The following is a 57,296-nucleotide window of genomic DNA, read 5'->3' as shown; positions in this document are numbered from 1 at the left end:
TAAAAACTGAGGTGTAGCGACCCGCTACAGGTATACAGCGTTGCAGTTGCTCAGGCGGCTGCAACGTTTTTCTTTTTATATTTGACAGAAGATACCAGGCCCGTCAAGGGCCTGTTGCCCTATTATTTACATGAATCAATTAGCACAGAAAATAAAAGAGCTGGCCACAGCCTATACTCAGGACACGATAGGTATACGCCGGCACCTGCACGCCAACCCGGAGCTTTCCTTTGAAGAGCACAACACGGCTGTTTATGTAGAGCAGGTGCTGCAAAGCTATGGGCTGGAAACTACCCGCATGGCTAACACCGGAGTGGTAGCCATGATCGAAGGACGAAACCCAGAGAGCAAAACCATCGCCCTGCGGGCAGACCTGGATGCGCTTCCTATAACAGAACAAAACGCTGTAGATTACAAATCGAAGAACGAGGGTGTGATGCATGCCTGCGGACATGATGTGCACACCGCTTCTTTGTTGGGAGCTGCCCGCATTCTGCAGGAGGTACGTAAGGAATTTGAAGGCACCGTAAAACTGGTTTTCCAACCGGGAGAGGAGAAGTTTCCTGGAGGTGCTTCCATTATGATCAAAGAAGGCGTGCTGCAGCAACCAGCTCCAGCAGGTATAATCGGACAGCACGTGTTCCCGATGCTGCCGGCCGGCAAAGTAGGCTTCCGGTCAGGTATGTACATGGCCAGTGCTGATGAAATATACATCACGGTAAAAGGCAAAGGCGGCCATGCGGCGCTTCCGGAACTCAACGTAGACCCCGTGCTGATCACCTCGCACCTGATCGTGGCCCTGCAGCAGATCGTGAGTCGCCACGCCAGTCCTAAAGTGCCAACGGTACTTTCTTTCGGCAAAGTGGAAGCCTTGGGTGCTACCAATGTGATCCCGAACGAAGTAAAAGTGGAAGGCACTTTCCGGACCATGGATGAGGTATGGCGCAAAGAGGCGCACCGCCGTATACGGAAACTGGCAGAGGGGCTTTGTGAAAGCATGGGCGGCAGCTGCGACATCGACATCAAGTTTGGCTATCCTTTCCTGAAGAACGACCCGGACCTGACCGGCCGTGCCCGTGAGGCAGCAGCGCTATACCTGGGAGCGGACAATGTAGTGGACCTTGACCTGTGGATGGGTGCCGAGGACTTCGCCTATTACTCACAGGAAGTGGCTGCCTGCTTCTACCGATTGGGTACCCGCAACGAGGAGCGCGGCATCATCTCGGGTGTGCATACCCCAACTTTTGACATTGACGAAGCGGCACTGGAAACCGGCATCGGGCTGATGGCCTGGATTGCCGTGCAGGAACTGGCAGCTGATAATCGATAATATTTATGAGAAAGCTATACCTGATACTCGCCCTAGCTGTGTTGCCGCTTCTGAGCAAGGCACAAAGCAAAATAAAGGCACCAACCGCTATCTGGCCTGAGTTGCAAGTGAGCTATGGCCTCGGTGAGAGCGGTCTGCTATTTCTGCAGAACCAGTACCGCATCAACACCGACGAGCGCTATAATGGCGTGGGCAGCTTTGAGCGCATTGAATTCACGCTGGGCTACGAACATGCCTTTACGGATCACTGGTTGGCGGGTGCTATGTTCCGCTATGCCAAGGAAGACATGCCCTCGAGTAACTTTACCTCGGCTTTTATCCGCCATGCCGGCAACATCAAAGGCTTATACTTCAACAAACAGCTGATGCTCGACTATGTGAACCAGGAGCGACGCGACCCTTTTGCACGGTTCAGGCTGCTGGCAGAGCTGGGCAATCGCCTTCCACTGGGGCAGCGCTTCATTACTCCATCACTGTCTTATGAGTTGTTTGTGGTAAAGGAATTTGGTGAAGAAACGAACGAGTTGCTGGTACGCACCATCGACCGCACCCGCCTCAGACTGGACGCCACCTACGAGGTTAGCGACCGATTTCGTATCACGCCTTACTTCCTGCGGCAGACCGATTACTACTTCGTGGAGGTGGGGCCGAAATATGACAAAGACGGGGTGCTGGTGGAGCCAGGTTATACCACGAAGCGCAACCGCATTTCACCCATCCTTGGCTTGGAACTTAAGTATACCTTTAATAGAGCGGTTTCTATAGGCAGCTATACCTACTAAACTTCTGAAAAGTTGACAGGAACGTCAGTCTTGAACTGCTTCGTAAATGACATTATTTCATGATTTTATAAAATAAAACGATTGGCAAACTTTTAGCTATATCCTGAGTGTAAGTGAAATCAAGAACTTAAAAAAAGGAGGTAGCTATGGTACTGAGAAAATATAATGGCATGCAGGATGACATGCCGCAAACTTTCAGCTCAATGCTAGATAGATTCTTCAACGAGTCTGTAAACTCAAGAGGCTTCGCTGGTTTTACACCACATGTCGATGCCTGCGAAACCGAAAACGGTTATGAAATTGAAGTAGCCTTGCCTGGTATTCGCAAAGAGGACATCTCCATCGATTTCCAGGAAGGTAAACTGACGATTTCGGGTGAGCGCCGCTTCGAGAAGAAAGAGGAAGGACGTCGCTACCAGATGCTGGAAACCCAGTACGGTACTTTCTCCCGCTCTTTCTATCTGCCTGACAACGTAGATGCAGACAAGATATCTGCACAACTGCAGGACGGCGTGCTGCTGGTGAACGTGCCAAAAGACGAGCAGAAAACCATGAAGCGCCAGATCACAATCTCAGGCGGGGAGGAAGCGAAGCAGCCAGCGAAACAAAAGCGTGTGGCAGCCACAGCCTCTGAGAACGGCAAAGAAAAGTAAGAGAACATCACACAAAAAAGAGGTCACCTAAACTGGCCTCTTTTTTGTTATAGAAATGTTAAAGAATGCGAATTGCCTTGACCTTGTATACTGCCGTATAGTATATTAGCGTTATGGGTTTATTATATATATAATCCTTAATATTAGATATTCACCAATCAGGAGGAGTTCAATACATGAAGACGAAACAGTTTATTGTTGGCCTTACACTTTCGGCGCTGATGGGCGGCGGTGTGGCAGTAGGCAGCTATAAGTTGCTGGAGAATGATAGTCCGCAGGGAGTAGAGACTCAACAGCAGTACCCGACCGTACGCTACACAAGTGACATGCGCAGCAGCGATGTGATTGTGCCGGAAGGTCTTAATTTTATAAAAGCAGCACAGGTGTCCACGCCTGCCGTGGTGCACGTAATGACCGAGTATAGTGTGCGCTCCGCACAGCGCAGCAACACGCCCATGGATCCGTTCCTGCGTGAGTTCTTTGGCGACGGCTTTGGTGAGCGCGTGCCACGCGGCCCGCAGATGGGTTCTGGTTCCGGCGTGATCATCGCCTCTAATGGCTACATTGTGACCAACAACCACGTAATTGACCGTGCCGACAAAATAGAAGTGACGCTGGACGATAAGCGGAAGTTTGAAGCCACGCTTGTAGGGACCGATCCTACCACCGATTTGGCGCTGTTGAAGATTAACGCCGACAAACTACCTGTGGTCCGTTACGGCAACTCCGACGACCTGCAGGTAGGGGAGTGGGTGCTGGCCGTAGGTAACCCGATGAACCTGACCTCTACAGTAACAGCAGGTATTGTGAGTGCCAAGGGGCGTAACATCAACATCCTGCGCACTACCCAAAACCGCGACCTGAGCATCGAGTCATTTATCCAGACAGATGCGGCTGTGAACCCGGGTAACAGTGGGGGAGCTCTGGTAAACCTGAACGGTGACCTTGTAGGTATAAACACCGCTATTGCATCGCAGACGGGCTCTTTTGCCGGTTATTCTTTTGCTGTGCCTTCGGCTATTGTGAGCAAGGTAGTAGATGACCTGCTTAAGTATGGCGAAGTGCAGCGTGCCCTGTTAGGGGCCCGCATTCAGGAAATTGATGCTGCCCTGGCAAAAGAGAAAAACCTGAGCACGCTGAATGGTGTGTACCTGGCTGAAGTAGAAGAAGGTGGTGCCAAAGAAGCCGGTCTTCGTACCGGTGACGTAATTACAGCCATCAACGATGTGAAAGTAGCTCGCTCTTCGCAGTTGCTGGAGCAGGTGGCGCGCTACCGTCCTGGTGATAAAGTGAAGGTAGAGTACCTGCGTGATGGTAAGAGTCGCACAGCCAATGTAACGCTGAAGAACCTGAATAACAGCACCGAGATTTCGAAGCGCAGCACAGCCAACTCTGTAACCTTTGACGGTGCTACATTTGAGGCAGTGAGCAAGCAGGAAATGAACAAACTAGGTATAGACGGTGGCGCCAAGATCGCTAATGTTGCTAAGAGCAAGTTCCGCGATACTGGTATGAAAGACGGCTTCATCATTACGCGTATCGATAAGTATGCGGTGAACGTGCCTTCCGATGTGGAGCGCCACCTGAAGAATTTTGAGACCGGCATTGTTTATATTGAGGGTGTATACCCTGACGGTCTGAAAGCCTACTACCCGATCGGGAAGCGCTAAGACCTGACCATAGCACAAAAAAGCTTCTGCCATGCATGGCAGAAGCTTTTTTGTTTTAATAGAAGAGAAAAAAGGCCTATCTTCATGCAGCAGAGCGGTCTGCCCGACAGCTCGCTATTGTGGATCACAGTTACAACACCTTTAACCCAAAACACAGGTAAAATTATGAAACAGACCATAGATGAACTGCCATTGACGAAAGCGATTGCCGATGTGATGCAGCAGCTAGGTATAAAAGAACTGAACCCAGCCTACAGCACCGGCCTGAACTGGGGCGGCGAAAATAGCACTACCCGCGACATTTACTCACCAGCCGACGGCAACCTGATTGCGACCGTGAACATGGCCACCGCCGAGGACTACGAGCAAGTGGTAAGCACCGCTCAGGAAGCGTTCAAGGTATGGCGCAAGATGCCTGCTCCGAAACGGGGTGAGGTGGTGCGCCAGATCGGTAACAAGCTGCGTGAGCACAAAGAGGCACTGGGCAAGCTGGTGAGCTACGAGATGGGCAAGATCCTGCAGGAGGGCCTGGGCGAAGTGCAGGAGATGATCGACATCTGCGACTTCGCTGTTGGTTTGTCCCGCCAGTTGCACGGCTACACGATGCACTCGGAGCGTCCGCAGCACCGCATGTACGAGCAGTACCATCCGCTGGGCATTGTGGGCGTTATCTCGGCCTTCAATTTCCCGGTAGCGGTTTGGAGCTGGAACGCCATGCTGGCAGCCGTTTGCGGCGACGTAACCATCTGGAAGCCATCTGAGAAAACTCCGCTTACGGCTATCGCCTGTCAGCACATCATCCGCGACGTGCTGGCCGACAACGAATTGCCGGAAGGTATCTTCAACGTGATCATCGGTGATGCTGAGATTGGCAGCCTGATGGCACATGACACCCGTATTCCGCTAGTTTCGGCTACAGGTTCTACCCGCATGGGCAAGAAAGTGGGCGAAGCAGTAGGTGCCCGTCTGGGCAAGTCGCTGTTAGAGCTTGGTGGCAACAATGCCATTATTATGACGGAGAATGCTGACATCGAAATGGCACTTCGTGCCGTGGTGTTCGGTGCCGTAGGTACCTGCGGGCAGCGCTGTACCTCTACCCGCCGTTTGATCATTCACGAGAATATATACGATCAGGTACGCGATCGCCTGCTCAAAATATACCCGAACCTGCCGATCGGTCACCCGCTTAGCGCCACAACCCTGGTTGGTCCGCTGATCGATAAGGATGCGGTGAATGCTTTCCAGAATGCATTGGAAGAAGTACAGAAAGAAGGTGGTAAGCTACTGACTGGTGGTGAAGTGCTGGAAGGCGAGCAGTACGCGACAGGAACTTATGTAACGCCCGCCATCGTGGAGGCCGAGAACCATTACCACATGGTACAGGAGGAGACCTTTGCGCCGATCTTATACCTGATCAGGTATAGCGGAGAAGTGGAGAACGCTATCGACATCCAGAACGGTGTGAAGCAGGGCCTTTCTTCGTCCATCTTCTCTACCAACATACTCGAAACGGAAGCCTTCCTGAGCCACTGGGGCTCAGATTGCGGTATTGCCAACGTGAACATCGGTACATCTGGTGCTGAGATCGGTGGTGCCTTTGGTGGCGAGAAAGACACCGGCGGTGGTCGAGAGTCCGGTTCCGACGCCTGGAGAATCTACATGCGCCGTCAGACCAACACCATCAACTACAGCCGCGAGTTGCCACTGGCGCAGGGTATCAAGTTCGATATTATGGATTAATTGTCCGAATCTTTATATTGGGCCCCTACCCCAAGGATTTACAGGATTTTAAGATTAATAGGATTCGCTCACTAAGTGAATCTTAAAATCCGCAAATTTTAATTTTGTACATACTGAATCTTGCAAATCCTCTAATCATGTAGATCCTTGGGGTAGGGGCCCTGTAGGAAGATCCATACTAAGCCAGCTCCATCCGGGGCTGGCTTTTTTTGGTGGCTATACCTGGCAATTGAGCGAAGTGGTGTAATGCAGCAGTGAGCAACGGAAAATTCTCTAAAATATTTTGCAACTTGATGCAACCCCACGCATTTGCTTGTGTCTTTAGTGCAGAAAGTAGGAAGGGAAGGAAAAGATATAAGATGAAATAGCAGTATTGATCGACTAACAAGGCAAAGAACACGATAAACGAGGCGATTTTGGAAAAAGGCACTTTTCAGGATGTAAACGCACAGGTAGTGCAGCGCTGCAGGGAAGGGGATAACCGTGCCCAGTACGAACTGTACAAACTGTACTCCAAAGCCATGTTTAACGTGAGTATGCGCATCACCAATGACTATGCCGAGTCTGAGGACGTGCTGCAGGAAGCCTTCATCAGCGCCTTCAAAAACCTGCATTCTTACAAAGCAGAAGCTTCATTCGGGAGCTGGCTCAAAAGGATCGTGATCAACGCCTCAGTCAATGCCGTCCGCAAGCGACGCTCGGAACTGGTGCCGCTCGAAGACCGCCTGGCAGGCGATATACCTGACGAGGAGTATCACGACGATACCGAGTGGCAGGTAGAACAGGTGCGCCGCGCCATACAGCGCTTGCCCGACGGCTACAGAGTGGTGCTCAGCTTATACCTGCTGGAAGGCTTCGACCACGCTGAGATTGGCGAGGTGCTAGGTATAAGCGAGTCTACTTCGAAGTCGCAGTACAGCCGGGCCCGCAAGAAGCTGCTGGAGATTATGAAAGACACACATTCCATGGCCTAGCCGTGGTAGATCATAAAGAGAAGAGAGATGAAAGATAGATTAAAGGAATTTGTGAACGAAAACCGGGAGGACTTCGACATGTTCGAGCCCAGACCGGAGCTGTGGCAGGAGATCTGTACCGAACTGAATACACAGAAGGCACAGGAGGAGAAGCCCAGCAAAGAAGCCAAGGTGATCAGCATCAACTTCGGGGAGCGCCTCAACTTCACAGCCGATTTCATGTTCATGCGAGTGGCAGCCACTATCGTGCTCCTGCTGGCTTGTGGCATCACCCTCTGGATGGTGAAACAGAACAGCCCGACTGCTACTAACACCATTGCCGCAAATACCACATTGGGTGAGCAGCCTTCGGTATACCAGGTGGCTCCTGAACTGGCTGAGGTGGAGGTATACTATACCAGTCAGATCAACAGCAAGCGCGAAGAGCTGAGCGAGTACGACCTGAAAGTGCTCGGTCTGGACGAAACACGTGAGATAGACCGTGAACTGGCCCGCCTCGACAGCAGCTATACCCGACTCAAGAATCAATTACACACTACTCCGAACACCGACCAAGTGATGGCGGCCATGATCCAGAACCTGCAGATCCGGATCGAAGTGCTGAACCGTCAGTTGGAAGTGCTCAAGAAAATAGAAGCTATAAAAGAACAGGATACTACTGAACCACAGAACAATGGAACGACAACTATTTAAATCATTGCGCTACCACATAGCTACGCTTTTGGTTATACTGCCAGCCCTGGCCATGGCACAGCCCTATGCGCCGGAGCCTTGCCCAAGCCAAATGCCACCTGCGCCACCAGCCCTTGCCGCGCAGCAGACACTGCCGCCTGCTCCTCCTTTGCCACCAGTACCACCTGTGGTGGTGCCGCATCAGTCAGGCTGGCAGGAAGCTGAGGTTTATACCTACAGTTCAGAAAAGCGCAAAACATTCGAAAAGACCTACAAGGTTAGTAAGTCGGATGTACTGAATATCAATAACCAGTTCGGCAACGTGCATGTGAACACCTGGAATCGCAATGAGATACAAGTGAAGGTAGACATCATCAGTCGTGCCAACTCAGAGCAGCTGGCGCAGGAAATGCTGAACAAGATCAACATAGCCGACAGCCGAAGCGGCAACACCATCTCTGTTAAAACTGAGATGGGGTCTATAAACTCCAATGGCCGTCACCAGAGTTTCCAGATCAACTATACCATCAATATGCCCACCGATAATGCACTTACTGTGAAGAATAGGTTTGGTAGCGTATACCTGCCTGATATGAAAGGAACAGTAGACCTGAACGTGCAGCACGGCTCATTTAAAGTAGGTAATTTGTCAAACGTGTCGAACAATATTAAGGCTTCTTTCTGCTCGAATACACAGAACACAATTGGTTTTATAAATAAAGGAAGCCTGGATTTGGATTACTCCAATGTAAATCTAGCTGCCACTAATGGTGTGAATGGTTCATCCAAGTTTACAGACCTGAAGATCGGAAACCTGGTTGAAGCACTGAACATGGAGGTGAAATACGGCACTTTTAGGGTAGACAAGGTGCAGAAGAACTTCAAAAACATATCCTTGGATGGAGGGTTCACTCCTATACAACTACACTTTGATGATGGCGCTGCTTTCGATTTCGATATAAACCTGCAATTTGCCGATTTTAAAGTTGACCGGGATCTGGTAAAGTTCACCAATCTGGAGCAGGGCCATACCTCAGCAGCTTACAAAGGCAAGTATGGAAGCGCTGCGCCAAAAGGTACTATCAACATTACCTCAAAGTACAAAGACGTGCGGTTCACAAAATAAACACTTGGTTTGAAACATATTACCCCCAATTGGGTTGAATAACAGAGTATGTTTAAGGTAAGAGAAGCCGGCCTGTTTTGGGCTGGCTTTTTCATTGATGAGGTATGGAAGAAGCTGCCTACCTCAGAATGCTGGCAAGAAAGTTTTATCTTTGAGTATGACAAACGACAAAGAGCTTCTCAATTCATCGAAAGCCCCTGAGCCTGTGGGGCTATACCCGCATGCCCGCCGCGTGGGCAATCTTTTGTTTCTGTCTGGCGTTGGACCAAGGGAACGAGGTACCAAAAAGATACCGGGAGTCGAGCTGGACGAGGCTGGTAACATTACGTCGTACGACATTGAGGCGCAGTGCCATTCGGTGTTTCAGAATGTGCGCTACATCCTGGAAGATGCCGGCTCGAGCTGGACGAACCTGGTGGACGTGACCGTTTTCCTGACGAACATGAAAGATGACTTTGCCACTTACAACCGCATCTATGCTGAATATTTCAAGGACAATCAGCCTTGCCGCACTACGGTAGAGATAAACAAACTGCCGACCCCCATCGCCATCGAGCTGAAGTGCATCGCCACGATCGGCTAGGCTATACCTGCAAACAGAAGAGCTATACGTGAACAACAGAGAAAACGAATTTAAGCAGCGGGCCACGGCCTATGCTGAACAGGAACAGAAAGCAGCTGGCAAATCGAAGTCAGTGTCGTGGCTGCGGGTGGTGGTGTTTGTGGCGGGAGCTATTACGGCCTGGCTCTTTTTCAGAGATGGCAACACCAGCGCAGGCATCATCAGCATCGTTGGGTTTTACATTCTGTTTATGCTGGTCATGCGCTGGCACAGCCGCCTCGACTACAGGTATAAGCAGCTGCAATTACTGGGCAAACTCAACCTGCAGGAGATCGATCGGCTCCATGGTAAGCTCCATACCTTTGACGGCGGCGATGCCTTCAGAGACGATCATCATCCCTATACCTCCGACCTGGATATTTTCGGTCCGGACTCGCTCTTTCAGTTGATGAACCGCTCCGTGACCAGCATTGGTAAGCTACGGCTGGCTCAGTGGTTCCGGCAGGCGGCACCTGCCCCGGAGGTATTGCGCAGGCAGGAAGCGGTGGCTGAACTGGCACAGCCCGAGCAACAGGAGTGGCTGCAGCTGGCCATCGTGAAGCCGATGCACTACAAGCACACGGAGGCAAATACACAGGAGTTCTTTGGCTGGCTACGGGCGCAGCACTTCTATAAGGAGCATCCCTGGCTGAAGCTGTTGGTGTTTGTCCTGCCTGTATTGACCTTAGCGGCCATTGCAGCCTGGTTTTATGGCTACTCTGGCTACATAGCCCTTGCGCTCTTAGCCATCCAGTACCTGTTGGGACTCAAGTTCCAGAAGGTGCGTGACGACTACTACGACAAGAGCATCGGCATGTATGAAGCCATGCAAAGCTATACCGACCAGCTGCGGCACCTGGAGGCCCATACCTTCAAGGCTCCGCTTCTGGAGGAGATCAGGACACGCCTCTATAAAGACAGCATACCCACTTCCACAGCTATCGGAAAAGTAGCCACCATCATCGACTATTTCTCATGGCGACTGAGCACGCTGATGAGCTTCTTTCTGAACACGATCCTGATGTGGGACTTTGTGTGGATTTACCGGATTGAATCCTGGAAAGCACAGCATCTGGACCAGGTGGAAGAGGCACTTGAACTGCTGGCAGACTTCGAAGCACTGACCAGTATGGCAGCTTTTCAATACGCCCAGCCGCATTTTGCTATACCTGAGTTAAGCGCTATACCGTTCGAATTCGATGCCGAGCAGTTGGCACACCCACTTATCTTTTCAGTAGAGCGAATCGCCAACGATTTCCAGATGCAGGGGGCAGGTAAAACGATTGTGGTGACGGGCTCCAATATGTCAGGGAAAACGACCTTCCTTCGCACGGTAGGCATCAACATGGTGCTGGCCTTTATGGGAGCAGCCGCATGTGCCCGACGGCTGACAGTAGCCCCGGCTCAGGTATATACCGCTATGCGCACCGCCGATAACCTGGCAGAGAATACATCGTCTTTCTATGCCGAGCTCAAGCGCCTGCGTATTTTGCTCAACATGACAGAAGGGGAGGAGCCGGTTTTCTACCTGCTCGACGAGATACTCAAAGGCACTAACTCCCGCGACCGTCATGCCGGTGCCATGGCCCTGATCCGGCAGCTGCACCGCCGCAACGCCTCCGGCTTGATCTCTACACACGACCTGGAGCTGGGCGCCATGGAGCAAGAGCTGCCGGGCAGTGTTGAGAACTTCAGTTTTAACAGCACCATCGAGGGCGACAAGATACTCTTTGACTATACCTTGCAACGCGGTATCTGCCGCAGCTTCAACGCCAGTAAGCTGATGCAGCTCATGGGTATAGAGATGGAGCGCAGCGATGCGGCAGGGTAGAAGCGTGTACCAAAGGCCTTTTTTTACGTTAGCATATCAACATATTTCAACCAGCAAATAAACCTATGAGAGTAGTAGCCGACATCCCTAACCCGCACGTGAAAATCACGCTGCACTCCTACAACGGAAAATATATCCTGAAGCTGGAGAAAGCCAACCTGGAACAGATTTATAAAATAGAGGAAACCGAAGTAGCAGGAGACGAGGGAGCGATCGCCCTGCTGGACGAGGAGTTCATTGAAGCGGTTGTCAATCGCTTTCAGGATATGCGTGATGCCTTTGTGAGCACAGTGAGGCGGAATGACTAAGCTATGCATTTAGTTTCTGTACCTAATAAAGGTGTAGAAACCTATACTTGAGCAATATCCTATTTCGTTGTTGTAGGTGTAGAAAACAAAAAAGGCTCTGAGAAATCAGAGCCTTTTCTATTATGATTGCTAGTTCGGATTAGCCGATAGCTACACGCTTGAACTCAGATACAGTCAAACCTTTGCTTGTCTTCTCAAGCAGCTGAGAGATAGTCAAAGATGGGTCTTTTACGAACTCCTGGTTCAACAGGGTGTTCTCTTTGTAGAACTTGTTCAGTTTACCCATAGCGATTTTCTCCAGCATTTGCTCTGGCTTGCCTTCGGCACGTGCCTGCTCCTTACCAACCTCAATCTCACGCTCGATAGTAGCAGAGTCAACGCCGTCTTTGTCAAGAGCGATTGGCTTCATGGCAGCGATCTGCATCGCAATGTCCTTACCAACTTCAGTCACATCAGTACCGTTTGTGTTGTTAAGACCTACCAAAACACCCAGTTTACCGTTAGAGTGGTTGTAAGCAACAACTTTCTCAGCCTTCACAGTCTCGTAAGAAACTACGTCGATCTTCTCACCGATTTTACCCATCAGGTCAGTGATGTGGTCCTGCAGTGAACGACCGTCAGCCTGAGCAGCTGCCAGCAATTCTTCTTTAGAAGAAGCGCCAGTAGAAACAGCAGTCTCCATAGCTCTTTTAGCCAGGTTCTGGAAATCTTCTACTTTAGACACAGGCTCAGTTTCGCAAGCTAAAGCTACTACACGGCCAGTAGCGCCGTCTTCGCTTACGCTTGTCAACACGATACCTTCAGAAGTAGCATTGTCAGCACGCTTGCTGGCAATCTTCTGGCCTTGCTTACGCAGAATATCTTTAGCAGCTTCGAAGTCACCGTTGGCTTCAGTAAGTGCTTTTTTGCAATCCATCATACCTGCACCAGTTTCCTGGCGAAGTCTGTTAACGTCTTGTGCTGTAATAGCCATCTTTTTATAATTAAGAATTATGAATTAATAATTAAGAGTCTTTTTGAGGTGGTCAGGAGCTCAAGTAGAGAATTAAAGTATACCCTATGTTCTTCCTAAATCCCCTAAAACAAACTGAACATTGAAGCTTGAGGGCCCAATGTTCAGTTTATTTACTATGCTATATGCATGCGAGATTATTGCTCGTCAGCTTCCTGCTTGGCTTTGATGCCTTCTTCTTCAGAACGCTTACGCTCAGTCTCTTCTTTGTCCACTTTACGCTCAGACAGACCTTCTTCAATGGCCTTACCCATGATAGAAACGATCAGGGCGATAGACTTAGAAGCGTCATCGTTTGCTGGAATTGGGAAGTCAACCGTCTCAGGGTTTGAGTTTGTATCGCAAACCGCGAATACAGGCAGGTTCAACTTCTGTGCTTCTTTTACTGCGATGTGCTCACGCTTCACGTCCACGATGAACAGAGCAGCTGGCAGGCGAGACAGGTCGGCAATACCACCCAGTACACGCTCCAGTTTCTCACGCTCACGAGAAAGCATCAGACGCTCACGCTTTGCGATAGCTGCATAAGCTGTGTTGTCTTTTACCATCTTGTCGATAGTAGACATTTTCTTAAGCGACTTACGCACAGTAGCGAAGTTTGTAAGCATACCACCCAACCAACGGTCGGTCACATAAGGCATTTTAAGACGACGAGCTTCTTCAGCTACGATGTCCTGTGCCTGCTTTTTGGTAGCTACGAAAAGGATTTTACGACCAGACTTCGCGATGTTCTTGATAGCTGAAGTAGCTTCTTCAAGGGCAACCAAAGTTTTGTTCAGGTCAATGATGTGGATACCGTTCTTCTCCATGAAGATGTACGGAGCCATTTTCGGATCCCACTTGCGGGTAAGGTGACCGAAGTGAACACCTGCCTCAAGTAATTCTTTATAATTAGTACTTGCCATGTTGTTGATACACCTTTAATATTAACGTTTACTGAACTGGAATGAACGACGCGCTTTGCGCTTACCGAACTTCTTACGCTCCACCATACGAGGATCTCTGGTTACGAATCCTTCTTTGCGGAGTGCAGATTTAGTCTCAGCGTTTTCTACTACCAGTGCTTTCGCGATAGCAAGTCTAAGTGCTTCAGCCTGGCCGCTTACACCACCACCTTTTAGATTAGCAGTAACATCGTACTTGCCAATAGCTTCTAAGGTTTGAAACGGCTGATTCACAATAGTTTGCAGTACTTCGTCAGGGAAGTACGCCTTGATATCTTTACCGTTAATAGTGATATTCCCTTGCCCGGCCGTCATGTAGATACGAGCCACCGAGGTTTTTCTTCTACCAGATGTATTGATAACTTCCATTAATTATTAGATGTTGAGGGTTAATTCTTTAGGCTGCTGAGCTGCAAATGGATGCTCGCTTCCTGCAAAAACATGAAGATTTCTGAAAAGCTCGCGACCTAGTGGGCCTTTAGGCAACATGCCACGAACCGCGCGCTCTACTAGCAGCGTTGATGATTTAGCCTTAAGCTCACGTGGAGAAGTCTTCTTCTGACCACCTGGGTAACCAGTGTGCGTCAGGTAGTACTTCTGGTCCCACTTGCGACCAGTGAAACGCGTGTCATCAGCATTGATAACGATCACGTTGTCGCCGCAGTCAGCATTTGGCGTATACGAAGGCTTGTTCTTGCCTTTCAGGATCTTGGCGATTTCAGACGCCACGCGACCCAAGCTTCCTTGCCCTGCATCAATAATCACCCAGCCTTTGTTGGCTGTCTTCTTATTGACAGTAAGGGTCTTATAACTTAAATGATCCATTTTTGGTGGTTGTAAGCGATTTATTTAACAATTAATTTTTTCTCGATGGTTCTTGAAAAATGGTCACAAAGATAGAAACTCTTTATTTGATATGCAATACTTGGTGTAGAAATATGCTGGAACACAGGGGAATAGTGTAAAAAGAAGGCAGCGGCACAAAGCTGCGCCGCTGCCTGTAAGCTAATCTATCATCTATACAGGTGTGTTATCTTGGTGCAAGGGTTGTCGCAATGCGAACTTCACCTGTCTTTTTGTTTCCCTGCACGATCACAATATTATCAGCGTCCAGCAGATTTTTCAAGGCGCCTGCATTGTAGGTGGCATTTGCACGTGACTTCTTGTTTGGGGAAGCAAGCGCTATGTTCAGACTGCTGATCTTGCCACTTTCGAACTTTTCATTGAACGTCAGATCAAAATTGCTTTCTCTGAAGGCCCTTTGTGCTACTTCCAGTTCTCTTTGTGTGATCTCCTCTGGCCAAAGAAAATAGGTAACGAACTCTTCGGTTTCAACCAGTCGCGCTCCGCCTGCTTTAGGTATAGCCGGGCCCTCATACCTGGTCGGAGGTGGCGGCGGAGGAAGCTGCTCACCAGAAGGTGCCGGAGGTACGGGTGGTATTGCCTCTTTGCCAGGCGCAGGAGGCGGTGGTGGGGTGCCGGGTGCTTCCGGTGCAGGTGGTGCAGGAGGCGCTGGTGGTACAGGCAACTTTTTGTTGAACTCCTGTACCTGACGGGAATTTTTGTTTTGTTCGGTAACGATCGAAACTACGCCCTGTGATGCTCCTTTACCAAAAGTCTCTACCGCGGTTTCTCCTTTGAACACCTGTATGCTATGAATAGTCTTAGGGTCTAATTGGGCAACAGTAGATTTTTTGACCTGCACTCCATCAATATAATAAAGCTCGGCGTCTGGTAACTTTGATTCTGATGCAGCTTGTGGCGGTGGAGGTGGTGGCAGCTCTTGAAGGCTGTATTTACGCTTTAATGTCGCGATGTTTTCGGCATTGTCCATAAAGTACACTTCTGTGCCGCCTCCGTTTAATCTGATCACAATGGCACTGCGCTGATCAATTGTTCTGGCTGAGACGTTCTTAACCGCCGGGTTCTTCATCAGATGATCAACAAGCTCTTTTGTTAGTTTATCGTCATTGTCCTGAGATGACGTCGGTACTTCGCTGTCTCTCTTTACAACTGGTGGCGTACCGGGCATTTCGCCATATTTCAGCTCGGCGGCGGCCATGCCCTTTTTGTCGCCAAAGGTGTAAACCTCTTCCGCACCAGACTTGAGTACCACTACTATTTTCCGGTTTGATCTCCAGGAAACTCGGTTTACCTCTGGGTTTCGCTCATAGAAGGCGGCATACTCATCTTTCGGATCAGCAGGGGCCTCCTGTCTTACATTTTCTGGAAGTACGACATCTGTGACTGTAGTAATATCATCTGGTGAGGCGCTTCGGAAAGCAACCAGCAGCACAGTGACTAAGGGCAGCACAACCAGCAGTCTGAGCCGGTTTGCCCTGCTTGTGGGCATTTTATTCATCATGGCAATTCTTCGTTTAAGGGATGGGAAATTAAACTGATTGGCAATCTGAGGTTGTGTGGCGCCTACAACTTTCAGTAAGAGGTATTGGTACTCTTTTTTATCAACGCCAGCATTTACAACATGCTGGTCAGCTATAAACTCAAGATTTTCTTTCATGGCCTGTTTCATCAGCCACACACCCGGGTTGAACCAGTAAAACACGGTGCTCAGTTCAGCCAGCAGCACATCCAGGGTATGCCAGCCGTTCACGTGTATCTGCTCGTGCCGCAGTATCGACTCCAGTTCGGGCGATTGGTGCTGCGCCGGGTTCAGGTAAATGGTTTTCCAGAACGAGAAGGCTTCGCTTATACCTGGTACCTTCCGGAAGTCCACGCCCTGGTAGGAGGCAGGCACAGAGGCGCGGTGTATGCGGTAAAGCGAAGCGAACTGCACGATCAGCCGAAGCAGCATCAGTCCGCAGCCGAGCCAGAACAGCCCGACAGGTATAAGCCAATGGTCGAATGCAGGGGCTTGTTCAGGTATAGCGGTGGGTGTCCAGGCAGGTATCACCACAACATAGCTTTGCACAGTGGCCAGTTCTTCGTGCCTGCTAAACAGTTCGGAGAGGTCTATCAGTGGGTATACCGCTGAGAACACAATGCCGAACACCAGGAAAAGCCGGTTGAGGTGGTAGAACGTAAGCTTGCGTAGTACCAGGTAGTATACCAGATAGAATAGCAGCAGGGCTACGTTCGCTTTCAGCAGGTATAGGAGCAGGGCTGGCATATCACTTCGACTTTTTGTTTTCGATCATGTCAATAATCTCCTTCAACTCCTCCGTGCTGATCTGCTTTTCCTTTGCAAAAAATGCCACCAGTTCTTTGTAGGAGTTTTTGAAGTAGTCGCCCACAAAGCCTTTCATGAAGCGCTTCTTGTAGTCTTCTTCTTTGATGAGCGGGGTATAGCGGTAGGTGTTGCCGAACTTTTCGCCCTGCAGGAAGCCTTTCTTTTCCAGATTCTTCACCGTAGAGGCCAGTGTGGTATAGGGCGGCTTGGGTTCTTCGAGCTTTTCCAGAAACTCTTTTATAAAGCCGCCGTCCAGCGACCAGATCGCCTGCATGGCTTCCTCTTCTTGTTGCGTTAGCTTTTCCATAATTCTACGATGTTTTCGTATATTTACGAAAGTTTCGTAGAAAGGTCAAGTGTTTGACCCATAATTCTCTAAAAATAATTCTGGTCAAGGTGTAGAGGGCTGTTTGAAGCAAGTGAAGGTCATTTTGGCTTTCAATTGGAAACATCTATTTTTAGCTGGCGTCTTAAGGTATAGCCAAAACCAAATCCTAACTGACTGATATGAAAGCCATACTTGTAAAGCAACCCGGCGGACCCGAGCAACTGGTGCTGGGAGAGTACGAACAGCCATTGCCTAAACCTCACGAACTGCTGGTGCGCGTGCATGCCACTGCGCTCAACCGTGCCGACACCTTGCAGCGACAGGGTAAATACCCGCCCCCGAAGGGAGAAAGTCCGCTGCTGGGCCTCGAAATAGCCGGGGAGGTAGTAGAAGCAGGTATAAGCTGCACCCGTTTTAAGAAAGGCGACAAAATCATGGGCCTGTTACCAGGCGGTGGTTATGCTGAGTATGCCGTGATACACGAGGAGATGGCCATGGCTATACCTGAAAACCTGAGCATGGAAGAGGCCGCCGGTATACCGGAGGTATTTCTCACGGCCTGGCAGGCAATCTCCTGGCTGGGCAAATTGCAGGCCGGCGAGCGCATACTGATACACGCCGGAGCCAGCGGGGTAGGTACGGCAGGTATACAACTGGCCCGTGCCCTCAAGGCTGAGGTGCTGGTAACGGCTTCTGAAAACAAAGTAAAAGCCTGCCTCGACTTGGGCGCCCATAAAGCTATCAATTACAAAGAGGTGCCCTTTGAAGACGAAGTGCTGGCCTATACCAATTCAGAAGGAGTGGATGTGATCGTGGACTTCATTGCCGGGCCATACTTCAAGCAAAACATCGAGTGCCTGCGTCTGGATGGGAGGATGGTGCTGCTGGCAAGTCTGGGAGGTGGCAAAGTAGAAGAGTTTGACCTGCGCCAGATATTGATCAAGCGCCTGCAGGTAATCGGCTCTACCCTGCGTTCCCGCACCCGCGACTACCAGATCAAGCTCACACAGGATATGGCTGCTTTTGCTATGCCTTTATTTCAGAAGGGGACAATAAAACCTGTTATTGATTCTGTATTCGACTGGGCCGACGCCGCGGAGGCGCACCGCTATATGGAGGCTAATAAGAATATTGGGAAGATTGTGCTGCGAGTTAGTTAGCTATACCTTGTAAAAGCAAAAAGGGGACTGATGTCGCATCAGGCCCCTTTGTTTTATACTCTAGTTATACTGCCGAAGTTGCTTGATAAGCACGGCCATGTCTTTCGGGTAAGGTGCCTCTATTTTGATCGGCTCTTCGTTCATCAGTCGGAAGCCAATGGTATGCGAATGCAGCGCAAAGCGCTTTATGAGCGGCTGCTCTTCGGTCTGCTGCTTCAGGTTGAACTTGCGCTTCAGCGTGCTCAGGTATAGATCTTCTCCGCCGTACAGTTTATCACCCACAATCGGAGCTCCCAAAAAGGCCAGGTGTATACGAATCTGGTGCAGGCGACCCGTCACCGGCATACACTCCAGCAAGGTATGGCGGCTGTAACTTTCCAGGGTCGTGAAGTAGGTTTCGGCGGGCTTGCCCTGCGGGGTAAGCTTGGCTACGCCTTTGGCACCCGCCAGTATTGATCGGTTCACCAGTTGGTCCTCGAATTTATGCACACCCCAGGCCACGGCATGGTATACCTTGTACACCTCGCGATGCTCAAACTGCATAGACACATGGCGGTAGGCCTCCGGATTTTTGGCAAACACCAGGCAGCCCGAAGTGTCCTTGTCGAGGCGGTGGCAGGCTTGCAGATCCGGGTTATGCTGCTTTGCGAGCTTTAGGAGATTGGTGGTGTTAGGAGTGCGGTCTTCGAGGGTGGACAAAAACGGGGGCTTATTCACCACCAGAAAGTCCTCGTTCTCAAATATGATCAGGTCTTTAAAAACCGGGTATTTCATGCGTTACTGTGTCATTAAAAAGCGCAGCTATACCTTAGCCACGCAGCCTGCAAAGATACGCAATTTTGGCGGGGGTATTAATTGTTGGTTGCTGATTATGAATTGTTGCGTTGTTAATTTGTTAGATGGCTGAATTGTTGAATTGCTAAACGGTTGAAACTCTATAAATCTGATAGATACGTCGAGTATATATGGGTGTAATCACAAACTAAACGCGACAGTTGGTTCTACCTGTGTTTTGTTTTAGAAACAATCATCAATTTAGCCATTTAACAATTCAGCAATTTAATTACCCTTCGCCTTGAGCAGCTTAAAGCGGAGGGTAGTCCCTTTGCCGAGCTCGCTTTTAACGGCGATGAAGGAGCGGTGAGCTTCGATGATGTGCTTGGAGATAGCCAAGCCGAGACCCGAACCTCCTTTGTCGCGGGAGCGGCTTTTGTCGATGCGGTAGAAGCGCTCGAATATGCGGTTGATGTGCTCCTGGGCTATACCTGTGCCGTCGTCTTTTACAGTAATGGTATAGCGCTTACGACCTTCCGTAAACGAAACCCAGATATTTCCTCCTGTGCGTCCGTACTTGATGGCATTGTCCACGAGGTTGATAAACACTTGCCGGATACGGTTGGGGTCGGCGTGCAGCATGACCCTTTCATTTGGCTCCACATCCAGCAGGTGCAGTTTTATCTGGCTGTTGCTGGCTTTCTGCTCCAGTTGCTCAAACACCTCGCGCACGAGTTGCACAACGTCAAAGTCCTGCTTCTCCATTTTCACAACACCCTTCTCAAATTGCGAGATGCTGATCAGGTCCTGCACCAGGGTGTCAAGACCGTCGAGGCTGTTAGCGGCTTTTTGCAGGAACTTGTCGCGTACGTTTGGGTCATCCATGGCGCCGTCGAGCAAGGTATGGATAAAGCCCTGAGCAGCAAAAATAGGGGTTTTGAGCTCGTGCGATACATCAGCCAAAAACTCGCGGCGCATTACCTGCAGGTGCCTGAGTTCGTCAATCTCCTGCTGCTTGCGCTCTGCGATCTGGTAGATATCGTCTTTTATTTTCCGGAGCGGGTCAGCTGTAAACAGGGAGCGGCCCTCTGCTTTGCGGTATTCCTGTTTTTTGATTTTCTCAAGGCTAGAGTACACGTTCTTGATCTCACGGAATACCAGTGCCTCGTAGGAGAAGTAGATCAGCAGAAAGCAGCAGATGAACACCAGTACAAGCGCCGCCATTAAGCCCCTTGAGGAGAAGTAGCTGGCTAAAGCCAAAAAGGCAGTGAGCACAAGGGCCACTGCCAGGGATACTAAAAGGGCAAGCGTACGGGAGTTTAAATTCATGAATTAGTCTGTGTTAAACTTATAGCCAACACCCTTGATGGTTCTGATCTGATCTTCCCCAATCTTCTCACGCACTTTCCGGATGTGAACGTCCACAGTTCGGGCGATTACATACACATCACTTCCCCACACGTTGTTGAGCAGCTCTTCGCGCGTGAATACTTTGTTGGGAGTGGCTGCCAGAAAGGATAGGAGTTCAAACTCTTTTTTCGGAAGCGTGATCTTTTCTTCGCCTTTGTACACGGCAAAGCTGGTGCGGTCTATACGCAAACCTCCAATCTCAATCACCTGTTCCTGCTCTTCCTGCTGCGCATCGCGACGGGCGTAGGCTGCCAGGCGGCTGAGCAGGGCACGGGGTTTAATGGGTTTTGTGATAAAGTCGTCAGCGCCGGCGTCGAAAGCGGCAACCTCGGAGAACTCTTCGGATCGGGCAGTCAGAAAGATAATGTGTGTCTGGCGGAAGTCCTGCTCTTCGCGCAGCTGGCGGCAGGCGGCTATACCGTCCAGTACCGGCATCATCACATCCATCAGAATCACATTCGGCTTAAAGGTATGCGCGACCTCTATGGCCTTCTTGCCGTTCTCGGCCTGGGCTACGGCATAGCCTTCGCGGGCCAGGTTGTACTGCAGTAGCTCCACGATATCCGGGTCATCGTCAACTACCAGTATTTTGTAATGGGCTTGGGTTGGTGTCTGCACGTGTTTATGATTAGAGTTGCCTGCCAGCAGAACAGGCAGGTATAGCTATTGTTGGAAGCCATTTGGTAGCGACCATTTCATGACAAAGATATTATTTCGGCAGGTATGGAATGCGTAGATAACCAAATCATAATATTTTCTTAACATTGGCAGCTCATGTACAAAAAAAGCCAGCTACTAGAGCTGGCTTTTCCTTTATTTCTGTGCCACAAGGGCAGGTTTATGCTTCAGGTTCTTGTGTTCGTACAGGTCTACTTTTACAGCGCCCACGAACATGTCAGCTGAGATCAGCACCGGCACCTTGTTTCTGTCATCTGACAGGTATACCGTAATCGCATCCTCTCCCTTAAAGAGCTTGTTCTTGGGCATTCGGGGCACAAGTTTGATGGCTCTGAAGGAACCAGCCTTTGTGCTAACCGTTTCGCGGCCCTGGTAAGTTACCACCATATCAAAGGCCTCCTCGTCAAAAAAGCCTTTAATGGTGAACTTGTCGCCCGGTTTGAAGCGGTCATAATCCAGTGTGCGGAGGTAGTAGAAGCCACTCACAATATCCTGGGCGCCAGCTGGAATTTTATGAGTGCTTTGCTTCTTGTCCCTGTTCTTTTTCTTCATTTCTACCTGCGCCGTGTTTGTGAAGTGGTTAAAGTCCACTGTCTCACGCTTGCGGTAACTGCCCTCCTCTATGTTACGGAAAGAGCGGTGAGGCAAAATAGCAGCCGTGTCAATGTAAGACTGCCAGGTGTCGCGGATCTTGATGAAGAGGTCGAATGAGCTGGTGGTCTTACCATACACAGTTGCTTTATAAGTAGGTCTGTCGTTGATGCGATGCAGGTTAGGTGCTATGTCTATCACGGCTTCGGCCGCTGTGATAGGGCCGTAATGCACTTTGTATTTAAGCAACTCTCCTGCTGTGAAGCTTTCATTTGGAACTGTGCGTAGCGACTCCTTGGCTACGAAGCCGGAGAGAACAACTAACACTAACACAATAACTGGTAATATCCTTTTCATAAGCTAACGGGTAAGGCTTGTGTCGTTTACAGTTTGTATCCAACTATTATACCAAAATCAGACCTTTACACTAAGGTAATATCTTATATTCACACTACCAACAACTTAAAACGCAAAAAGGTGCTATGTAGCATAGCACCTTTTTGATTACTTGTTAGCTGGGAATAATGTTCATTCCGCACCGCTTGGATCTTCCAGCGCAGCGGCCACTTTTTCAGGCTCGCCTTTTACGATCGCTCTGATCTTCGCTTCGATCTCTTCCTGCAGCTCAGGGTTGTCAAGCAGGATCTGCTTCACGCCATCGCGGCCCTGACCCAGCTTATCACCGTTGTAAGAGAACCAGGAGCCAGACTTCTGCACCACGCCAAGCTCAACACCCAGGTCAAGGATCTCACCTACTTTAGAGATACCCTCGCCGTACATGATGTCGAACTCTACCACTTTAAACGGAGGTGCTACTTTGTTTTTCACAACCTTCACACGGGTACGGTTACCAGTAATATTGTCGGCAGACTCTTTGATCTGACCAACACGACGGATATCCAGACGCACAGATGCGTAGAACTTAAGAGCGTTACCACCCGTAGTGGTTTCCGGGTTACCGAACATCACACCGATCTTCTCACGAAGCTGGTTGATGAAGATACAGCAGCATCCGGTTTTGTTGATCGTGCCAGTTAGCTTACGGAGCGCCTGGGACATCAAACGAGCCTGAAGACCCATTTTGCTGTCACCCATGTCGCCTTCCAGTTCGCCTTTCGGCACCAGGGCGGCAACAGAGTCAATTACAATAATATCGATAGCGCCTGAACGGATCAGGTGATCGGCGATCTCGAGTGCCTGCTCACCGTTGTCAGGCTGCGATATCAGGAGATTTTCAGTGTCAATTCCGAGTTTCTCAGCGTATGCCTTGTCAAATGCGTGCTCTGCGTCAATAAAGGCAGCCAGGCCACCGGCGCGCTGCGCCTCTGCAATAGCATGCATGGTAAGCGTAGTTTTACCAGACGATTCAGGACCGTAGATCTCAATGACACGGCCGCGCGGCAAACCGCCAATTCCTAAAGCAATGTCAAGTCCAAGCGAGCCGGTTGAGATAGCCGGAATATCTTCCACTTTGTTGTCGCTTAGCTTCATTACGGTGCCTTTACCGTAAGTCTTGTCAAGCTTGTCTATCGTCAGCTGCAGGGCTTTTAGTTTTTCGTTGCTTACGCTCATGTGTGTTTAATTAAATAGCTTTATATTGATGTGAAATTACGACGTTCAAAATCAATTTGCAAAAAAAGTAACAGGTATTTTGCTAAATATTTTAGTTGAGTATGGCCGTCTTGTTACAACATATATCGATAGGCTTTTGTGCCATCTTATTTCCTTTTTTATGAGATATTTCAGGCTTTTATTTTGTGCCTTTGCTGTGCTTTACAGCCCTTTAGCCTATAGTCAGATTAACAACGATGCACTCAAGCTGACCATGCCCGTCAAACCTGAAAATGCTAATCATATTAGAATTGGTTTGCATGCCTTTGGCTTTTCCAAAAACAACGAGTACTTCAATAAGATAGCCGATGGCTATACCTTGTTTGGTTACCACCTGATGCCGCGGGTGAGCTATTATCCGTCTGCTTCGGTGCGTATAGATGCGGGTGCTTTCCTGTGGAAAGACTTTGGCAGCTCAGGTTACCAGGACTTTCAGCCAACCTTCACCGTAAAGTGGCAGCGCGAAAACTGGGCCTTTGTGTTCGGTACTTTAGAAGGTAATGTCAGCCACGATTATGTGGAGCCACTCTATGATTTTGAGCGTGTGATCAACGATCGCCTGGAAAACGGTCTGCAGTTTTTGCTCAACACCCACCGTGTTAAACTGGATGCCTGGGTAGACTGGAGCAAGATGATCTACCGGGCTGATCCTGTACGGGAGGAGGTGGCAGGTGGTGTCAGTTCTGCTATACGTCTGCTCAACATACCTGGCAGAGTAGAGGGTGATACCATTCGCCTGGCTATACCTGTGCAGTTCACAGCGCAGCACAAGGGCGGACAGATCGATAGTTCGCCCTTGCCTTTGCTTACCGTAGTCAATGCGGCTGTGGGGGTGGAACTGGAACGGCTACTGCCGCATCGTGTACTCCACCGGGTATACACCAAAAATTATCTGCTGGGTTTTAACGACTACTCCAATACCTTCCAGCTCCCTTTTACGAAAGGAGGCGCTATTTACCTCAATGCAGGTATAGACACGAAGTACCAGGATGTGATGCTGAGCTACTGGCGCGGCGACGGGTATATTACAGAACTAGGGGGCAAGCTTTTCCAATCGGCTTCCACAACTTACAAAGATCCTGACTACATACAGGAAGACCGCCATCTGTTGATCCTGCGTCTGATGAAGGACATCGAAATCATGGAAGACCTATACCTGACACTGCGGCTAGAACCCGTAGTCGACCTCGACAATCCCAAACTGGAGTTTTCGAACGCGCTATACCTGACCTTCGACACTGATTTTTTTGTTGCGAAACCCCGTAAGTAATGGGGTCTACACGGCAGTCTGGGAGTCGCGCTCTTTGAGCTGAGTTGCCTGCTCGTAGTCGTCGCGGGTCATGCCGTAGTAGCTCAGGTCCAGCAGCTCTTCTGAGTCAGCACCCTTGAAGTCGCTTCGCAGCACACCTTCCTTCACGAAGCCGCAATTCTCGGCTAACTGGGAGCACACATTATTATACTGTGTGCAGCGCATGTATACCTTGTTGAGCTTCACGTTCTCAAACGCAAAATGCAGCACCGCTCTGAATGCCTCCTGTGCCAGATCCAGCATCTCAGACCAACTCGTAAAGTATAACGCTGCCTCTGCTTTTGGCACAGAACGGTCTATGTTCTTGAGCGTGATATCACCAATGTACGTGTTGCTCTCCCGGAACCAGACACCAAAGTCGAACTGCTTGCGGTTGTCCCAGTCACTGCGCAACTGGGCCAGCTGTATGCGTGCATCTTCCAGTGCGCGTACCCGTGCCACTCTGCCTGTAAAAGCCGGACTCAGGGCTGCCGTGTTCTCCTGAATAAGGCGCATAAACTCCTGCTCGTCGCCTTCTGCATAGGGCCTCAGCACCAGGTGCTCTGTCTCCAGTTGTTCTTCAAAAGCGTCTGGCAAGGTGTTGTATAGATAGCTCATAGCGATGGTGTTGTTATGATGAAACAGATGTGACGTTGTTCCGCCTGCTTTGTTTGTCATACGCTATCCAGCTAAAAATGTGGATATTATCTTCTTGGACCAAGTGGGAGCTAACCGACCAACGGCCATGACCGTTACAAGCTTATACAATACATGTGCTTTAACATTAATCAATTAACTATGAAAAACAGATTAGAAGGTAAGGTCGCTATCGTGACAGGCGGCGGTACAGGTATAGGCGAGGCCATCTGCAAGAAATTTGCTCAGGAAGGAGCCCGTGTGGTGGTAGCGGGCTTTCCGGAAGACCCCGTAGAAGATGTAGTGAAGGAGATCCAGAAGGAGGGAGGAGAAGCAATTGCTTATAATGGTGATATCTCCACAGAAGTTAATGCAAAAGAATGCGTTGAGCTGGCTGTAAAGGAGTATGGGCAGCTCGACATCCTGATCAACAATGCCGGGGTGTTTCCGGAGGTGAACCTGCTGCAGGACTACACCGAAGAAGCGCTGGATTACATGATCAAGAACAACATAAAGTCAGCCTTTGCCATGAGTAAGGCCGCTCTGCCCGAACTGCACAAGACAAAAGGAAACATCGTGTCGGCCGGATCGGAGGCCGGTGTGATTGGTATAGCGCAGAACACGCCCTACGGTGGTACCAAAGGGTTTATACATGCTTTCATGAAAGGACTTGCCGTGGAGCAGGCACAGTTTGGTGTGCGGGTCAATATTGTAGGTCCCGGACCTATCGACACCGCCTGGACGCACAAGAGCACCGGGCCAATGGATAAGAAGATGGTGAAGACCATGAAGGTAGCCACGCCCATGGGCCGCAGAGGCAGTCCGGAGGAGGTAGCGAACGTCTACTGCTTCCTGGCATCAGACGAGGCCTCGTACGTGACGGGTGCACTTTACATGGTTGATGGAGGCATCACGGTCGCAAAAGGCCCTGTAGGCGAGGAGGCAGACTCCAGTATGAAGAAGCAGCCCAAAGGCGACCTGGACCTGGATCACTCTAAAGAGGGGCATACCTCCATCCGGAATAAGTAAGCTCTTCTTGTCATAAAGAACAAAGCGCCCGCAGGTATAAGTCTGCGGGCGCTTTGTTTTTATCAGGTATAGCCGCTGGCTATTGATTCAGTAGGAAAGGGTACCTGAAGTGTTTCGGGCTGTTGAGTTGCTGCTGGCGCATCATCACCTGCAGGGTATGGGCCGTTTCATTGAGATACTCCAGTCTACGGATCAGCATCTCCTTTTGCAGTACCACGCCGCCAGCCGTTTTCATATAGGCTCGTTTGTCTTCCAGTACATGCTGCAAAGTGTCCATCACGGTGTTCTCGTTCTGCTCAAACCAGCGGGTAAAATCCTCCAGGCGAGCAGCACCCGCTGTCTCAGATTTGAAGTCGAGGCCGTGCAGGCGCAGGATGTCAGCCAGCAGGTCTATCTCCAGCGGAATGGATACATTATAAGGCATGGAGCGAACCTCCAGTTTGCTGTTCAGGGCTCCGATGATAGTGGCCAGGTTGTCTTTAAAGCGAACGTATAGCGCTGCCGCCTCCATAAGTTTCAGGGTAATGTGTCAAAAATCAGTACAGCCGCAAAATTACACCAATAAGCTTAGATTGCTAAATTGTTTGGTGAATTGTTGGCTCTTGAATGGTTGAATTGCTCAATTGTTAGAATTCTGTGTATCGCAGGATAATGTAGAAGTCACGATTTTAGTTTCACACTTTAAGTATATTCAGCTATCTGAAGTTATACCTTAGTAACTTCTAAACAATCAACAATTATCAATCAGCAATTAACGTTTACAGCAATTCCTGGATCAGCTGCTCCACTGTGATGCCCTCAGCCTCAGCCTTAAAGTTACGCACGATGCGGTGACGGAGGATGGGTAATGCGACAGCCTGCACGTCTTCTATATCAGGGGAGTACTTGCCATTGAGCAAGGCGTTGCACTTCGCCCCGATGATCAGATGCTGCGAGGCACGCGGACCGGCACCCCACTCCAGGTATTGACTGGCCCGTTCTGATCCCATCGCTGTGTTAGGGCGGGTTTTGTGAACCAGCTTCACGGCATACTCCACTACATTATCCACCACAGGTACGCGGCGCACCAGTTGCTGGAAAGCCAGGATGTCATCAGCATGCAGGATCTTGTCCAGTGCCACACGGGCAGCGCCTGTCGTGTTCTTCACGATCTGCAGCTCCGATTCGTAGCTTGGGTAGCCCAGCGTGATGTTGAACATGAAGCGGTCGAGTTGTGCCTCTGGCAGCGGGTAGGTGCCTTCCTGCTCAATCGGGTTTTGGGTGGCGAGCACAAAGAAGGGGCGGGGCAGTTCGTAGCGCTTGCCGGCAACTGTCACGGCATACTCCTGCATGGCCTCCAGCAGGGCTGCCTGTGTTTTGGGAGGAGTACGGTTGATCTCATCCGCCAGAATGATGTTGGCGAAGATGGGGCCTGTCACGAAGTTGAAGTTGCGGTCCTTGTCCAGCGTCTCGGCTCCTACAATATCGCTCGGCATCAGGTCCGGGGTGAACTGCACCCGGCTGAATGACATATCCAGCGAAGAGGCGATGGTCTGGATGAGGAGAGTTTTGGCAAGGCCGGGTACACCGACCAGAAGGCAGTGCCCCTGACAAAAAACGGCTGTGAGCACCAGGCGCACGACCTCTTCCTGTCCTACAATAACTTTAGATATTTCGGAAGTGAGGTCCTGGTAGGAGCGGTGCAGCGCATCGGCTGCTTCTTTGTCAGAGGTATACTGCTTCATGTGTGTCTATTGCGTTAAGTCAAGCACTTTGCATCGGTCGTAGTCCGGATCGATCTCAATGAATACGGTGTCAATGTTTTTTCGGAACCACTCATCCACGGCTTTGTCTCTTTTCTGCGCCAGGGCGGCGGCGGCGATCTTCTGGTAGTCGTCGCGCAGGTTGGCGAGGTGAGGAGACGATTTGTAACGAAGCTGGATGATGCGGGCTGCTTCTCTACCGTCAGGCGTTGTGAAGGTTACCGGCTTCGACACGTCACCTACTTTCATGGTGTCGATCACAAAGAATATGCTTGGTTCCACTTCATCCATCGGGATGTAAGAGCTACCAGTCATACGGCTCATCAGGGTACCACCGTTGTCCTTTGTGTTCTTGTCGTCTGAAAAATCTTTGGCAGCCTTGGCAAAGCTGATGCTGTCATTCACGATCAGGGTACGCACACTGTCCAGGGCGGCGATGGCATCCTGCACATCTACGCGGGCGGTGGCGGGCTTGATGAGGATATGACGTGTGTTGAATTCCTGGCCTTTGCGCTCGATCATCTGGATCAGGTGAAAGCCAAACATCGACTCCACTACATTAGACATCTGGCCAGGCTCGAGGCGTAGTGCTGCAGCTTCATACTCTGGTACCAGTTCCTTTTTCTTGAAGAAGCCCAGTTCACCTCCTGCTTCGGCAGAGCCCGGGTCTTGAGAGTACTCACGTGCCAGTGTGGCAAAGTCTTCTCCGGCCAGGATGCGCTCACGCAAAGCTTCCAGCTGCTGACGGGCAGCCTGCTTCTGCTGGCGGCTCACCTCAGCATACTTCACAATGTGGCTCAGCTGCACTTCGCTGGAGAAGTAAGGCAAGCTGTCAGCAGGTATCTGGTTGAAATAGCGACGCACCTCTTTCGGGGTAACGGTTACTTTCTCGGTGATCTCACGCTGCATCTTTTCAGACACCATTTGGTTGCGAACAGTGCGGCGCAGTTCGTCGCGCAGCTGCTTGATGCTCTTGTTGTAGTACTGCTCCAGACGCTCCGTGCCACCTACCTGAGAGGCCAGGTACTCAATTCGGCGGTTCAGCTCACCGGTTACGGCGGCTTCCTCCACTACAACGGAGTCAATCTCTGCACGGGCCAGCAATAGCTTCTCCTGTACCATCGACTTAAGTATCTCGCACTTCAAAGGCTCGGTCTGAGCGCTTGGCTGCTGTTTGTTCTGGGCCAGGTACTGCAGGTAGCTGAATTCAAGCTCTGAGCGCAGGATCACGTGGTTGTCTACCTTGGCAATGATGCCATCCAGTTTTTTCTGGGTAGGCGCCTGTGCCGTAGCTGTAAATACTGTGATCAGGCTGAGCAGTAGCAAGGCCAGGTTCTTCGTTTTATAGATTGTGTTATGCATGTTGCTTGTGTCGGCTCTCTCGTTGCGGACCCGCTTTATTTTCTGATAATTTTATCGACCTCTGTCTGGTTAATGCTAACGGGGTTCTTTTCCTGCAGCTGCTTTACCCACTGCTCGTCCAGGTAGTTCTGGTAATCAGCTGTTACCTGGCCTCTTACCTCAGAAAGCTGCTTTGGAGCAGGAGCCAGCACGTCGTGCACGATCACCAGGTACTTGCGTCCGTTCAGTTCGGTGTTGTAAGATCCTTTTTCCCATTTCACAGCATCCACGGCCTTGTTCTCGCCTTTCTGGAATTTCTTCTCGGCGATCTGTACGCCTAGCGGGTTGCCAGTATTCAGGTTGTCAGCCAGTGCGCTCAACTCAGAAGAGTAAAGCGTGAACGATACGCGTCTGTTACGGCGTCGGCCTGTTTCGGTATTGTCAGCGGCGGCCTGCTTTGTTTTGCCCAGTGCTTTGGCGCTGAGCTGGTCTGCTGCTACGCCACGGGCTGTCAGGTAAGCGACGATAGCCTGAGAGCGCTCTGCGGAAAGGTCACGTTTGCCAGCTGCTTCACGTGCATCGGCGTGGCCGTTAACTTCCAGCGTCAGGTTCGGGTTGTTGCTCAGGCGGTCAGCTAGCTCGTTCAGTCGGGCTATATTTGCCTGATCCGGGGTGGCGCTGTTCGTTTCAAAAGAAATATCGGCTGGTTTGCCATTGCGTACCTCGTAGCGACGCTCACTTAGCTGCTGTTGCGCCTTGGTGAGCAACTCCGCATTGGCAGCGCTGATCACGGTGGCATGGGCACGCTCTTTCCACTGGTACTTATCACGGTTCTGCTCAAAGTACGCCTGGAGGCCAGCCGTGTCTTCAACAGCCTTTGACCATACCTTCTCGTCCATCAACTGGAACAGCAGGATGCCGTCGTGGTATTCGCGCACCAGCATGCGGTAATCCGGGTACTTGTTCTCCAGGTTGGCACGCTCGTAGGCCAGCAGGCTCTTCTGCACGAAGTTATCATAGAGCGAGTTCATGTGGTGCTGTGGAGTGCCCGCCATGCGCGGACGCTGCTCAGCCTTTACATAGGTATAGAAGTCGGCTACGGTATAAGGCTTGCCCTGTATCGTGAACAGCGTGTTCTTGATTGTTTTGTCAGCAGCATCAAAATCCCACTTGCCTTGCATCAGGGCATCGGTAGCCTTGCCCAAAGCGGCAGCTTTCACAGTGGCATCTTCGCTGAAGTTGTTTTCTGTTTTGATGCGCTTCAGGAAGGCTGCTTTGTTCAGCTCCGAGCGGGAGTCTTTGGCGATCTTGTTGCGCAGGTTTTGCTCCATGTCCTCAAACGGAGGGAGCGACTGCTTGCCGATGAGCTTGATGATGTGCCAGCCATAAGGCGTCAGAACCGGAGGAGCGACTTCTCCCTCTTTTTTCAGGGCAAATGATACCTCCTCAAACGAAGGGATCATGCGACCGGTGCCGAACCAGGGCAGTTCGCCTCCATTGGCAGCCGAATTGGCATCCTCTGAAAACTCAGCGGCCAGTCGATCCCAGTTCTCGTTGCGCTGCACACGCTTGTAGATAGCATCGATGCGCTGCTTGGCTGCCAGTGAGTCTGCCTTTGGCATACCCGGTGTGGCACGAACCATGATGTGGGCTACTTTTACTTCGCCCTGCGCGGCACGCTTGTCGTGCACTTTGATCAAGTGATAGCCGAAACGGGTGCGAACAGGCATTGAGATCTGGCCAACCGGTGTTTTGTAGGCAGCGTCTTCAAAGCGGTATACCATCTGCATGGCCGTAAAATAGCCCAGGTTACCACCATTTTCGCTGGCGGACGGGTCGTGTGAAAACTCACGGGCCAGTTTGTCGAAAGCCTCGCCTGCCTCAAGTCGTTTGCGCAGCTCCAGGGCCTGGTTGTAGGCAGCCAGGGTGTCCTGCGGGCTCGGGTCGTTGGGCAGACCGAGCAGTATGTGCGATGCGTTTACCTCCTGTTTCAGACGCTCGTAAGCCTCCTGCACCAGCTGGTCGGTCACGCTTTTTTCTGTGAGATAGGGTTGGGCGAGTTGCTCCTTGTAGCCCTCCAGTTCGCGCTTAAAAGCGGTGGTGGTGTCCAGGCCACGGCTTTCGCCCTCCATTACCTTCAGTTTGAATCGGGTATAGAGGTCGAGGTACTCGCTTACACTCTGGCGGGTATAGGCGTCTTCATTGCCCCCGTTGTTCTTCTCATACACATACTGAAACTCGGATGTGTAAATAGGTTGGGAGCCAATGGTCGCAATGATAGGTTCCTGCTTGTCATTCTTCCTGGTTGCGGTACAGCCAGCCATTAAGAGGGCTGCTGCCGCAACAAGTAGTTGATTGCTGCGCATAAATAGATGATAAACTAACGCTTGGTTTTGTCCTGACGAGGTCAGATCATGCAATTTTAGTTAATTTTTCTGACAGATTAGTCAAAAAGTACCACTATAATCCTATTGCATGCGATTTCGTTCCGGATAACGGACAAGGGGCGCTAAAAGTGTGCAGCTCAGCCCTATTTAATTTTTTTGTAGAGGAAGCAGGTGTTCTGCCTGGCGCTTGACTCGAACTCCACCCGATCCATGATGCGGTTGACCAGGGCGATGCCGACGCCCCCTTTTTTGCCGATCCGGATGTGTTCTTCGATGTTAGGCTCTCTATACTCAGAGCGGCGGAAGGCCACACCATTGTCGACGATCTCAAATTTGAGCATGCCCGCCTTCTCCGAAATGGCGAGGGAAATGCTTTTTGACGGGTCTTCGCTGTTGGCGTGGATGATGAGGTTGGCGCATATCTCATCCACGGCCAATACGATCTGGTTCATCAGGATATCTGTCAGTTTATAACCTGCCAGATACTCCGTGACGAAGTCCCGTATTTGCTTCAGATTTTTTTTAGTACAGCTAACTGTAATTTTATTATTCATCAGCAATGGTCATGGCTTCCTCGTAATCCGAAACGATGGTCATGAGCAGGTCGAGGCCCAGGATTTCGAACACGTTGCGCACTTTGTCCTGCATGTTGTAAAAAATGAGTTTGATCTGAGCGTCCTCAAATCGCTGCAGGTGCGAAATGAATACCCCAAGGCCCGCAGACGAAATGTAGTTCAGGTCTTTGCAGTCTACCAGGATCTTGCTGTAGGTCATGATCTCGGGGTCGGACAGCGCTTCATCGAGCATTACTGATGAGCTTGCGTCCAGTTCACCATCCAGGGTGATGATGATCGTTGTGTCTTTGATTTGGTTTGTAATTTTCATCGGCATCCTTTACGTGTAATTATTCACTAGGTTGAGTCGGTTTAAACTTGATGACAAGCAGCGTCTGGTCATCGTATAGGTTCTCTGTCGGGCCTGTAAAGTCCTCCAGATCGTTAATAATAGCACACTTAATATCTTCGGCCTCCAGGTGGTAGGTCTGGGTGAGCATGTAACGCAGCCTTTCCTCTCCATACTCCTCGTTGGCAGGACTGCGTGCTTCCACGATACCATCTGTGTAAATGACCATCACATCACTTGGATTGTAATCATAATACATTTCCCGAACGTGATTGTTATAGCTTTTATCACGAATGATGCCAAGCCCTAACCCATCTGTCTGGAAATAGAAGGTATCGTCCATCATAGAGTTGTAGTACAGGGTATGGCAGTGGCCTGCGCGGGCAAACATAAAGCCCTTCATGCGATAATCAATGATGTATAGCGCAGAAGTAATAAAAGAGGTTTTCTCAAGGCACCGGCTCAGGGCGCTGTTGGCCTGTTTCATGAATTCGCTCGGCGGCATATCCTGCTGCATCAGGCCATGGAAGATGCCCTTCATCTGGGCCATGTGGAAGGCCGCCGAAATACCCTTTCCCGACACGTCGCCGATGATAATGGCGATGCGTGACTCGCTCAGTTGCAGGAAGTCATAGAAGTCACCACCTACTTCCTTGGCTGCTTTGGCATGAGTTGCGATCTCAAACCAGCTGTCACTCGGGAATTTTTTCGGGATCAGGCTATCCTGTACGAGCGAGGCAATCTTGAGCTCTTCTTTATAACGCTCGTTTTGCAGCGACTCGTGTACCAACCGCAGGTTTTCGATCGTGAGAATGGTCTGGTTGGTGAAGGTGCGCAGCACGTTGACCGTTTCCCTGTCAAAACCCTGTTCAATGTCCTTCAGCAGGTATAGCACGCCAAACAGGTGCTTCTTGGACTTGATGGGCAGGATGATCAGCGATTTCCAGGGCAGCGTGAGATCACGGAAGCCGGGGTTGCGGTCGAGGTTGTTGTTGATATAGTCGATGTGCTGGATGTTGTAGGCCAGCAACAAGTGCCGTATACGCTTGATCTGCTCTTCCTCGATGGTGAGTTGATGCCATAATTCTACTTCATCTTTTTTCTCGCCCTTAAATATCTCGAGCCAGGCGGCGCTGGCATCGGCTGCTTTTACGGTGCTCTCAAAAAGCATGTCGTATACCTGCTTCTCGCTTTGGCCCTGCTGTATGGACTGGCTCAGGCGCTGGAAGTTGAGGAGGTCTTCACTCTTCTGCTCAAACACACTCGAGGTGGGTAAACTGAAGAGTGCTACCAGAAATGCGGCGAAGGTATACAGCGCTACAAAGAACATGGCCAGCAGCAGGAAGCCTACGTCAGTATAGTCGATTACCAGCTGCGGGCTGTCAGCAAAGTTGTAGAAGAAGTCCGCGAAGATGTAGCAGGCCAGCAGGATGGCTACGAGCAGAATAAGCGACCTGCCTTTCTTGTTGAACGTCAGGTAGGCCACCCATTTGAGGTTGGTGCACAGAAACAAGGTATAGAGCCCGATCAGGCCCAGCAGCGGCATGAAGATCAGGCTGCTGTAGTTGAAGTTGAGCAGTGTGAGAAGCAGCGTAGCAAAGAGCAGGATCTCGTACCAGTCCCAGGCGATCTGGATAAACTTGTTTTTATGGTAGAGTATCAGTTGGCGCCACACATAGAAAGCCTTTGCCAGGAACAGTACCAGTAAGCCAAAGTTTACCTGATACACCATGTGCAGCAGCAGCGGCGACTGCACATTGGAATAGTTGGTGACCATGCGGTATACCATGTACAAAGCGACGCTCAGGTAGGCGGCTATACCTCCTTTGGCAAAGATGTTCCAGAGGTAGCCAATGAAATCAATTCCTTTGAGATTGTCAGCGCTCATGCGCTGGAAGCCAAAAACAGAGATAATGAATACGACGATCAGGAAGTTGTTGACGAAGGGCAGATCCAGGCCATTGGTGTCTTCCTGCCGCATGCTCTCTGCCGCCAACAGCACATTAGCCAGCAGGAGTGACCAGCTGACCAGAGCCGAAGTAGTAAATAGAGATTTCGCGTTGGTTCTATAAAGCATAAAACGGAAAACCGTGCTTAGTTTTATCGGCGACAGAAAATGGCTTGCCCGAGACTTTATCAGTTTGTAAGGTAAGAAAAATTTTTGCTCTTTGGCCAAGTTGTCGAGGTGAGTTTTTAAAGAACAACTTGCATAACGTAAAAAAGAAGAAGTAGGTTAGCAAAAGGCCAACCTACTTCCTTTATTGTAGTGTTATGAAATGACTAGCGGCTGTAGTTTGGTGCCTCACGCATGATGTGTACATCGTGCGGGTGACTTTCGCGCAAGCCAGCCCCTGTTATTTTTACCATCTTGGCGCTTTGCAGCGTAGGTATAGTCGGGGTACCGCAATAACCCATACCGGCGCGGATGCCGCCTACCAGCTGGTAGATCACCTCCGACACCAGGCCTTTATAGGCCACACGACCTACTATACCCTCAGGCACCAGTTTCTTGCTGTCTTTTTCGTTGCCCTGGAAGTAGCGGTCTTTCGAGCCTTCTTCCATCGCCTCGATAGATCCCATGCCGCGATACGTCTTAAACTTACGGCCTTCGTAGATGATCATCTCACCTGGTGCCTCTTCAGTACCAGCCAGCAGAGAACCCACCATCACAGTGCTTGCACCACCGGCCAGTGCCTTCACAATATCACCAGAGAACTTGATACCACCATCGGCAATCACCGGCACATTGGTCCCTTCCAGGCCTCTGGCGGCTTCCATGACAGCAGAGAGCTGCGGTACACCTATACCTGCAATCACGCGGGTAGTACAGATACTGCCTGGGCCAACGCCTACTTTCACGGCATCAGCTCCTGCGTCAGCCAGCGCCTTCGCACCTTCGGCAGTAGCTACGTTACCAGCAATCACGTCCAGGTTAGGGAAGTTGTCTTTGATCTTGCGCACTACATCCAGCACTCCTTTGGAGTGGCCGTGTGCCGTGTCCACACTGATCACGTCCACACCGGCTTCAACTAATGCCTTGATGCGGTCCATCACGTCAGGCGTTACACCCACGGCGGCACCTACACGCAGACGGCCGTATTCATCTTTGCAGGCGTTCGGGCGGTCTTTTTTCTTCAGAATGTCTTTGTAAGTGATAAGGCCCACGAGGTTGCCTTCGCCATCCACTACCGGCAGCTTCTCGATCTTGTACTGCTGCAGAATGTCTTCCGCTTTTGCCAGGTCGGTTCCTTTTGCGGCTGTGATCAGGTTTTCGGTCGTCATCACGGCTCTCACGGGCTGGGTAAGGTCCTTCTCGAAACGCAGGTCGCGGTTGGTCAGGATGCCGGTGAGTTTGCCCTTGCCATTGGTGATCGGTATACCACCGATCTTGTTCTCGGACATGATGCGAACGGCATCACCGAGTGTGGCATCTTCTTCCAGCGTGATCGGGTCGAGGATCATGCCGCTTTCAGAGCGTTTCACTTTACGCACCTGCTCAGCCTGCGCCTTGATCGACATGTTTTTATGAATGATACCGATGCCTCCTTCCTGTGCCATAGCGATCGCGAGTTCAGCCTCGGTTACGGTGTCCATAGCGGCAGAAAGCAATGGTATATTGATACGGATATTGCGTGTAAGCTGTGTGGAAGTATCAGTGTTGTGGGGGAGCACCTCGGAGTAAGCCGGGAGCAGAAGCACGTCGTCGTAGGTGAGTGCCTCAAATACAATTTTGGATTGATCAGCGATCATGGCAAATAAATTAAGGGTCCTTATTTGCCGCGTAAAATTACATAAATTAATCCGGATAATATAGCAAGGGGTGGTAGAAAATTATTTTAATATACCCGCATGGTAGGATCAACCTGTGTAGCCCATGCATGAATGCCGCCTTTGAGATTGAGCAGATTGTCGTAGCCAAGGCGCTGGGTGAGGTAGTTGATGGCCTGTGCACTGCGGAAACCATGATGGCAAACCATGACAACCGGTATGTCGCGACGGATGCGGTTTACCTGCCTGGTTAAGTCCCCTAAAGGTATAAGTTCACCGCCCAGGTTGCATATCTCAAACTCCACAGGCTCACGCACATCTACGATCTGTAGTTCGGCGCTGCGGCCAAGTCTCTCTTTCAGTTCCTGCGCTGTGATCTCCTCCATAGTAATAAGGCTCTTACTTGTGCTATACCTTTAGCTTTGGCGTTTTGGTTTCGATTTACAAACTTAGCAACAAATTAGCCTAAATCATGGGCTTGCACAGGTATAGATGACAGATTTTTACAACAGTATTCTGGAAGGATTACAGGCCATGAGCCTGGTCGAAGTAATAGGCGTGATCACAGGTATAGCCGGGGTATGGCTGGCGGCCAAACAGAATATCTGGACCTGGCCCATTAGTGTGGTGAGTGTGACGGCTTACGTGTTTGTGTTTTACGATGCGCGGCTCTATGCCGACATGGGACTGAATGCCTTTTACATCATCACGAGTTTTTATGGATGGTACGAGTGGCTGTACGGCGGCAAAGGGCATACCGAGCGCAAAGTTACCAAGGTAGGCCAAAAGGAACTGTGGGTGCTGATCGTGCTGGTGGTAGCCTTTACTGCTGGCTTGGGCTATTTTCTGGACAACTACACCGACGCCGACTTATCCTATACCGACTCGGCTACCACGGCTGTGAGTCTGATGGCTTACTGGTTGATGGCGAAAAAGCGGCTGGAGAACTGGCTTGTGTGGCTGGCGGTGGATGTGGTATATGTGGGAGTCTATACCTATAAGGAGCTATACCTGACGGCTTTCCTGTATTTTATCTTCCTGATTCTGGCCACTATCGGCTACCTTGACTGGAAACGAGACATGGAAAAGGAGACTGTAGCCCATGTTACAAAATGATTGTTAGAAATGTCCTGTTTTATGTTTCTATCTTATGCAGTCATGGCATGGTATGTGTCGTACATGAGTGTAACTGAGGCAATAGTTGAATTTTAGTGCGCCAAAGTATGCGAGTACCTATGTTCCACGCTACAATGACACTATGTATGAAGAACCACAAGATAGAATTGCCGGACGAACTCAAGTATGAGAACCGTATGAAATGGGGATACGAGTCTCCGGACGAGAGCCCTAAACGCCTGATGCTATGCCAGCACGGCGATAGGCACCCCAAAGAGGTGGAGGTGTATAATTTCTATGATTATAGCTTCACCGAGAATTAAAACTAAGTCATGTAGGCTGAGTAGCGAAGTTTAAAAGGGATGCATTTTATAAAATGTATCCCTTTTTTTATATAGCTTTTTGTGTAGTTCATTCACCACCAAATTGTGTTAGTCTACCATGAAGAATGTTGTTTAAGCTTTTTATTTAATAAAAAATTAGATGTGTTATAATTATAGAGGTATATTCACTTATAAATCAGTCATAAATGGTATCAGTTGTTCTGGTACAGCGTGCACTTGATTATGATTTTTGGTAAGCTGGATCTGGCTGGGTTTAACGCCTGGGTGGTAATCTGCGAGAGAGAATAGTGTTGAACAAATCCATTACCTAACTTCTATGAAACAAATACTTTCCATTATGAATAAGTGGGCTGCCTGCTACGGTCAGAATTGCCTGCTTCATCCGATCTCATAGCTCCTATAAGACTTAATCTACACAGCCCAGCTTTAATCTTTGTTTAATGCTGTTCTGCTCCACTTATGCCGGTATCCCAAATACCTGCCAGGGACACGCTTGCCCATCTATTAATCAAGAACAAAACACAATTACCAATTTTAATTTTTATGAGTATGAAAAAGTTAATCAATTATTCGCTGCTGATGTTTTTATTCAGCTTTGTCGCTTTTGCCTGTTCGAAGGAAGGAGAAGAAGTAGGGCCAATGGGTTCTCAAAATACTTTGGATTCAACTGAGCAAACAGATTGTAATGCTAATTACATTCCAGTAGGAACCAGAGGAGGAGGGTATTGTTTATCTAATGCAGTCGATGAGGGCGGGGGTACATGGTCTTTTACCATAAAACAAATTGGTCCTCAACAAGCGATAGGTTTAAGTAACTTAGTCATTGGGGCTGTTTATTGTCCGGAAGAAGATTATGAAGGTAAAGGGAAAATAGATAATCAAACTGTTGAAATAAGGAATGGCGGAAGTGCTTATACGCCTCCTGTTGAGTACAGTGTTGGAAGTGGAACTGGCTGTGTAATAGATTCCGAAGTAGATAGCTACTTCAAATTAGATGGATTGACTGCCTTAACTAAAGATAAAGAGTATACTGTACGATTTACTTTTGAAGATGAATTTGAGATTGATTATTTTATTATATCAGTGAAAGCAGGTAATAATTGTGAAAATGTAATAATTGATGCTGGTGATTGTAAACCTAAATATGATTGTAACTTATGTGCCTACTCCCAAGGTCGTTACTTTAATAGAGGTAATAAGGGAAAGCATTGGCCTGATGGAGTTAATAAAATATATGTCGGGGGAGAAAAATTAACCAAAGATGGACCATACCTACCCGCTACCACACCTGAAAGAAGGGCGTTATTCCAAGCAGGAGCTTTAATATTAAGTGCAAAAGAGCAAAATATTGATTTAGATGATTACATAAAGTGCTTGCCTGATGATGTAAAAGATGCATTTAAATGTATAATAAAGTATTATAAGGATACAAGCAAGCCGGCACCTTGTAATCTCCAAACCGCTGCAGGTACGATTGGTAATTGGATTGACAATAACCATTGTGAAGATGAAAGTTCTGAAAAATAGATAGCAGCTTAATGAGGCTGTTAGATCCTAAATGAAGAGAGCTATCGCTGCTGATAAATTGGCAAGCGGTAGCTCTTTTCTAATAAAGGGGAGGTAATACACAATCTTCCATATATATTCATGTCAAATACTGCTCACACTGTAATTGTCTCCGTTTACACGCTAACAGACTCTATAAACTATAAATAGGAAAAAACCATCTATTTTTTTAAGTTTTCATAGTATATTAGCCTAAAGTTCAACTAGTTAGCAGCTAATTAAAAAATGTCGGCTGCAAGCTAGCGGAAAACCGCCTCTACCCCTCCTTGCTTACACAGTAAGCCCTTGGTGATTGCACCCGTCTCGCCACACTCTGATCTCCAACTAAAGAATACTCACATCGTTTACACTCATCCCTATGCAAAACGCATACTATTTATGGCTTTGCCTATTACGGCCAGGCCCACCTTAATCCTTTCATTTTACTGAGTAGCCATTCAGCTACTTAAGCCTCCTCTGTCAACAGCAGGCTTTACCCCGATGAGCGCACAATCATCGGACAGGCACTGCTTTGCCTTTTTTCAGGATTACAAACACAATAAACACATTCTAACAACCAAAAATCTTTACACTTATGGGAAATTTAGACAATTACACGGGTAGGGCAAAGGGTGCTCGCTCGAAGGATCGGCTACTAGGGCTATGGCGGTATGCTATGGTGCTGGTGGCTTTTTTAATGATAGGAGAAAATGTAAATGCTCAGACTACATCGCCTGATCTTTGTGGAGCAACCAGATGGAATTCTGGAGATGGATGGAGATATAATACTTCAAGTAATATTTGGGAAGCTGTAAGAGTAACAGGTTCGAATACACAACCATTAGGTATAGTAGCTTGCGCATCAGCTGCCTCAACTCAGAGTCAACTAGAAGCATTTAAAACTACATACAATGGCGGACTCAGCATGAACTACAGTAGTTGCTTCAGCATGGCGGACGGAAGTGAAAACAATGCTGTTGCCGGACCGGTTGTAGGTACATCAGAAATAGTATATTTTAATTTCGATATTCGACCTAATGCAGGTACTTACCAATTTCAGATAGTATCAAATCAAACTATAGGATGGGCACTTTACTATAGCAATGATGCGCAGCCTACTGGAGGAAACACAAGCACTGGTAGGTATCCTACTTCAGGAAACTTGTCCGGCTCTTGTAATGATTTAACTTATGCCCGATGTGGTATTAGTGGTAACGGATGGTCGACTATAACTGTACCATCCTTTAACAAGCCAACAAACTATTACCTTGCTATGTGGCCTCTAGATAATGGAGGTAAATTTGCCAATAGTGCTAATTTAGTATACAAAGCTAGATACGGATGTGGTGGTGCTACTTGTGTTCTAGAACCTGATGGTGATGAAACACTTGCGTGTGCGGCTAATGGATATACGGTATGTGCAAATTATTTCGGAGGTGCTGGCAAATGGAGATTAGTTGATAATGCAAGTACAAAGGCGACATCGTACACAATTACTACTTATACTACTAAACCATCAGATGGGGGTACTCAAGTGAGTACTGCAACCAGTTCAGACTTGACAACAAATCCATTATGGCTAGAGTTAGGAACAATCAATGGTAATGCATCTAATCAACAAAACGATACATACGCAACTATCTGTGCTAATTATGCATCTGGGGTGAGCTATAATTTATCTCTAGTACCAGATGGTACGCCTACCGATGCTCCTCGGGATTACATTGCTTGCTCTAGTGGAGATAGCTTTAGTGGAAATGGTATTTCTCCCCCTGTAGTGAGCGCGGGCGATGACCAGGTGATCGACTGCACGGCCGAGAACGGGCAGATCACGCTGACTGCGACCTCTGACCCTAGCGGTGTGACCTACCTGTGGACGACCACCGACGGCACGATCGTAGGCGACGCCGACGGCCTGTCAGTGACTGTGAGCGCTGCGGGCACCTACACCTTCACCTCGACGACCGCCAACGGCTGCTCAGCCTCGGACGACGTGGAGGTGACCCTCGATCAGACTAGGCCTCTAGCTAGTGCTACTGGTGGTGCATTAGACTGTATCACAAATCAACTCCAACTAAGCGGTGCTGGCTCTTCAACAGGGGATAACTATAGCTATCTATGGACTACTTCAGATGGTAATATTCTTTCTGATGGAAACACATTAAGTCCAACAGTTAATATGGTAGGAACTTATTTGCTAACAGTAACTAATACATCTAATGGATGCAGTAAAACAGCTGAAGCAGTTGTTACACCAGCAGTTAATTGTGGTGCCTATACTGGCTGTACTTTAGGCTTCTGGAAAAACTGGCCACAAGCATGGGGATGTGGATATATACCTTTTGATAACAAAAAACAAAAGATATATGCTTCTAAATTCTTCGGTGATGCCTTTATTAATATCACAAACAGAAGAAGCTTGAGTCCGAAATTGACAATGATGCAGGCTCTAAATCTTGGCGGTGGGGATTACTATAACCTTGCTCGTCAGTCTGTCAGTGCTCTTCTGAATGCGTGTCATCAAAATGTTAACTACGATTACAGCAAAGCTGAAATACAAGCAGCAGTTGTAAGTATGTTTAACTATGGATATGCAACACTAGACGGAGTTTACTACTCAAGTGCTGGAGCATTAGCAGCTGAATTTGATAGGGCTAATAACCAGAATTGTCCTCTTAACAATTCAAACTATGACCCAGGAAGTAATTTTGTAGCTACCTCAACCAGCACCCTCCAAGGCCTAGACCTTGCTGAAGTTAACCAACTACGCGCCTACCCAACTCCGTTCACTGACAAAGCGGTGATTGAGTTCACAGTGGCGCAGGACGAGAACTTCAGCATGCGACTCTACGACATGCGTGGTGCGCTGGTAAGAGAGCTGAAGTCTGGTGAGGCGAAAGCCGGTATGGTGAACACCGTGGAGGTAGATGGTGGCGGTCTGCCAGAAGGACTGTACATCGCCCGTATGGTGAGTGACTCTGGGACGAAAACTGTAAAACTACTTAAAAAGGAATAACAGTAGGAGGCTGTTAAATAAGGCTGCCGCCGGTGGGGGAAACCTGTCGGCGGCAGCTTTTTTATGGCAGGTCCTGTGATGGCGACTTTCAGCATAATTGCTCTACCTTTGTGGTATGCTGAAAGTCGCCACCACAGGACCTGAGTCTACGGGCAAATCTACGCTGTCGCAGCAGTTGGCTGCGCACTACAACGCCGTGTGGGTGCCGGAGTATGCCCGCACCTATATCGACCAACTGGATAGGCCCTACACCCTGGAGGACCTGGAAGCGATTGCCAGGGGGCAAATGGCTCTGGAAGAGACAGCTGCGGCACAGGCTACCGGTTTACTCTTCGCTGATACTGACCTGCTGGTGATCAAAATCTGGAGTGAGCATGCTTTCGGCAAGTGCCCTAATTGGGTGCTGCAAAAACTAAAGCAGCAGCACTACAACCTTTACCTGCTCATGGGCGTTGATTTGCCGTGGGAGCCTGATCCGCAACGGGAGCATCCGCACCTGCGCCAGTACTTCTATGACTGGTATAAGCGGGAGCTGGAGGTGCTGCAAGTGCCTTTTGTGGAGATTAGCGGACAGCATGAAGCCCGATTGGCGCAGGCCAAGGAACATGTAGATGCCTTGCTCCGGCAATAAACCTAAACCTATACCTTGCCATGCTATACTATTTGCAGAACTATAACTTTAAGGTAGGCGTCGAGAGCAAAGGCGCCGAGTTGCAGCACTTCATCAAGCTCGATGAGCAGCTGGAGTTTATCTGGCAGGCCGACCCGGAGATTTGGGCTAGTCACGCTCCTAATCTGTTTCCGATCGTGGGAGAGTTGCCTGAGGGCACCTATACCTACGAGGACGAAATATTTGCCCTAAAGCGCCATGGTTTTGCCCGGCACAAAGAGTTTAAGCTGATAGAACAGGAAGAGGACAAACTGGTGTTTGAGCTCGACGACGACGAGGAAACCTATCAGGTATACCCCTTCAAGTTCAGGCTGCTGGTTGCTTACAAACTCGAGAACAACAAACTGTCTGTGACCTACCAAGTGCTCAATCGCGACAGCAAAGGCATGTATTTTTCAATCGGCGGACATCCGGGCTTCAATGTGCCATTTTATGGAGGGGAGCAGTACGAAGATTACTTCATCGAGTTTGATAAAGAAGAAACACTGCACCGTTACCTGCTTACAGACAATGGCTTGCAAAGCGGTGACACCGAGAAGGTGCTGGAGCATGACCGAGTGTTGCCGCTGAGGCACAGTTATTTTGAGAAAGATGCATTGGTGTTCAAAAACCTAAACTCAGATAAACTTTCCCTGGGCAGCCACACGAACCAGCGCCGCATCGAGATGACATTTGAGGGTTTCCCATACCTGGGCATCTGGGCAAAGCCGGGGCCATCGCCTTATGTGTGTATTGAGCCTTGGTGCGGTATAGCGGGTCGCGATGGCGAGTCCGGCGAGATCGAAAAGAAGGAAGGTATCAACCTGCTCAGTCCGAAGCATGTGTTTGAGCGCACTTTTACAATTGAAGTGCTGTAAAGTAAGGCTGCTAAAGGTATAGCCCTAAACCAAAAAGTCCCCTGTCGAATGGTCGAGCAGGGGACTTTTTGGTTTCATTGTAAGGAAGGCTCCGGAAATTTAGGAACCTTGATTCGTCTCAGGTCATATTGCGGTTCATAATCATTGATGGGCAATGATATGCCGGGTGGCAGGTCCAGATCTGGCAGATCGTCGCCTAGTGGCTCGCCTCCATCGTCGTCATTATCAGTTGAGGAAGACCCTCTGAATTTTTTGCGTGGAGCGAAAGCGTAATATGCCAGTATCGTTAGCAGTGCTAAAGTATACAGTAAGCTGATCATCATCACATTTCTTCTTAAACTCTAAAATTGGTTCAGCCGGCCTATTTTCCTGGCAATTCCTGCTGCTGATGAGCGGGTGCGTGAAAACGTGCCTTGTATTGTTTTCAACGTAGTTTAGCCGCATGTGGTTATCGGCTTTTGTTAAAATAAAATTGTACTTAACTACTTGATACAGTGGGTTGGCCATAATTTGCCCCGGCCAGTTTTGTTTTCACAGAAAATCAACCATACCTTTACAGCAGTTTAGGGGTGCCTTATAACAACGGGCTGAGATCATACCCATTGAACCTGATCCGGGTAATGCCGGCGAAGGGAAAAACGCGGGGAAACATTGTAGCAGGCTGCCGGCCCCTGGCAGGTCTGTTTGTTTCATCTTATCTTTTCTTACACACCAATGAAAAAATTACTCATTGTGATGGCAGTCACGCTATTGCCATTGCAGCTGCTTGCTCAGTTCCAATTGAGCGGCTACGTAACCGATGCTCTCAAAAACGAGGCGCTGGCGGGAGCCACCGTCGTATTGACGAGCAGCGGCCATGTCACAGTTACCGACCCTGACGGCCGTTTTCAATTTCAGGACTTGTCGGCGGGAAATTATACCCTGCGGGTGTCCTACCTGGGCTATACTCAGCTGAGCAGACAAGTGCAACTGGCCGCCGACACCGAGCTGCGCCTGGCGTTGCAGCCAGCCAGTGTGAACGCAGGTGAGGTACTGGTATCATCTACCCGCGCTAACGAACGAACGGGTACTACTTTCACAAACGTGACGCGCGAAGAGATCAACGAGCGCAACTTCGGACAGGACCTGCCTTATCTACTCGAGCAGGTACCGTCGGTGGTGGTGAACTCCGATGCCGGCGCCGGCGTGGGTTATACCGGCATCCGCATACGTGGTTCTGATATTACCCGCATCAACGTGACCGTGAATGGTATACCTATCAACGATGCTGAGAGCCACGGCACTTTCTTCGTGAACATGCCTGACTTTGCCTCGTCTGTGGAAGACATGCAGGTACAGCGAGGAGTGGGTACTTCTACCAACGGAGCAGGCGCCTTCGGAGCGAGCATCAATATCCAGACGCAGCAGGTGCGCCGCGAGGCCTATGCCGAAACCGACAACAGCTACGGCTCTTTCAACACCTGGAAGAACAATGTGCGCTTCGGAACGGGTCTGATCAATGGCAAATTCGCTTTCGACGGTCGCCTGTCCCGCATTAAGTCTGACGGCTACATCGACCGCGCTTCTTCTGACCTGAAGTCCATGTACTTCTCGGGTGGCTACTACGGCGACAAAACAACAGTAAAGTTCGTGACCTTTTCGGGGCAGGAGCAGACCTACCAAGCCTGGTATGGTACACCGGAGGCGCTGGTGTATGGCAACGAAGCTGACCTGCAGGCCTACATCGACCGTAATGGCATCACCGGCAGTGATCTGGAAAACCTGCGCACAGCCGGTCGCAGGTATAACTACTATACCTACGATAACGAAACCGACAACTACCAGCAGGACCACTACCAGCTGCACCTGTCGCACGACTTCTCGCCGGAGCTTACCTTCTCAGGAGCGCTGCATTATACCTACGGACGTGGCTACTACGAGCAGTTCCGCAACAACGACCGCCTCTCCAACTATGGTTTGCCAAATGTGGAAATTGGCGGTCAGGTGATCAGCCGCACCGACCTGATCCGCCGTCGCTGGCTCGACAACGGGTTTTATGGCGCCACCTACGCCCTGCAGTACAATCCTTCGTCTCGCCTGAATGCCACGTTGGGCGGTGCCTGGAACAGGTATGACGGTGACCATTTCGGAGAAGTGATTTGGGCACGCTACGCCTCCACCTCGAACATACGCGACCGCTACTACGACAATAACGCCGTGAAGACGGACTTCAACATCTTCGGTAAGGTGACCTACAGCCTGACAGATCAGCTGAGCTTGTTCGGTGATATGCAGCTGCGCACTATCAATTATACCTTCGAGGGCATCAACAACAACTTTGAGAACCTGGAGCAGGAGGTGAACTATACCTTCTATAATCCTAAAGCAGGTATAAGCTATGAGTTTAAGCCGGGACATCAGCTGTACGCCTCTTATGCCATTGGCAATCGTGAGCCGGTGCGCAAAGACTTTACAGAGTCAACTGCCGACAGCCGTCCAAAGCATGAGACGCTGCGCAACCTGGAAGCCGGCTACCGAGGTCAGCTGGGCTTAGGCGAACTGGCAGGAAGAGCGCTGAGTGCCAATGTGGAGGCGAACTACTTCTTCATGGACTACAAGAACCAGCTGGTACTCACAGGCGAGATCAATGATGTTGGAGGCTATACCCGCACGAACATCGACCGCAGTTACCGCCAGGGTATAGAGCTGGCCGGTGCATTACGTTTGGGCAACACGGCGAGCCTGAGCAGCAACCTGAGTTACAGCCAAAACAAACTGCGTGACTTCGAGGAGTACATCGACGACTATGATGAAGGTGGTCAGGTGATGAACAGTTACAGCCAGGCTTCTATTGCCTTCTCCCCGGATTTTGTGTCTGCCACGCAATTGGAGGTGGAGGTGCTGAAAGGCCTGAAAGCTGCCTTTATTTACAAGACGGTGAGCAAGCAGTACTTGGATAACACCCAGAACGAGAACCGCATTATACCTGCCTACCAGGTGGGCGACCTGCGTCTGCGCTATACTACTGGTTTCACAGGTGTGCTGAAAGGGCTGGAACTTGGGCTGCTGGTGAACAACATCTTCAACGAACGCTATGCTGCCAATGGCTATACCTACAGCTATATAGCAGGAGCGGAGCTGACAACCGAGAACTTCTACTATCCACAAGCCACCCGTAACTTCCTGGCTTCTGTAGGTCTAAGATTTTAACATAGATTGAGTTTTTTTGGAAAGGCCCTGCCATCTGGTGGGGCTTTTTTTTTCACCTCCTTCTTATCCTACAAATCCTTCAGGTAGGGGGCCTATATGTCGATTCAGAAAACTTGTTATATTTGCGTATTACCCTTTCCTTAAAACAACGAAATAAGCTATGGCCTACGAATCATCAGGAGCTCCTGACTATTATAACATCGACGATTTACTCACCGAAGAACACCTCCTTATCCGTCAGACGCTGCGCGACTTTGTAAAGAAAGAGATTTCTCCGAACATCGAGCAGTGGGCACAAGATGCACATTTTCCATCTGAAATAGTGAAGAAGTTTGGTGATGTAGGTGCTTTCGGTCCGACTATACCTGCCGAGTATGGTGGTGGCGGACTGGACTACATCAGCTACGGCATCATCATGCAGGAAATCGAGCGCGGTGATTCCGGTATGCGCTCTACCGCTTCGGTGCAGGGCTCGCTGGTAATGTATCCGATCTATGCCTACGGCTCGGAGGAGCAGCGTAAGAAGTACCTCCCTAAGCTAGCCAGCGGCGAATGGCTGGGCTGCTTCGGCCTCACGGAACCCGACTTCGGCTCTAACCCGGGTGGTATGGTAACCAACATCAAAGACATGGGAGACCATTATTTGCTGAACGGCTCCAAGATGTGGATATCCAACTCACCGGAGTGCCAGGTGGCGGTGGTATGGGCCAAAAACGAACAAGGCCGCATCAAAGGTCTGATCGTGGAGCGCGGTATGGAAGGCTTCTCAACCCCAGAGATCCACAACAAGTGGAGCTTGCGTGCCAGCTGCACCGGCGAGCTGGTATTCGACAACGTGAAGGTGCCAAAAGAGAACCTCTTGCCAAACGTGGAAGGCCTTCGCGGTCCGCTTGGCTGTCTCGACTCTGCCCGCTACGGCATTGCCTGGGGTGCAATAGGTGTGGCGATTGACTGTTACGAGTCGGCCCGCAAGTATGCCATGGAGCGTATCCAGTTCGATAAGCCAATCGGCGCTTTCCAGCTCACACAGAAGAAATTGGCTGAAATGCTGACTGAGATCACGAAAGCGCAGTTGCTGGCCTGGAGACTGGGCACCTTGAAAAACGAAGGGAAAGCGACAACACAGCAGATCTCGATGGCGAAGCGAAATAACGTGGACATGGCCCTGCACATCGCCCGCGAAGCACGCCAGATACACGGTGGTATGGGCATCACAGGCGAATACCCGATCATGCGCCACATGATGAACCTTGAGTCGGTGATTACCTACGAAGGCACTCACGACATTCACCTGCTCATCACAGGTGCTGATATCACAGGTATACCTGCATTTAAATAGACCTGCTCAAGCCTCTTCCTAAAACAGGTATGGGCTGTAGGTATAGAAAGGCAGCTGCGGGAGTGGCTGCCTTTCTGTTTTTGCTAATCATATTAGATTTTTGGTGAATCACTATAAAATAATTAGCAAAAATCAGTAAATTCGTAGGCAGAAATGGAGCGAAAGCATAGCTGAAACTGTTACCTTTAGGTATAGCTTTTAGCTGCAATAATACAGTTTATTCTATGAGAGAAGATTATCTCACCGGCAGTAATGACTACATGTCGCCGGCTGAAAAAGACATTGACAAGGCGCTTCGTCCGCTGAGCTTTGCCGACTTTACGGGGCAGGCGAAGGTGGTGGAGAACCTGAAGATATTTGTGCAGGCAGCCAAGAATCGTGGCGAGGCGCTGGATCACGTGCTGTTGCACGGCCCTCCCGGCCTGGGTAAAACCACGCTGTCGCATATCATCGCTTCTGAGCTGGATGCAGGTATAAAAATGACTTCCGGCCCGGTGCTCGATAAGCCAAGCGACCTGGCGGGTCTGTTGACTAACCTAGACGCGAATGATGTGCTGTTCATCGACGAGATACACCGCCTCAACCCGATTGTGGAGGAGTACCTGTACTCGGCGATGGAGGATTACAAGATCGACATCATGCTTGACTCTGGTCCAAATGCCCGCTCTGTGCAAATCAGCCTGAATCCGTTTACGCTGATCGGAGCTACGACACGTTCTGGGCTGCTGACTTCGCCGCTGCGTGCCCGCTTCAGCATCAACTCACGTTTGGAGTACTACGATGCTGAGCTACTTACCTCCATCGTAAAGCGTTCTTCAGCCCTGTTGGGAGCGCCTATACATGAGGATGCGGCATTTGAGATTGCCCGCCGTAGCCGTGGTACGCCGCGTATTGCCAATAACCTGCTGCGTCGTACCCGCGACTTCGCCCAGGTAAAAGGCAATGGCACCATCACAGTAGAGATCGCGAAGTTTGCGCTGAATGCACTCGACGTAGACCACAACGGATTGGATGATATGGACAAGCGTATCCTGAGCACCATCATTGACAAGTTCAAGGGTGGTCCGGTAGGTCTGTCTACCATCGCGACGGCCTGTGGAGAAGAGTCTGAGACGATCGAAGAGGTATACGAGCCGTTCCTGATCCAGGAGGGCTATATCAAGCGTACCTCCCGCGGTCGTGAAGCTACGGAAGCCGCTTACCGCCACCTGGGCAAGATTCCGCCGCAGCAGGTAGTAGCTGGTGGTTTGTTTGACCAGGCTGAATAACTTTGTTTGTGATAAAGTGAAAACGGCAGACCTCAGGTCTGCCGTTTTTGTTTTCAGCAGATAAGAAACACTACTCCGTCTTCTTTATCTCTGCGATTACCTCTACCTCTAAAATAGTATCCTCCTCAAACAACCGCGATACCTGCACCCAGCTAGCAGCAGGGGTGTGAGAGCCATAATACTTTCTGCGTATGGGCTGACTTTTTTTAGCTGCTTCAATGTCAGTCGTATACAAATTCTCTTTTACCACATGCGTTAGGTCAAGTCCATACTGCTTTAGGGTCAGCCCGATGGTCTGGTAAACCCGCTCCATGGCTTGATCCATGGTGCCTTTTCCTACCGTGCCTGACAGATATAGCATATTGCCACTCCGGTATGCCTGAGCGTAATTCCACTCCTGCTCACCCTTCGGATGCAAATGAAAAATTTTTCCGTTCTGTAGTTTCTGGCCCTGTGCCTGCACAGTATAAGCTAAGCCAATAAGTAAGGCGATCAGTAAGAGGAGATTCTTTTTCATAGTTGTATAGCTTTTATAGGTTTCTACTTCTATACCTAAGAGTATGCCAATCCAGAAATTGCGCTCAGAAGGACCAAGAGAGTGATATGACTGGCAGCACGTCTGCTCAGTATGTTCAAAATAGTACAGCGCTGTCCAAAAACGAACGACAAAGGGAGCGCAAAAGGAAAAGGCTTGGCGAGCTTGGGCGAAATAGGTTAGAATCGGATTTATTTTGCCGTAAATTTGTTCTCCCCAAGGTATAGCTATACCTGAGCACCAAAATTTTGAACAAAGCACAAACTACATACCTCATCAAGCAGAAGGCGCAGGAACTGGGTTTCATGTACTGTGGCGTCTCCAAAGCTGATTTTCTGGAAGAGGAGGCACCGCGACTGGAGAACTGGCTGAAGCAGAACATGCATGGCCAGATGCACTACATGGAAAACCACTTCGACAAGCGGCTCGATCCGCGTCTGCTGGTGGAGGGGGCCAAGTCGGTGGTGTCGCTGCTGCTCAACTACTATCCTGAGCAAGAGGATCAGCAGTCGGAGGAAGGCACTTACAAGGTGTCAAAGTATGCTTACGGCACCGATTACCACTTTGTGATCAAAGACAAGCTGAAGACGCTGTTGAACTACATCAACGAAGAGATAGGAGAGGTGGGCGGCCGTTGCTTCGTAGACTCTGCTCCGGTGCTCGACAAGGCCTGGGCCAAAAAAAGTGGGCTGGGCTGGGTAGGCAAGAATTCTAATCTGATCACGCCACAGGTGGGTAGTTTTTACTTTATCGCCGAATTGATCATTGATTTGGAGCTCGAGTATGATGGGCCCATCAAAGATTACTGCGGCTCTTGCACCCGCTGTCTGGATGCCTGCCCGACGGATGCGATCGTGGAACCCTATGTGGTGGACGGCAGCAAATGCATTTCTTACTTCACTATTGAGCTGAAAGACCAACTGCCGCAGGAGATGAGCGGGAAGTTTGGCAACTGGATTTTCGGATGTGACATTTGCCAGGATGTGTGCCCCTGGAACCGGTTCAGCAAGCCGCACAAAGAGCCTGCCTTTGAGCCGCACCCGCAGCTGAAGGAAATGAAGAAGTCGGACTGGGAGGAAATAACGCAGGAAGTCTTTGCGCAGCTGTTTAAGAAATCAGCTGTGAAACGAACAGGTTACAATGGACTACTGCGCAATATCCGCTTTGTGGAGCAGGGCCCCGATTCTCAGACCTGAGCTCTGGAGAAGACTTTGTTCAGCACAAAGAGGTACATCTCCGAGAATTTTTCATAGCACCATTGTTTCAGCTGTTTGAGCTCTTCCGGGACCAGCACTTTAAAGGCTTTTCTCAGCTCTTTTTCAAACAGCTTTCTGTCGAAGCTTACCTTCAACAAGATCGTTTTAACGTACTCCAGCATTTTCGTTTGTGGTATTTCGGTATTCTAATCTGATATACGAAATTAGGCTAAAAAGTTGATTCAGTTTTGATTAATTTGTAGAATTTGTAGTTAATCGGTTGATTCTGAATGACAATACGAGTCTTCATTTTATCGGTTCTCCAGTGTCAGAACGTTGGAAACAGGCCTGTATTTCGCTAAAACAGCTAAACTGTAGGGATAATTAAATGAATAAAGTCGCGAGAATTGGACTATAATATTCCCGTGGATAGCGGCAAGAATTTGTAAATTTGCCATTATACCTGATTTATGCGCCTGACTTCTCTACTTGTGCTGTTATACCTACTGGTATTGGTGCCCGCCTTCGGGCAGCAGGCCCGTATTGAGTTAGGGAAAAGTCCGCTTCCGATCAACACTTACTTTACGGTATCTATCAGGCTTCAGGACCAGCAGCTCAAAGACTATTCGCCTTTTCCCGAGATAGAAGGCTTCAAGAAAAGTAATCGCTTTTCATCCACCAAAACGGTCATCGCAGGAGGTAAAACCACCACCGTGCTGACCATCACGCAAAACTACGCAGCACTGGCCGAAGGCGACTACGAACTCAAACCATTTAGCATGACCGTGAATGGGCAGCCCCTGCAATCACCCGGTATGAAAATCAAAGTGGGGCCAATGGCTGCCGTTAGTCCGCAGGGACCCGACCTGGTGATTCCGCAGCAGACAGCGCAGGGCGAGGAACAGCCGCAGGAGTATGTGGATCAGGAGGATAATGCTTTCCTGACGCTTTATACAGATAAGAAGGAAGTATACGTAGGCGAGGGATTGAACATTGTGCTGTACTTCTATCTGGCCGAAGAAGATCAACGGCTGCTGGACTTTCATGACTTTGGCAACCAGATAACAGGTATACTGCGGCAGCTGAAACAGCCTAATGCCTGGGAGGAGGTATTTGAAATAGACGAAGTAACTCCTGAGCAGGTGGTTGTGCAGGGGAAGCCATACCTGCGTTTCAGGCTATACGAAGCCGTGCTGTTCCCGCTTACAACTGAGCCGCTGCATTTCCCGAAGCTTTCACTGCGTATGCTCAAATACAAAGTGGCCGTCAATCCTACCTTACTGGAAGATCGCCTCGAGGGGTACAAAACCTTCTTTGCCCGTGAGCGCATCATACCTGTCAAAGAATTGCCGCCGCACCCGCTGCGTGATGTGGTGCCTGTGGGTGAGTATACCTTGCGCGAAGGGCTGTCAAGTAAGTCGGTGCCGCTGAACAAAAGCTTTACCTATATGTTTGAGCTGGAAGGAGAAGGTAATCTGGCTGCGATCATGCCTCCAAACCCAAAAACCACAGGGACGCTAGACTTCTATCCGCCCGATCTGCAGCAGGATATTACGTTGCGTGCCGGGCATGTGCAGGGTATGAAGCGCTTCACCTATTCAGTGCTGGGACGTGTACCAGGCACTTACAATCTGGCCGACGACTTCCAGTGGATCTACTTCAATCCGGTGACTGCCACTTACGATACACTGCGATCTAACCTGAGCGTGACGGTAACAGGTATAGCCGATGCAGGTACCATGGTGCTGGCGCGTGACCTGGGGCCTTTTTATAAGATTATCGAAAACGAAGACCATACCTTAGTAAGCATTTATCAGGATAAAGCTATTAAGCGCTACACCAATATTATTCTGCTGGTGCTTTTGGCTGTGTCAGGGTTTATCTTCTTAAAATACCGCAAAATAAAATGAGCAACACATACGGTAAGATTTTCAGAATAACCACCTTCGGGGAGTCACATGGTCCAGCCGTGGGCGTGATCGTGGACGGCTGTCCGGCAGGTCTGGAGATAACTACAGACGAGATACAGGCAGCCCTTGACCGACGTCGGCCAGGCCAGTCAGACATCACCACACCCCGCAAAGAAGAAGACAAAGTAACAATACTCTCCGGCGTATTTGAAGGCCGAACCACGGGAACGCCTATCGCGATGGTGGTAGGCAACAAAGACCAGGCAAGCCATGACTACTCCCATGTGGCGCAGGCATTCCGGCCGTCACATGCCGACTATACCTATACCGCCAAGTATGGCCTGCGCGACCACCGTGGCGGCGGCCGCAGCTCAGCCCGCGAAACCGTGGCACGTGTGGCAGCGGGTGCTTTGGCCGCTAAACTGCTGCAGCATTATGGCATCATGGTCCGCTCTTATGTGTCGCAGGTGGGCCATGTAAAGCTCCGCAAGCACTACACAAAGCTCGACTTGTCGCAGATCGACAGCAATAAAGTGCGCTGCCCTGATGGCAAAATTGCCGCCCGCATGATCGGCCTGATCGAAGATGCCCGCGACAGCCTGGATACTATTGGCGGCGTAGTGAGTTGCGTGGTACAGGGCGTGCCATCGGGTTTAGGAGAGCCCGTGTTCGATAAGCTGCACGCCGAGTTGGGCAAGGCCATGCTGAGCATCAATGCGGTGAAAGGCTTTGAGTATGGCAGTGGCTTTGAGGGTGTGAAATTGCGCGGCTCGGAGCACAACGACCAGTTCTATACCGATGAGGAAGGCAATGTGCGCACCCGTACCAACCACTCAGGAGGTATACAAGGGGGCATCAGCAACGGGCAGGATATCTACTTCAATGTAGCCTTCAAACCTGTAGCCACCATCCTGAAGCCGCAGCAGACCATTAACGATGCCGGTGAGGAAATCACCCTGCAAGGCAAAGGCCGTCATGACCCCTGTGTGTTGCCACGGGCCGTGCCGATCGTAGATGCAATGGCTGCGCTCGTGCTGGCTGATTTCCTGTTGAGGCAGCGGGTGAATAAGTTATAAAAAGAGCCGCTCCCTTTATAAAGGAGCGGCTCTTCTATTATAGCTATACCTTACGGTTTAGAACAATCTCAGGTGCACCACCAGGAACCAAACCAGCAGGAAGATCGGAAGCAGGAATGGAATAGAGTAACGCAGGATGTAAGCGAAGAATGATGGCATTTTCACACCGGCACTTTCCGCGATCGCTTTTACCATGAAGTTTGGTCCGTTACCAATGTAAGTGAAGGCTCCGAAAAGTACGGCTGCTAACGAGATGGCTTCGAGCTGAATGAGTGTCTCCATACCTGCGGCCGAAGTGCCGGCGGCAAACTGCCTAACATCCTCTACGTTGTTCTGAGCCAGGTCAAACTTGGCCATAGCCAGTGAAAGGAAGTTGGCATAAGTTGGGGCATTATCCAGGAAGCCAGAAAGTGAGCCCGTTGCCCAGTACAGGAAGTTTGGTGTAATGAAGTTGGCGTAAGCGGGCGACGAGGCAATCTCGGCTGAAAGCTGCAGGGCTGGCATCATGGTAAAGAAGATACCAAAGAACAGGAACACTACTTCCAGAATAGGGTGGAAGTTGAACTGGTTACCTGCCAGGGCTTCTTTGCTTGAAAAACGGAAGCACATGAAGGCCGCTCCAAGCTGGATTATCTCACGGATGTAAGAGAACTTATTGCCGTCGTAGTAGATGTGTGGTAGCGCATCGATCACGTTCGGGTCCAGGAACACGGCGCCGATAATGATGGCCAGCCAGAACAGGTTACGACGACCGGTGAAGCTGAATTCTGTTTTGCCTGTGCTTGGCTCTGGGTTGTCGAGGTGGGCTACGATTTCATCGCCTTTGTTGCGGCTATCCACAAAGAAGAACAGTGTGCAAAGCAGGATGATAGAGATTACCCATGGAATGAAAAGGTGCTGAAGCGTCCAGAAGAACGGCACACCTTTGATGAAACCAATGAACAGGGGCGGATCACCAAGCGGAGTTAACAGACCACCGGCATTACTCACAATAAAGATAAAGAATACGATCTGGTAAGGCTTGAGTCGGTGCGCGTTGAGGCGCATAAACGGACGAATCAGAAGCAGGGAAGCTCCTGTGGTACCAATGAAGTTGGCTAAAACAGCACCTACGGCTACCAGCGCCACGTTTATGAGTGGAGTTGCTTTGGCATTCACATTCAGGTATATACCGCCAGCCGCAATGTAGAGGGAGCTAAGCAGTACAGCAAACGTGAAATACTCGGCGAGTGTATGGGCAGGCATGTGTACATCACCTAGCACAAACAGGTAGTAAGCCAACACGGTCAGACCAAGTGTAACGGCTATTTTCTTATAGTTGTGTTCCCAAAAGTGCCCGAAAAAGATAGGACCACTTGCAATAAGTCCGATCAGGAGCAGAAAAGGGATAATCAGGAAACCAGGAACGGCATGCTGCGCTTGCGCCAGCAGAATGTAGTTGTAAAGCATGTTAAACGTGCTGTGTGTTTAGTCGGGACAAAAATTTAACTGCGTCACAAAGTTACATTTTCTGGGCTAAATAGCTAACCAAATTGTTGTATAGACACCGCTAATGCGGCACGATACCTGCTTTATATAAAAGAAATGTACAAGTGGCTTGCTGTTTTGTGAGCTGTGCGCCTTTGCAAGGCACTATCACTTGTCAGAATAATTGAGTAATTTTGGAAACTTTAAGGCGCAGGCCTAAGTTTTAACATAAAACGCTGATATCCATGTTAGATAATAAAGAAAAGACAGTTTCGGTATATGCCGAAGCTAACCCGAACCCCGAGTCCATGAAGTTTGTGATGAACGTAGGCCTTCTGCCAGACGGCCAGAGCGTGGACTATCCTAACTTAGAGAGTGCTGCTGATTCACCTTTGGCACAAGAGCTCTTTAATTTTGATTATGTGTCGCGTGTGTTCATCGCCAGCAACTTCGTAACAGTAACCAAAGCCGCTGACATCGAGTGGGTGAAGCTTATACCTGAGCTGCGCACCTTCCTGAAGTCGTATGTAGAGGCTGGCGGCCCGATTTTCGTGGAGGGCTTTCAGGCAAACAAACCAGCTGCAAACACAGAGGAAAACGGTGAGGTGTCTGAGGATGATGCTGCAATCGCTAAGAAAGTAACTGACCTACTGGAAAACTATGTGCGTCCGGCTGTAGAGCAGGATGGAGGTAACATCTCCTTCAAGTCCTACAAAGACGGTGTGGTAACTGTACACCTGCAAGGTTCTTGCAGCGGCTGCCCATCTGCCACTGTTACGCTTAAGGCTGGTATTGAGAACCTGCTCAAGCGCATGGTTCCTGAAGTACAAGAGGTAGTGGCTGACGGTGTGACGATCTAAGCAAGCCCTGCACACTAAAATATAAAGGCCGGTTCCCTCTAAAGGGAGCCGGCCTTTTTTCATGACTCAAGTTAGCAGCTGTTCCATGGCAAGGTATAGATTAAGCTTGGTTACCAGGTATAGCACAGGGTCTTCATTGCCCCTTTCTGTTAGCAGATAGGTACAGACCGGACTGGTTCAGATGCTAGGTATGGCTATACCTGCAGGCACAAAAAAACTCCCACCCCTTTTCAGAGGCGGGAGTTTTAAGTTTATAAGCTAAGCTTAACTTAAGCTACTTTAGCAGAGACTGCTGGCGTTACTTTATCTTTTACAGTATCCACTACGATTGGGGTCGCGATGAACAGGGAAGAGTAAGTACCTGCCAGTACACCGATGATCATGGCGAACGAGAAGCCTCTCAGTACTTCACCGCCGAAGATGAACAGG

The 57,296-nt window shown here is 49.7% G+C and carries 54 protein-coding genes and 1 riboswitch (2 of these 55 only partly in view); of the genes, 28 read left to right on the top strand and 26 right to left on the bottom strand.

What is annotated here, in order from left to right; genetic code table 11:
* The 12 genes from AC5FXQ_RS09735 to AC5FXQ_RS09680 all read left to right on the top strand — a co-directional run.
* Window positions 1–10, top strand: partial view of a sporulation protein gene (locus AC5FXQ_RS09735; protein WP_493602272.1) — the final stretch only. Its footprint begins 503 nt before the window's first position; the window shows 10 of its 513 coding nt (coding positions 504–513); the start codon falls outside the window, past its left edge; the stop codon is at window positions 8–10.
* Between the two features lie 120 nt (window positions 11–130).
* Window positions 131–1,330, top strand: a complete 1,200-nt coding sequence (locus tag AC5FXQ_RS09730) for a M20 metallopeptidase family protein (protein WP_493602271.1) — start codon at window positions 131–133, stop codon at window positions 1,328–1,330.
* A gap of 5 nt (window positions 1,331–1,335) precedes the next feature.
* Window positions 1,336–2,112 (top strand): porin family protein, encoded by a 777-nt coding sequence (locus AC5FXQ_RS09725; protein WP_493602270.1) that lies wholly within the window; start codon window positions 1,336–1,338, stop codon window positions 2,110–2,112.
* 146 nt (window positions 2,113–2,258) lie between these two features.
* The gene (locus tag AC5FXQ_RS09720) at window positions 2,259–2,765 is read left to right on the top strand and encodes an Hsp20/alpha crystallin family protein (RefSeq protein ID WP_493602269.1); all 507 of its coding nucleotides are present in this window, start codon (window positions 2,259–2,261) and stop codon (window positions 2,763–2,765) included.
* Between the two features lie 176 nt (window positions 2,766–2,941).
* On the top strand, window positions 2,942–4,435 hold the full coding sequence (locus tag AC5FXQ_RS09715) for a Do family serine endopeptidase (protein ID WP_493602268.1): 1,494 nt from the start codon (window positions 2,942–2,944) through the stop codon (window positions 4,433–4,435).
* 165 nt (window positions 4,436–4,600) lie between these two features.
* Window positions 4,601–6,175 (top strand): L-piperidine-6-carboxylate dehydrogenase, encoded by a 1,575-nt coding sequence (gene amaB, locus AC5FXQ_RS09710; RefSeq protein WP_493602267.1) that lies wholly within the window; start codon window positions 4,601–4,603, stop codon window positions 6,173–6,175.
* Window positions 6,176–6,591: 416 nt separating this feature from the next.
* Window positions 6,592–7,149, top strand: a complete 558-nt coding sequence (locus AC5FXQ_RS09705; RefSeq protein ID WP_493602266.1) for an RNA polymerase sigma factor — start codon at window positions 6,592–6,594, stop codon at window positions 7,147–7,149.
* Between the two features lie 27 nt (window positions 7,150–7,176).
* Window positions 7,177–7,842, top strand: coding sequence for a hypothetical protein (locus AC5FXQ_RS09700; protein WP_493602265.1), 666 nt, complete (start codon window positions 7,177–7,179; stop codon window positions 7,840–7,842).
* Window positions 7,823–8,947: a DUF4097 family beta strand repeat-containing protein gene (locus tag AC5FXQ_RS09695; protein ID WP_493602264.1), complete on the top strand. Its 1,125-nt coding sequence runs from the start codon at window positions 7,823–7,825 to the stop codon at window positions 8,945–8,947. The genes AC5FXQ_RS09700 and AC5FXQ_RS09695 overlap by 20 nt, the downstream gene beginning before the upstream one ends.
* Before the next feature lie 157 nt (window positions 8,948–9,104).
* A complete protein-coding gene (locus tag AC5FXQ_RS09690; protein WP_493602263.1) occupies window positions 9,105–9,530 on the top strand; it encodes a RidA family protein in 426 nt (141 codons plus the stop codon).
* Window positions 9,531–9,558: 28 nt separating this feature from the next.
* The gene (locus tag AC5FXQ_RS09685) at window positions 9,559–11,379 is read left to right on the top strand and encodes a MutS-related protein (protein WP_493602262.1); all 1,821 of its coding nucleotides are present in this window, start codon (window positions 9,559–9,561) and stop codon (window positions 11,377–11,379) included.
* 65 nt (window positions 11,380–11,444) lie between these two features.
* Window positions 11,445–11,687 (top strand): hypothetical protein, encoded by a 243-nt coding sequence (locus tag AC5FXQ_RS09680; protein WP_007659671.1) that lies wholly within the window; start codon window positions 11,445–11,447, stop codon window positions 11,685–11,687.
* A gap of 139 nt (window positions 11,688–11,826) precedes the next feature.
* Here the strand turns inward: AC5FXQ_RS09680 and tsf are convergent, their stop codons facing one another.
* The 6 genes from tsf to AC5FXQ_RS09650 form a co-directional block, all read right to left on the bottom strand.
* Window positions 11,827–12,660 (bottom strand): translation elongation factor Ts, encoded by an 834-nt coding sequence (tsf, locus tag AC5FXQ_RS09675; protein ID WP_493602261.1) that lies wholly within the window; start codon window positions 12,658–12,660, stop codon window positions 11,827–11,829.
* A 176-nt stretch (window positions 12,661–12,836) separates the two neighbouring features.
* Window positions 12,837–13,604 carry a 30S ribosomal protein S2 gene (gene rpsB, locus AC5FXQ_RS09670; protein ID WP_076420834.1) on the bottom strand — a complete coding sequence of 256 codons (768 nt, stop codon included), beginning with the start codon at window positions 13,602–13,604 and terminating at the stop codon, window positions 12,837–12,839.
* Window positions 13,605–13,625: 21 nt separating this feature from the next.
* On the bottom strand, window positions 13,626–14,012 hold the full coding sequence (rpsI, locus tag AC5FXQ_RS09665) for a 30S ribosomal protein S9 (protein WP_018476900.1): 387 nt from the start codon (window positions 14,010–14,012) through the stop codon (window positions 13,626–13,628).
* Between the two features lie 6 nt (window positions 14,013–14,018).
* Entirely contained in the window at window positions 14,019–14,468 is a 450-nt protein-coding gene (gene rplM, locus AC5FXQ_RS09660; RefSeq protein WP_101444040.1) for a 50S ribosomal protein L13, read from the bottom strand.
* 205 nt (window positions 14,469–14,673) lie between these two features.
* On the bottom strand, window positions 14,674–16,773 hold the full coding sequence (locus AC5FXQ_RS09655; RefSeq protein ID WP_493602260.1) for a M56 family metallopeptidase: 2,100 nt from the start codon (window positions 16,771–16,773) through the stop codon (window positions 14,674–14,676).
* 1 nt (window position 16,774) lies between these two features.
* Window positions 16,775–17,140: a BlaI/MecI/CopY family transcriptional regulator gene (locus AC5FXQ_RS09650; RefSeq protein WP_493602259.1), complete on the bottom strand. Its 366-nt coding sequence runs from the start codon at window positions 17,138–17,140 to the stop codon at window positions 16,775–16,777.
* A 200-nt stretch (window positions 17,141–17,340) separates the two neighbouring features.
* Here AC5FXQ_RS09650 and AC5FXQ_RS09645 point away from each other — a divergent pair, with 200 nt between their 5' ends.
* Window positions 17,341–18,321 carry an NAD(P)H-quinone oxidoreductase gene (locus AC5FXQ_RS09645; protein ID WP_493602258.1) on the top strand — a complete coding sequence of 327 codons (981 nt, stop codon included), beginning with the start codon at window positions 17,341–17,343 and terminating at the stop codon, window positions 18,319–18,321.
* 60 nt (window positions 18,322–18,381) lie between these two features.
* Here the strand turns inward: AC5FXQ_RS09645 and AC5FXQ_RS09640 are convergent, their stop codons facing one another.
* From AC5FXQ_RS09640 to recA, 5 genes are all read right to left on the bottom strand, one after another.
* Window positions 18,382–19,095 (bottom strand): RluA family pseudouridine synthase, encoded by a 714-nt coding sequence (locus AC5FXQ_RS09640; RefSeq protein ID WP_493602257.1) that lies wholly within the window; start codon window positions 19,093–19,095, stop codon window positions 18,382–18,384.
* A 285-nt stretch (window positions 19,096–19,380) separates the two neighbouring features.
* Complete coding sequence (locus AC5FXQ_RS09635; protein ID WP_493602256.1) at window positions 19,381–20,424, bottom strand: sensor histidine kinase; 1,044 nt, start codon at window positions 20,422–20,424, stop codon at window positions 19,381–19,383.
* A 3-nt stretch (window positions 20,425–20,427) separates the two neighbouring features.
* Window positions 20,428–21,123 (bottom strand): response regulator transcription factor, encoded by a 696-nt coding sequence (locus tag AC5FXQ_RS09630; protein ID WP_493602255.1) that lies wholly within the window; start codon window positions 21,121–21,123, stop codon window positions 20,428–20,430.
* A 195-nt stretch (window positions 21,124–21,318) separates the two neighbouring features.
* The gene (locus AC5FXQ_RS09625) at window positions 21,319–22,131 is read right to left on the bottom strand and encodes a DUF3108 domain-containing protein (RefSeq protein ID WP_493602254.1); all 813 of its coding nucleotides are present in this window, start codon (window positions 22,129–22,131) and stop codon (window positions 21,319–21,321) included.
* 171 nt (window positions 22,132–22,302) lie between these two features.
* Entirely contained in the window at window positions 22,303–23,346 is a 1,044-nt protein-coding gene (recA, locus tag AC5FXQ_RS09620; protein ID WP_493602253.1) for a recombinase RecA, read from the bottom strand.
* Window positions 23,347–23,599: 253 nt separating this feature from the next.
* On the opposite strand from recA, the gene AC5FXQ_RS09615 reads away from it, so the two are divergent.
* The gene (locus AC5FXQ_RS09615) at window positions 23,600–24,655 is read left to right on the top strand and encodes a lipid A deacylase (RefSeq protein WP_493602252.1); all 1,056 of its coding nucleotides are present in this window, start codon (window positions 23,600–23,602) and stop codon (window positions 24,653–24,655) included.
* 6 nt (window positions 24,656–24,661) lie between these two features.
* On the opposite strand, the gene AC5FXQ_RS09610 is transcribed toward AC5FXQ_RS09615, so the two are convergent.
* Entirely contained in the window at window positions 24,662–25,351 is a 690-nt protein-coding gene (locus tag AC5FXQ_RS09610) for a GNAT family N-acetyltransferase (protein ID WP_493602251.1), read from the bottom strand.
* A gap of 120 nt (window positions 25,352–25,471) precedes the next feature.
* On the opposite strand from AC5FXQ_RS09610, the gene AC5FXQ_RS09605 reads away from it, so the two are divergent.
* Window positions 25,472–26,338: an SDR family NAD(P)-dependent oxidoreductase gene (locus AC5FXQ_RS09605; RefSeq protein WP_493602250.1), complete on the top strand. Its 867-nt coding sequence runs from the start codon at window positions 25,472–25,474 to the stop codon at window positions 26,336–26,338.
* A 79-nt stretch (window positions 26,339–26,417) separates the two neighbouring features.
* Here the strand turns inward: AC5FXQ_RS09605 and AC5FXQ_RS09600 are convergent, their stop codons facing one another.
* The 9 genes from AC5FXQ_RS09600 to AC5FXQ_RS09560 all read right to left on the bottom strand — a co-directional run bounded on the left by AC5FXQ_RS09600 (window position 26,418) and on the right by AC5FXQ_RS09560 (window position 36,865).
* Entirely contained in the window at window positions 26,418–26,849 is a 432-nt protein-coding gene (locus tag AC5FXQ_RS09600) for a hypothetical protein (protein ID WP_493602249.1), read from the bottom strand.
* Window positions 26,850–27,096: 247 nt separating this feature from the next.
* On the bottom strand, window positions 27,097–28,062 hold the full coding sequence (locus tag AC5FXQ_RS09595) for an AAA family ATPase (RefSeq protein ID WP_076420822.1): 966 nt from the start codon (window positions 28,060–28,062) through the stop codon (window positions 27,097–27,099).
* A gap of 6 nt (window positions 28,063–28,068) precedes the next feature.
* A complete protein-coding gene (locus AC5FXQ_RS09590; RefSeq protein WP_493602248.1) occupies window positions 28,069–29,442 on the bottom strand; it encodes a peptidylprolyl isomerase in 1,374 nt (457 codons plus the stop codon).
* 35 nt (window positions 29,443–29,477) lie between these two features.
* Complete coding sequence (locus AC5FXQ_RS09585; RefSeq protein ID WP_493602247.1) at window positions 29,478–31,787, bottom strand: peptidylprolyl isomerase; 2,310 nt, start codon at window positions 31,785–31,787, stop codon at window positions 29,478–29,480.
* Between the two features lie 164 nt (window positions 31,788–31,951).
* A complete protein-coding gene (locus tag AC5FXQ_RS09580; RefSeq protein WP_493602246.1) occupies window positions 31,952–32,362 on the bottom strand; it encodes an ATP-binding protein in 411 nt (136 codons plus the stop codon).
* Entirely contained in the window at window positions 32,355–32,693 is a 339-nt protein-coding gene (locus AC5FXQ_RS09575) for an STAS domain-containing protein (RefSeq protein ID WP_040574303.1), read from the bottom strand. Before AC5FXQ_RS09575 ends, AC5FXQ_RS09580 begins: the two co-directional genes overlap by 8 nt.
* Before the next feature lie 19 nt (window positions 32,694–32,712).
* Entirely contained in the window at window positions 32,713–34,788 is a 2,076-nt protein-coding gene (locus AC5FXQ_RS09570) for a GAF domain-containing SpoIIE family protein phosphatase (RefSeq protein WP_493602245.1), read from the bottom strand.
* A gap of 203 nt (window positions 34,789–34,991) precedes the next feature.
* Window positions 34,992–36,461, bottom strand: coding sequence for an IMP dehydrogenase (gene guaB, locus AC5FXQ_RS09565; protein WP_493602244.1), 1,470 nt, complete (start codon window positions 36,459–36,461; stop codon window positions 34,992–34,994).
* A gap of 86 nt (window positions 36,462–36,547) precedes the next feature.
* Window positions 36,548–36,865, bottom strand: coding sequence for a rhodanese-like domain-containing protein (locus AC5FXQ_RS09560; RefSeq protein ID WP_493602243.1), 318 nt, complete (start codon window positions 36,863–36,865; stop codon window positions 36,548–36,550).
* A gap of 106 nt (window positions 36,866–36,971) precedes the next feature.
* On the opposite strand from AC5FXQ_RS09560, the gene pnuC reads away from it, so the two are divergent.
* The 6 genes from pnuC (at window position 36,972) to AC5FXQ_RS09530 (ending at window position 44,027) form a co-directional block, all read left to right on the top strand.
* Window positions 36,972–37,595 (top strand): nicotinamide riboside transporter PnuC, encoded by a 624-nt coding sequence (pnuC, locus tag AC5FXQ_RS09555; protein WP_493602242.1) that lies wholly within the window; start codon window positions 36,972–36,974, stop codon window positions 37,593–37,595.
* A 146-nt stretch (window positions 37,596–37,741) separates the two neighbouring features.
* Window positions 37,742–37,918, top strand: coding sequence for a hypothetical protein (locus AC5FXQ_RS09550; RefSeq protein ID WP_159439837.1), 177 nt, complete (start codon window positions 37,742–37,744; stop codon window positions 37,916–37,918).
* Window positions 37,919–38,488: 570 nt separating this feature from the next.
* On the top strand, window positions 38,489–39,466 hold the full coding sequence (locus AC5FXQ_RS09545) for a hypothetical protein (protein WP_493602241.1): 978 nt from the start codon (window positions 38,489–38,491) through the stop codon (window positions 39,464–39,466).
* Window positions 39,467–40,160: 694 nt separating this feature from the next.
* Window positions 40,161–42,500, top strand: coding sequence for a T9SS type A sorting domain-containing protein (locus AC5FXQ_RS09540; RefSeq protein WP_493602240.1), 2,340 nt, complete (start codon window positions 40,161–40,163; stop codon window positions 42,498–42,500).
* A gap of 115 nt (window positions 42,501–42,615) precedes the next feature.
* Window positions 42,616–43,131 (top strand): AAA family ATPase, encoded by a 516-nt coding sequence (locus AC5FXQ_RS09535; protein WP_493602239.1) that lies wholly within the window; start codon window positions 42,616–42,618, stop codon window positions 43,129–43,131.
* A 20-nt stretch (window positions 43,132–43,151) separates the two neighbouring features.
* On the top strand, window positions 43,152–44,027 hold the full coding sequence (locus AC5FXQ_RS09530; RefSeq protein ID WP_493602238.1) for an aldose 1-epimerase family protein: 876 nt from the start codon (window positions 43,152–43,154) through the stop codon (window positions 44,025–44,027).
* A gap of 74 nt (window positions 44,028–44,101) precedes the next feature.
* Here the strand turns inward: AC5FXQ_RS09530 and AC5FXQ_RS09525 are convergent, their stop codons facing one another.
* Window positions 44,102–44,350 (bottom strand): hypothetical protein, encoded by a 249-nt coding sequence (locus tag AC5FXQ_RS09525; RefSeq protein WP_007654857.1) that lies wholly within the window; start codon window positions 44,348–44,350, stop codon window positions 44,102–44,104.
* A 232-nt stretch (window positions 44,351–44,582) separates the two neighbouring features.
* Window positions 44,583–44,680, top strand: a riboswitch (TPP riboswitch).
* A 61-nt stretch (window positions 44,681–44,741) separates the two neighbouring features.
* Here AC5FXQ_RS09525 and AC5FXQ_RS09520 point away from each other — a divergent pair.
* The 3 genes from AC5FXQ_RS09520 (at window position 44,742) to ruvB (ending at window position 49,823) form a co-directional block, all read left to right on the top strand.
* Window positions 44,742–47,216 (top strand): TonB-dependent receptor, encoded by a 2,475-nt coding sequence (locus tag AC5FXQ_RS09520; RefSeq protein ID WP_493602237.1) that lies wholly within the window; start codon window positions 44,742–44,744, stop codon window positions 47,214–47,216.
* Window positions 47,217–47,376: 160 nt separating this feature from the next.
* On the top strand, window positions 47,377–48,555 hold the full coding sequence (locus tag AC5FXQ_RS09515) for an acyl-CoA dehydrogenase family protein (RefSeq protein WP_493602236.1): 1,179 nt from the start codon (window positions 47,377–47,379) through the stop codon (window positions 48,553–48,555).
* A gap of 224 nt (window positions 48,556–48,779) precedes the next feature.
* Complete coding sequence (ruvB, locus tag AC5FXQ_RS09510) at window positions 48,780–49,823, top strand: Holliday junction branch migration DNA helicase RuvB (protein ID WP_493602235.1); 1,044 nt, start codon at window positions 48,780–48,782, stop codon at window positions 49,821–49,823.
* Between the two features lie 70 nt (window positions 49,824–49,893).
* Here the strand turns inward: ruvB and AC5FXQ_RS09505 are convergent, their stop codons facing one another.
* On the bottom strand, window positions 49,894–50,340 hold the full coding sequence (locus AC5FXQ_RS09505; RefSeq protein ID WP_493602234.1) for a RidA family protein: 447 nt from the start codon (window positions 50,338–50,340) through the stop codon (window positions 49,894–49,896).
* Between the two features lie 266 nt (window positions 50,341–50,606).
* Between AC5FXQ_RS09505 and queG the strand changes: the two genes are divergently transcribed.
* Window positions 50,607–51,554: a tRNA epoxyqueuosine(34) reductase QueG gene (gene queG, locus AC5FXQ_RS09500; RefSeq protein ID WP_493602233.1), complete on the top strand. Its 948-nt coding sequence runs from the start codon at window positions 50,607–50,609 to the stop codon at window positions 51,552–51,554.
* On the opposite strand, the gene AC5FXQ_RS09495 is transcribed toward queG, so the two are convergent.
* Complete coding sequence (locus AC5FXQ_RS09495; protein WP_493602232.1) at window positions 51,545–51,736, bottom strand: hypothetical protein; 192 nt, start codon at window positions 51,734–51,736, stop codon at window positions 51,545–51,547. The genes queG and AC5FXQ_RS09495 overlap by 10 nt on opposite strands.
* Window positions 51,737–52,024: 288 nt before the next feature.
* On the opposite strand from AC5FXQ_RS09495, the gene AC5FXQ_RS09490 reads away from it, so the two are divergent.
* Both AC5FXQ_RS09490 and aroC read left to right on the top strand, forming a co-directional pair.
* Complete coding sequence (locus AC5FXQ_RS09490; RefSeq protein WP_493602231.1) at window positions 52,025–53,464, top strand: BatD family protein; 1,440 nt, start codon at window positions 52,025–52,027, stop codon at window positions 53,462–53,464.
* Window positions 53,461–54,540 (top strand): chorismate synthase, encoded by a 1,080-nt coding sequence (gene aroC, locus AC5FXQ_RS09485; protein ID WP_493602230.1) that lies wholly within the window; start codon window positions 53,461–53,463, stop codon window positions 54,538–54,540. The genes AC5FXQ_RS09490 and aroC overlap by 4 nt, the downstream gene beginning before the upstream one ends.
* A gap of 57 nt (window positions 54,541–54,597) precedes the next feature.
* Here the strand turns inward: aroC and AC5FXQ_RS09480 are convergent, their stop codons facing one another.
* Window positions 54,598–55,989 (bottom strand): sodium:proton antiporter, encoded by a 1,392-nt coding sequence (locus AC5FXQ_RS09480; RefSeq protein WP_493602229.1) that lies wholly within the window; start codon window positions 55,987–55,989, stop codon window positions 54,598–54,600.
* 263 nt (window positions 55,990–56,252) lie between these two features.
* Here AC5FXQ_RS09480 and AC5FXQ_RS09475 point away from each other — a divergent pair, with 263 nt between their 5' ends.
* A complete protein-coding gene (locus tag AC5FXQ_RS09475; protein WP_493602228.1) occupies window positions 56,253–56,867 on the top strand; it encodes a NifU family protein in 615 nt (204 codons plus the stop codon).
* Between the two features lie 269 nt (window positions 56,868–57,136).
* Here AC5FXQ_RS09475 and secDF read toward each other — a convergent pair whose 3' ends face one another.
* Window positions 57,137–57,296, bottom strand: partial view of a protein translocase subunit SecDF gene (gene secDF, locus AC5FXQ_RS09470; protein ID WP_493602227.1) — the 3' portion only. 2,861 nt of this gene lie beyond the right edge of the window; the window shows 160 of its 3,021 coding nt (coding positions 2,862–3,021); its start codon lies beyond the right edge, outside the window; its stop codon occupies window positions 57,137–57,139.

Source organism: Pontibacter sp. LHS1 (assembly GCF_058932855.1).
Note: the sequence above shows the minus strand (reverse complement) of the source record. Positions and strands in the feature narration are given on the sequence as shown.

What these genes read in the sequence shown, in the direction of transcription:
- AC5FXQ_RS09730 (WP_493602271.1), top strand. Translation starts at nt 131, where the DNA reads ATGAATCAATTAGCACAGAAAATAAAAGAGCTGGCCACAGCCTATACT.
- AC5FXQ_RS09725 (WP_493602270.1), top strand. Translation starts at nt 1,336, where the DNA reads ATGAGAAAGCTATACCTGATACTCGCCCTAGCTGTGTTGCCGCTTCTG.
- AC5FXQ_RS09720 (WP_493602269.1), top strand. Translation starts at nt 2,259, where the DNA reads ATGGTACTGAGAAAATATAATGGCATGCAGGATGACATGCCGCAAACT.
- AC5FXQ_RS09715 (WP_493602268.1), top strand. Translation starts at nt 2,942, where the DNA reads ATGAAGACGAAACAGTTTATTGTTGGCCTTACACTTTCGGCGCTGATG.
- amaB (WP_493602267.1), top strand. Translation starts at nt 4,601, where the DNA reads ATGAAACAGACCATAGATGAACTGCCATTGACGAAAGCGATTGCCGAT.
- AC5FXQ_RS09700 (WP_493602265.1), top strand. Translation starts at nt 7,177, where the DNA reads ATGAAAGATAGATTAAAGGAATTTGTGAACGAAAACCGGGAGGACTTC.
- AC5FXQ_RS09695 (WP_493602264.1), top strand. Translation starts at nt 7,823, where the DNA reads ATGGAACGACAACTATTTAAATCATTGCGCTACCACATAGCTACGCTT.
- AC5FXQ_RS09690 (WP_493602263.1), top strand. Translation starts at nt 9,105, where the DNA reads ATGACAAACGACAAAGAGCTTCTCAATTCATCGAAAGCCCCTGAGCCT.
- AC5FXQ_RS09680 (WP_007659671.1), top strand. Translation starts at nt 11,445, where the DNA reads ATGAGAGTAGTAGCCGACATCCCTAACCCGCACGTGAAAATCACGCTG.
- tsf (WP_493602261.1), bottom strand. Translation starts at nt 12,660, where the DNA reads ATGGCTATTACAGCACAAGACGTTAACAGACTTCGCCAGGAAACTGGT.
- rpsB (WP_076420834.1), bottom strand. Translation starts at nt 13,604, where the DNA reads ATGGCAAGTACTAATTATAAAGAATTACTTGAGGCAGGTGTTCACTTC.
- rpsI (WP_018476900.1), bottom strand. Translation starts at nt 14,012, where the DNA reads ATGGAAGTTATCAATACATCTGGTAGAAGAAAAACCTCGGTGGCTCGT.
- rplM (WP_101444040.1), bottom strand. Translation starts at nt 14,468, where the DNA reads ATGGATCATTTAAGTTATAAGACCCTTACTGTCAATAAGAAGACAGCC.
- AC5FXQ_RS09655 (WP_493602260.1), bottom strand. Translation starts at nt 16,773, where the DNA reads ATGCCAGCCCTGCTCCTATACCTGCTGAAAGCGAACGTAGCCCTGCTG.
- AC5FXQ_RS09650 (WP_493602259.1), bottom strand. Translation starts at nt 17,140, where the DNA reads ATGGAAAAGCTAACGCAACAAGAAGAGGAAGCCATGCAGGCGATCTGG.
- AC5FXQ_RS09645 (WP_493602258.1), top strand. Translation starts at nt 17,341, where the DNA reads ATGAAAGCCATACTTGTAAAGCAACCCGGCGGACCCGAGCAACTGGTG.
- AC5FXQ_RS09640 (WP_493602257.1), bottom strand. Translation starts at nt 19,095, where the DNA reads ATGAAATACCCGGTTTTTAAAGACCTGATCATATTTGAGAACGAGGAC.
- AC5FXQ_RS09635 (WP_493602256.1), bottom strand. Translation starts at nt 20,424, where the DNA reads ATGAATTTAAACTCCCGTACGCTTGCCCTTTTAGTATCCCTGGCAGTG.
- AC5FXQ_RS09625 (WP_493602254.1), bottom strand. Translation starts at nt 22,131, where the DNA reads ATGAAAAGGATATTACCAGTTATTGTGTTAGTGTTAGTTGTTCTCTCC.
- recA (WP_493602253.1), bottom strand. Translation starts at nt 23,346, where the DNA reads ATGAGCGTAAGCAACGAAAAACTAAAAGCCCTGCAGCTGACGATAGAC.
- AC5FXQ_RS09615 (WP_493602252.1), top strand. Translation starts at nt 23,600, where the DNA reads ATGCCCGTCAAACCTGAAAATGCTAATCATATTAGAATTGGTTTGCAT.
- AC5FXQ_RS09610 (WP_493602251.1), bottom strand. Translation starts at nt 25,351, where the DNA reads ATGACAAACAAAGCAGGCGGAACAACGTCACATCTGTTTCATCATAAC.
- AC5FXQ_RS09605 (WP_493602250.1), top strand. Translation starts at nt 25,472, where the DNA reads ATGAAAAACAGATTAGAAGGTAAGGTCGCTATCGTGACAGGCGGCGGT.
- AC5FXQ_RS09600 (WP_493602249.1), bottom strand. Translation starts at nt 26,849, where the DNA reads ATGGAGGCGGCAGCGCTATACGTTCGCTTTAAAGACAACCTGGCCACT.
- AC5FXQ_RS09595 (WP_076420822.1), bottom strand. Translation starts at nt 28,062, where the DNA reads ATGAAGCAGTATACCTCTGACAAAGAAGCAGCCGATGCGCTGCACCGC.
- AC5FXQ_RS09590 (WP_493602248.1), bottom strand. Translation starts at nt 29,442, where the DNA reads ATGCATAACACAATCTATAAAACGAAGAACCTGGCCTTGCTACTGCTC.
- AC5FXQ_RS09585 (WP_493602247.1), bottom strand. Translation starts at nt 31,787, where the DNA reads ATGCGCAGCAATCAACTACTTGTTGCGGCAGCAGCCCTCTTAATGGCT.
- AC5FXQ_RS09580 (WP_493602246.1), bottom strand. Translation starts at nt 32,362, where the DNA reads ATGAATAATAAAATTACAGTTAGCTGTACTAAAAAAAATCTGAAGCAA.
- AC5FXQ_RS09575 (WP_040574303.1), bottom strand. Translation starts at nt 32,693, where the DNA reads ATGAAAATTACAAACCAAATCAAAGACACAACGATCATCATCACCCTG.
- AC5FXQ_RS09570 (WP_493602245.1), bottom strand. Translation starts at nt 34,788, where the DNA reads ATGCTTTATAGAACCAACGCGAAATCTCTATTTACTACTTCGGCTCTG.
- guaB (WP_493602244.1), bottom strand. Translation starts at nt 36,461, where the DNA reads ATGATCGCTGATCAATCCAAAATTGTATTTGAGGCACTCACCTACGAC.
- AC5FXQ_RS09560 (WP_493602243.1), bottom strand. Translation starts at nt 36,865, where the DNA reads ATGGAGGAGATCACAGCGCAGGAACTGAAAGAGAGACTTGGCCGCAGC.
- pnuC (WP_493602242.1), top strand. Translation starts at nt 36,972, where the DNA reads ATGACAGATTTTTACAACAGTATTCTGGAAGGATTACAGGCCATGAGC.
- AC5FXQ_RS09550 (WP_159439837.1), top strand. Translation starts at nt 37,742, where the DNA reads ATGAAGAACCACAAGATAGAATTGCCGGACGAACTCAAGTATGAGAAC.
- AC5FXQ_RS09545 (WP_493602241.1), top strand. Translation starts at nt 38,489, where the DNA reads ATGAAAAAGTTAATCAATTATTCGCTGCTGATGTTTTTATTCAGCTTT.
- AC5FXQ_RS09540 (WP_493602240.1), top strand. Translation starts at nt 40,161, where the DNA reads ATGGTGCTGGTGGCTTTTTTAATGATAGGAGAAAATGTAAATGCTCAG.
- AC5FXQ_RS09535 (WP_493602239.1), top strand. Translation starts at nt 42,616, where the DNA reads ATGCTGAAAGTCGCCACCACAGGACCTGAGTCTACGGGCAAATCTACG.
- AC5FXQ_RS09530 (WP_493602238.1), top strand. Translation starts at nt 43,152, where the DNA reads ATGCTATACTATTTGCAGAACTATAACTTTAAGGTAGGCGTCGAGAGC.
- AC5FXQ_RS09525 (WP_007654857.1), bottom strand. Translation starts at nt 44,350, where the DNA reads ATGATGATCAGCTTACTGTATACTTTAGCACTGCTAACGATACTGGCA.
- AC5FXQ_RS09520 (WP_493602237.1), top strand. Translation starts at nt 44,742, where the DNA reads ATGAAAAAATTACTCATTGTGATGGCAGTCACGCTATTGCCATTGCAG.
- AC5FXQ_RS09515 (WP_493602236.1), top strand. Translation starts at nt 47,377, where the DNA reads ATGGCCTACGAATCATCAGGAGCTCCTGACTATTATAACATCGACGAT.
- ruvB (WP_493602235.1), top strand. Translation starts at nt 48,780, where the DNA reads ATGAGAGAAGATTATCTCACCGGCAGTAATGACTACATGTCGCCGGCT.
- AC5FXQ_RS09505 (WP_493602234.1), bottom strand. Translation starts at nt 50,340, where the DNA reads ATGAAAAAGAATCTCCTCTTACTGATCGCCTTACTTATTGGCTTAGCT.
- AC5FXQ_RS09495 (WP_493602232.1), bottom strand. Translation starts at nt 51,736, where the DNA reads ATGCTGGAGTACGTTAAAACGATCTTGTTGAAGGTAAGCTTCGACAGA.
- AC5FXQ_RS09490 (WP_493602231.1), top strand. Translation starts at nt 52,025, where the DNA reads ATGCGCCTGACTTCTCTACTTGTGCTGTTATACCTACTGGTATTGGTG.
- aroC (WP_493602230.1), top strand. Translation starts at nt 53,461, where the DNA reads ATGAGCAACACATACGGTAAGATTTTCAGAATAACCACCTTCGGGGAG.
- AC5FXQ_RS09480 (WP_493602229.1), bottom strand. Translation starts at nt 55,989, where the DNA reads ATGCTTTACAACTACATTCTGCTGGCGCAAGCGCAGCATGCCGTTCCT.
- AC5FXQ_RS09475 (WP_493602228.1), top strand. Translation starts at nt 56,253, where the DNA reads ATGTTAGATAATAAAGAAAAGACAGTTTCGGTATATGCCGAAGCTAAC.